The sequence below is a fragment of the Empedobacter sp. UBA5987 genome (genome assembly GCF_002429865.1).
GTDB classification, from domain to species: Bacteria; Bacteroidota; Bacteroidia; order Flavobacteriales; family Weeksellaceae; genus Empedobacter; species Empedobacter falsenii_B.
The window spans coordinates 1-52,412 of the sequence record NZ_DJBB01000018.1 but is presented as its reverse complement, the minus strand read 5'-3'; the positions used below and the strand labels follow the sequence as shown (position 1 = coordinate 52,412).

At 31.7% G+C, this 52,412-nt stretch carries 44 protein-coding genes and 1 tRNA gene; 13 read left to right on the top strand and 32 right to left on the bottom strand.

What is annotated here, in order from left to right; translation table 11 throughout:
• The first annotated feature begins 396 nt into the window (after positions 1–396).
• The gene (locus tag B3J26_RS03490) at positions 397–1,653 is read left to right on the top strand and encodes a DUF3748 domain-containing protein (RefSeq protein WP_291073282.1); all 1,257 of its coding nucleotides are present in this window, start codon (positions 397–399) and stop codon (positions 1,651–1,653) included.
• Positions 1,654–1,825: 172 nt separating this feature from the next.
• Here B3J26_RS03490 and B3J26_RS03485 read toward each other — a convergent pair whose 3' ends face one another.
• Entirely contained in the window at positions 1,826–3,337 is a 1,512-nt protein-coding gene (locus tag B3J26_RS03485; protein WP_180904916.1) for a carbon-nitrogen hydrolase family protein, read from the bottom strand.
• A gap of 104 nt (positions 3,338–3,441) precedes the next feature.
• On the opposite strand from B3J26_RS03485, the gene B3J26_RS03480 reads away from it, so the two are divergent.
• Entirely contained in the window at positions 3,442–4,470 is a 1,029-nt protein-coding gene (locus tag B3J26_RS03480; RefSeq protein WP_291073280.1) for a hypothetical protein, read from the top strand.
• 57 nt (positions 4,471–4,527) lie between these two features.
• Here B3J26_RS03480 and B3J26_RS03475 read toward each other — a convergent pair whose 3' ends face one another.
• The 3 genes from B3J26_RS03475 to B3J26_RS03465 all read right to left on the bottom strand — a co-directional run bounded on the left by B3J26_RS03475 (position 4,528) and on the right by B3J26_RS03465 (position 9,373).
• Positions 4,528–4,776, bottom strand: a complete 249-nt coding sequence (locus tag B3J26_RS03475) for a hypothetical protein (RefSeq protein ID WP_291073278.1) — start codon at positions 4,774–4,776, stop codon at positions 4,528–4,530.
• Positions 4,777–4,783: 7 nt separating this feature from the next.
• On the bottom strand, positions 4,784–7,750 hold the full coding sequence (locus tag B3J26_RS03470; protein WP_291073276.1) for a hypothetical protein: 2,967 nt from the start codon (positions 7,748–7,750) through the stop codon (positions 4,784–4,786).
• 183 nt (positions 7,751–7,933) lie between these two features.
• Entirely contained in the window at positions 7,934–9,373 is a 1,440-nt protein-coding gene (locus tag B3J26_RS03465) for a glyceraldehyde-3-phosphate dehydrogenase (protein WP_286502266.1), read from the bottom strand.
• 340 nt (positions 9,374–9,713) lie between these two features.
• Between B3J26_RS03465 and B3J26_RS03460 the strand changes: the two genes are divergently transcribed.
• Positions 9,714–9,798 (top strand) — tRNA-Ser (locus B3J26_RS03460).
• A 577-nt stretch (positions 9,799–10,375) separates the two neighbouring features.
• Positions 10,376–10,684 (top strand): hypothetical protein, encoded by a 309-nt coding sequence (locus tag B3J26_RS03455; RefSeq protein ID WP_291073273.1) that lies wholly within the window; start codon positions 10,376–10,378, stop codon positions 10,682–10,684.
• Between the two features lie 157 nt (positions 10,685–10,841).
• Here B3J26_RS03455 and B3J26_RS03450 read toward each other — a convergent pair whose 3' ends face one another.
• The 12 genes from B3J26_RS03450 to B3J26_RS03400 all read right to left on the bottom strand — a co-directional run bounded on the left by B3J26_RS03450 (position 10,842) and on the right by B3J26_RS03400 (position 25,148).
• Positions 10,842–12,566: a HAMP domain-containing sensor histidine kinase gene (locus tag B3J26_RS03450; RefSeq protein ID WP_291073271.1), complete on the bottom strand. Its 1,725-nt coding sequence runs from the start codon at positions 12,564–12,566 to the stop codon at positions 10,842–10,844.
• Positions 12,563–13,693 carry a sensor protein KdpD gene (locus B3J26_RS03445; RefSeq protein ID WP_114999285.1) on the bottom strand — a complete coding sequence of 377 codons (1,131 nt, stop codon included), beginning with the start codon at positions 13,691–13,693 and terminating at the stop codon, positions 12,563–12,565. Before B3J26_RS03445 ends, B3J26_RS03450 begins: the two co-directional genes overlap by 4 nt.
• Entirely contained in the window at positions 13,694–14,767 is a 1,074-nt protein-coding gene (locus tag B3J26_RS03440) for a porin (protein ID WP_291073266.1), read from the bottom strand. It lies immediately after the preceding gene.
• The gene (locus B3J26_RS03435; RefSeq protein ID WP_280035958.1) at positions 14,767–15,333 is read right to left on the bottom strand and encodes a potassium-transporting ATPase subunit C; all 567 of its coding nucleotides are present in this window, start codon (positions 15,331–15,333) and stop codon (positions 14,767–14,769) included. The genes B3J26_RS03440 and B3J26_RS03435 overlap by 1 nt, the downstream gene beginning before the upstream one ends.
• Before the next feature lie 79 nt (positions 15,334–15,412).
• Positions 15,413–17,428 carry a potassium-transporting ATPase subunit KdpB gene (kdpB, locus tag B3J26_RS03430; protein WP_114999279.1) on the bottom strand — a complete coding sequence of 672 codons (2,016 nt, stop codon included), beginning with the start codon at positions 17,426–17,428 and terminating at the stop codon, positions 15,413–15,415.
• A gap of 3 nt (positions 17,429–17,431) precedes the next feature.
• A complete protein-coding gene (kdpA, locus tag B3J26_RS03425) occupies positions 17,432–19,126 on the bottom strand; it encodes a potassium-transporting ATPase subunit KdpA (RefSeq protein WP_291073263.1) in 1,695 nt (564 codons plus the stop codon).
• A gap of 18 nt (positions 19,127–19,144) precedes the next feature.
• Positions 19,145–19,222 carry a K(+)-transporting ATPase subunit F gene (gene kdpF, locus B3J26_RS14875; protein WP_369012327.1) on the bottom strand — a complete coding sequence of 26 codons (78 nt, stop codon included), beginning with the start codon at positions 19,220–19,222 and terminating at the stop codon, positions 19,145–19,147.
• Positions 19,223–19,312: 90 nt separating this feature from the next.
• Positions 19,313–19,603 (bottom strand): DUF7674 family protein, encoded by a 291-nt coding sequence (locus B3J26_RS03420; RefSeq protein WP_114999274.1) that lies wholly within the window; start codon positions 19,601–19,603, stop codon positions 19,313–19,315.
• 167 nt (positions 19,604–19,770) lie between these two features.
• Positions 19,771–21,105 (bottom strand): sigma-54-dependent transcriptional regulator, encoded by a 1,335-nt coding sequence (locus B3J26_RS03415; RefSeq protein ID WP_114999272.1) that lies wholly within the window; start codon positions 21,103–21,105, stop codon positions 19,771–19,773.
• Between the two features lie 204 nt (positions 21,106–21,309).
• On the bottom strand, positions 21,310–22,719 hold the full coding sequence (locus B3J26_RS03410) for an amino acid permease (protein ID WP_038333935.1): 1,410 nt from the start codon (positions 22,717–22,719) through the stop codon (positions 21,310–21,312).
• A gap of 310 nt (positions 22,720–23,029) precedes the next feature.
• Complete coding sequence (fabV, locus tag B3J26_RS03405) at positions 23,030–24,232, bottom strand: enoyl-ACP reductase FabV (protein ID WP_291073259.1); 1,203 nt, start codon at positions 24,230–24,232, stop codon at positions 23,030–23,032.
• Positions 24,233–24,836: 604 nt separating this feature from the next.
• Complete coding sequence (locus tag B3J26_RS03400) at positions 24,837–25,148, bottom strand: DUF3817 domain-containing protein (RefSeq protein WP_038333915.1); 312 nt, start codon at positions 25,146–25,148, stop codon at positions 24,837–24,839.
• 196 nt (positions 25,149–25,344) lie between these two features.
• Here B3J26_RS03400 and B3J26_RS03395 point away from each other — a divergent pair, with 196 nt between their 5' ends.
• Entirely contained in the window at positions 25,345–26,463 is a 1,119-nt protein-coding gene (locus B3J26_RS03395; RefSeq protein WP_038333912.1) for a calcium:proton antiporter, read from the top strand.
• A 58-nt stretch (positions 26,464–26,521) separates the two neighbouring features.
• On the opposite strand, the gene B3J26_RS03390 is transcribed toward B3J26_RS03395, so the two are convergent.
• The 4 genes from B3J26_RS03390 to truA form a co-directional block, all read right to left on the bottom strand.
• Positions 26,522–27,472: a LysR substrate-binding domain-containing protein gene (locus tag B3J26_RS03390; RefSeq protein ID WP_038333906.1), complete on the bottom strand. Its 951-nt coding sequence runs from the start codon at positions 27,470–27,472 to the stop codon at positions 26,522–26,524.
• Positions 27,473–27,606: 134 nt separating this feature from the next.
• The gene (locus tag B3J26_RS03385) at positions 27,607–28,023 is read right to left on the bottom strand and encodes a hypothetical protein (protein WP_219034549.1); all 417 of its coding nucleotides are present in this window, start codon (positions 28,021–28,023) and stop codon (positions 27,607–27,609) included.
• Positions 28,024–28,099: 76 nt separating this feature from the next.
• Positions 28,100–29,860 (bottom strand): ABC transporter ATP-binding protein, encoded by a 1,761-nt coding sequence (locus B3J26_RS03380; protein WP_280037548.1) that lies wholly within the window; start codon positions 29,858–29,860, stop codon positions 28,100–28,102.
• Entirely contained in the window at positions 29,847–30,602 is a 756-nt protein-coding gene (truA, locus tag B3J26_RS03375; protein WP_125350165.1) for a tRNA pseudouridine(38-40) synthase TruA, read from the bottom strand. The genes B3J26_RS03380 and truA overlap by 14 nt, the downstream gene beginning before the upstream one ends.
• A 34-nt stretch (positions 30,603–30,636) precedes the next feature.
• On the opposite strand from truA, the gene B3J26_RS03370 reads away from it, so the two are divergent.
• Positions 30,637–31,128 carry a metallophosphoesterase family protein gene (locus B3J26_RS03370; protein ID WP_125350164.1) on the top strand — a complete coding sequence of 164 codons (492 nt, stop codon included), beginning with the start codon at positions 30,637–30,639 and terminating at the stop codon, positions 31,126–31,128.
• A gap of 43 nt (positions 31,129–31,171) precedes the next feature.
• Here B3J26_RS03370 and B3J26_RS03365 read toward each other — a convergent pair whose 3' ends face one another.
• A complete protein-coding gene (locus tag B3J26_RS03365) occupies positions 31,172–32,206 on the bottom strand; it encodes an alpha/beta hydrolase (RefSeq protein WP_291073256.1) in 1,035 nt (344 codons plus the stop codon).
• 90 nt (positions 32,207–32,296) lie between these two features.
• Between B3J26_RS03365 and B3J26_RS03360 the strand changes: the two genes are divergently transcribed.
• Entirely contained in the window at positions 32,297–33,019 is a 723-nt protein-coding gene (locus B3J26_RS03360) for a YqjF family protein (protein ID WP_291073254.1), read from the top strand.
• A gap of 3 nt (positions 33,020–33,022) precedes the next feature.
• Here the strand turns inward: B3J26_RS03360 and B3J26_RS03355 are convergent, their stop codons facing one another.
• Positions 33,023–33,502, bottom strand: coding sequence for a GNAT family N-acetyltransferase (locus B3J26_RS03355; RefSeq protein WP_114999261.1), 480 nt, complete (start codon positions 33,500–33,502; stop codon positions 33,023–33,025).
• A gap of 163 nt (positions 33,503–33,665) precedes the next feature.
• Between B3J26_RS03355 and B3J26_RS03350 the strand changes: the two genes are divergently transcribed.
• Positions 33,666–33,896 carry a CDGSH iron-sulfur domain-containing protein gene (locus B3J26_RS03350; protein WP_291073252.1) on the top strand — a complete coding sequence of 77 codons (231 nt, stop codon included), beginning with the start codon at positions 33,666–33,668 and terminating at the stop codon, positions 33,894–33,896.
• A gap of 152 nt (positions 33,897–34,048) precedes the next feature.
• Here the strand turns inward: B3J26_RS03350 and mnmA are convergent, their stop codons facing one another.
• The 3 genes from mnmA to B3J26_RS03335 all read right to left on the bottom strand — a co-directional run bounded on the left by mnmA (position 34,049) and on the right by B3J26_RS03335 (position 37,655).
• Complete coding sequence (gene mnmA, locus B3J26_RS03345) at positions 34,049–35,242, bottom strand: tRNA 2-thiouridine(34) synthase MnmA (protein ID WP_038333879.1); 1,194 nt, start codon at positions 35,240–35,242, stop codon at positions 34,049–34,051.
• A gap of 64 nt (positions 35,243–35,306) precedes the next feature.
• Entirely contained in the window at positions 35,307–36,623 is a 1,317-nt protein-coding gene (locus B3J26_RS03340; protein WP_125350159.1) for a Na+/H+ antiporter NhaC family protein, read from the bottom strand.
• A 165-nt stretch (positions 36,624–36,788) separates the two neighbouring features.
• On the bottom strand, positions 36,789–37,655 hold the full coding sequence (locus B3J26_RS03335; protein ID WP_291073249.1) for a cupin-like domain-containing protein: 867 nt from the start codon (positions 37,653–37,655) through the stop codon (positions 36,789–36,791).
• Positions 37,656–37,944: 289 nt separating this feature from the next.
• Between B3J26_RS03335 and B3J26_RS03330 the strand changes: the two genes are divergently transcribed.
• Positions 37,945–40,098 (top strand): OmpA family protein, encoded by a 2,154-nt coding sequence (locus B3J26_RS03330; RefSeq protein WP_291073247.1) that lies wholly within the window; start codon positions 37,945–37,947, stop codon positions 40,096–40,098.
• Positions 40,099–40,161: 63 nt separating this feature from the next.
• Here B3J26_RS03330 and B3J26_RS03325 read toward each other — a convergent pair whose 3' ends face one another.
• Both B3J26_RS03325 and B3J26_RS03320 read right to left on the bottom strand, forming a co-directional pair.
• Positions 40,162–41,367 carry an RsmB/NOP family class I SAM-dependent RNA methyltransferase gene (locus B3J26_RS03325; protein ID WP_038333863.1) on the bottom strand — a complete coding sequence of 402 codons (1,206 nt, stop codon included), beginning with the start codon at positions 41,365–41,367 and terminating at the stop codon, positions 40,162–40,164.
• A 54-nt stretch (positions 41,368–41,421) separates the two neighbouring features.
• Positions 41,422–41,844, bottom strand: a complete 423-nt coding sequence (locus B3J26_RS03320; RefSeq protein ID WP_291073245.1) for an acyl-CoA thioesterase — start codon at positions 41,842–41,844, stop codon at positions 41,422–41,424.
• Positions 41,845–42,206: 362 nt separating this feature from the next.
• Here B3J26_RS03320 and B3J26_RS03315 point away from each other — a divergent pair, with 362 nt between their 5' ends.
• Positions 42,207–44,339 carry a Tex family protein gene (locus B3J26_RS03315; protein ID WP_291073243.1) on the top strand — a complete coding sequence of 711 codons (2,133 nt, stop codon included), beginning with the start codon at positions 42,207–42,209 and terminating at the stop codon, positions 44,337–44,339.
• A gap of 75 nt (positions 44,340–44,414) precedes the next feature.
• Here the strand turns inward: B3J26_RS03315 and B3J26_RS03310 are convergent, their stop codons facing one another.
• Complete coding sequence (locus B3J26_RS03310; RefSeq protein WP_219034560.1) at positions 44,415–44,918, bottom strand: DUF2314 domain-containing protein; 504 nt, start codon at positions 44,916–44,918, stop codon at positions 44,415–44,417.
• Between the two features lie 42 nt (positions 44,919–44,960).
• Positions 44,961–46,349 (bottom strand): HTTM domain-containing protein, encoded by a 1,389-nt coding sequence (locus B3J26_RS03305; RefSeq protein ID WP_291073241.1) that lies wholly within the window; start codon positions 46,347–46,349, stop codon positions 44,961–44,963.
• A 72-nt stretch (positions 46,350–46,421) separates the two neighbouring features.
• On the opposite strand from B3J26_RS03305, the gene B3J26_RS03300 reads away from it, so the two are divergent.
• Positions 46,422–46,823 carry a thiol-disulfide oxidoreductase DCC family protein gene (locus B3J26_RS03300; RefSeq protein ID WP_291073239.1) on the top strand — a complete coding sequence of 134 codons (402 nt, stop codon included), beginning with the start codon at positions 46,422–46,424 and terminating at the stop codon, positions 46,821–46,823.
• A gap of 11 nt (positions 46,824–46,834) precedes the next feature.
• Here the strand turns inward: B3J26_RS03300 and B3J26_RS03295 are convergent, their stop codons facing one another.
• The 3 genes from B3J26_RS03295 to hisE all read right to left on the bottom strand — a co-directional run bounded on the left by B3J26_RS03295 (position 46,835) and on the right by hisE (position 48,471).
• Positions 46,835–47,050, bottom strand: coding sequence for a GNAT family N-acetyltransferase (locus B3J26_RS03295; RefSeq protein ID WP_260509645.1), 216 nt, complete (start codon positions 47,048–47,050; stop codon positions 46,835–46,837).
• 281 nt (positions 47,051–47,331) lie between these two features.
• On the bottom strand, positions 47,332–48,108 hold the full coding sequence (locus B3J26_RS03290) for a M48 family metalloprotease (RefSeq protein WP_286495379.1): 777 nt from the start codon (positions 48,106–48,108) through the stop codon (positions 47,332–47,334).
• Positions 48,109–48,126: 18 nt separating this feature from the next.
• Positions 48,127–48,471 carry a phosphoribosyl-ATP diphosphatase gene (gene hisE, locus B3J26_RS03285; protein WP_125350653.1) on the bottom strand — a complete coding sequence of 115 codons (345 nt, stop codon included), beginning with the start codon at positions 48,469–48,471 and terminating at the stop codon, positions 48,127–48,129.
• A 230-nt stretch (positions 48,472–48,701) separates the two neighbouring features.
• Here hisE and gcvP point away from each other — a divergent pair, with 230 nt between their 5' ends.
• Positions 48,702–51,557 (top strand): aminomethyl-transferring glycine dehydrogenase, encoded by a 2,856-nt coding sequence (gcvP, locus tag B3J26_RS03280; protein ID WP_286495377.1) that lies wholly within the window; start codon positions 48,702–48,704, stop codon positions 51,555–51,557.
• Positions 51,558–51,706: 149 nt separating this feature from the next.
• Entirely contained in the window at positions 51,707–52,411 is a 705-nt protein-coding gene (gene aqpZ, locus B3J26_RS03275) for an aquaporin Z (protein ID WP_291073237.1), read from the top strand.
• Position 52,412 lies beyond the last annotated feature (1 nt).

Below are 52,412 nucleotides of genomic sequence, written 5' to 3'. Positions count from 1 at the left end.
AGGATATGACGTACCCACAATAGTTAAAATATTGTTTTTGTGTTTTTTACGAGTTACCAACACATCTTAAACACTACCGGTAAAACTATTTAATTGTTGTTATCATTTCCAGATTGTGGAACATATTGCGAATCAATTCTGGTTGTAGATTTTCCAAAATCTTCATTAAATATTACCTTTGTTGTTTAAGGTTTAACAAAACTTATACTAAGGAAAATAAAAACATTGAAAAAATTATATTTTCAATTATAATTAATCTAGAAAAAAAAAAAAAAATACAGTTTTGTAAAAAATTTTATAAAGAATGATAAAATATTTCTAGTAATCAAATAATTACGTTTTTAGTTGATTGTTAAATGTTTATTAAGTAAATAAAATATTATTAAACAATACGATATGGTAAAGCAGTTAACTTATGATGATTTTGGACATACGCTTCATCATAATCAAATTCAATCAGTTGATGGCAATTATCTTGTTTTTGATACACGTAATGATGATACAAAAATAGGAGAGACTTCTTCTATCTGTTTACTTCACACGAGAACTTACGAATCCAAAATTATTTATACAACAAATAATCAAACAGAGTTTGGTCCTGGAGTAGGTGCAGCCTCTTTTTCACAAATTGAGAATAAAGTTATTTTTATTCATGGTATTCGAAATGCGAATCAAGCAAATCCGTATTCGGCAACAAGAAGGACAGGTGTCGCAATTGATTTAGAATTTCCAAATCAGCCTATTTTTATGGATGCTCGAAATATAAATTTTCCCTTTACAAATGGTGCTTTGCGTGGAGGAACACATTCGCATTCGTGGCAAAAAGAGAAGAATTGGATTAGTTTTACTTACAACGATTATGTCTTGGAACAAGAATCCAAACACAATTCTAGTATAAAAGATCAGCGAGTGGTTGGAATGATGTTTCCCAAAAAAGTTGAGGTTGATTTTGATGAAACATTAGAGAATAATTTTGGTGAAATGTTTTCGATTATCGTTTCTAGAGTAGTGATAAATCCTAAAAATGGAAGTGATGAAATCGAAAAAGCTTTTGATGAATGTTGGATTAACTCAACAAACAATATCGCATTTCAGGGACATGTGCGTGATGAAAAAGGGAATATGAAAACGGAAATTTTTATTGCTGAAATTCCAAATGAAATAAGGTTTGATGAAAACGATAATTTAAAAGGAACTTTAACTACTTTGCCAGATGTGCCAAGTTGTATTTCGCAGAAACGAATCACTTTTACTCAACATGGAATTAGTAATTTTAGACATTGGTTACGTTCTTCTCCTGATGGGAAAATCATCTATTTTTTGATGGAAGATGAATTTGATAAGACGCAATTATTTGGTGTAAATTTAGTTTCGAATGAAATTATTCAATATTCTTTTTTAGAAAATTCGATTACCTCTCCATTCAATCTTTCACCAAACGGAAAATATGCTATTTATTTTGTTAACGATAAAATATATCTAAATGATTTAACCGAAAAAAAATCTAAACAAATCTATCAAGTTCAAAAAATCAATAATGAATTAACGGGAATTCCGCATTTTTCTAACGATGGAAAAAAAATCTATTTTAATCAATTTGTTTCAAATAATTTCAATGAAAAGTTTATTCAAATCTTCGAATTAGAGTTATAAAACAAAATTGAAATATGTTAAAGTTCAAAGTTTTCTAAAAAATATTTGTCCCTTATAAAAAATATTTCTAATTTTAGTACAGATACTTAACCGAACCTAAGGTCTATGCTCTTATTCGAGTCTAACCAATGGGAATAAGAACTAAAAAAAACCTCCAATTTGGAGGTTTTTTTTATGTTTTTATTAGTCTTACTTCATACAAATCCTTGCGTCTGTCTTTCATCGTTTTTACAGTTCCATACTCATGCAACTCTTTTAGAAGATAAAGATCAACATCAGAAATCAGTACCATTTCTGTATTCGGAGTTGCTTCTGCTTTAACTCCATTGTTTGGAAAAGAGAAATCTGAAGGTGTGAAAACTGCCGATTGTGAATATTGAATATCCATATTATTCACACGCGGTAAATTTCCCACAGAGCCTGCAATAGCCACATAACACTCATTTTCTATTGCACGAGCTTGCGCACAACTACGTACTCGCGTATAACCATTTTGCGTATCAGTCATAAATGGAACAAATAAAATTTCCATTCCTTGATCGGCTAAAATACGGCTCAATTCAGGAAATTCGACATCATAACAAATTAGTAAACCTACTTTTCCGCAGTCGGTATCAAAAACTTTTATTTCATCGCCACCATTCAATGCGTAATATTTGAACTCATTTGGTGTAATGTGTATTTTACTATACGAATCTAATTTCCCCGAACGATGACATAAAAATGACGTATTATATAGTTTTCCTTCCTTTAGATGAGGCATAGATCCTGAAATAATATTGACATTATATGTAATTGCAAATTCTTGAATTTTCTTCACAATATCGTCCGTCATCGTTGCTAATTGATGCATCGCTTCAATCTCTTTCAAATGATTATATGGACTCATCAACGGCGAATTGAAAAATTCTGGAAACATAATAAAATCAGAGCCATAATCGCTTACCGCACTTACGAAAAACTCAATTTGATCATAAAAATCTTGTAAACCATTAAACAAACGCATCTGCCATTGTACCAAACCAAGACGAATAGTACGTTTTGTTGGTGAATTAGATTTCAATTCAGGTTCGTAATAGATATTATTCCATTCTAATAAAGTGGCATATTCTAAGGATTCTTTATCGTCTTTCAGATAATTTTTCAAGATTTTTTTGACATTAAAATCATTCGAAATCTGAAAAGCTAAAGTTGAATCAAAAATCTCTTTACTTTTTACTTTTTCTATATATTGTCTAGGAGATAATTCTTGCGAATATTTATGATAATTTGGAATACGTCCACCAGCTACAATTGATTTTAGATTCATTTCTTCACAAAGCGCTTTACGTTCGTCATATAAACGTCTTCCCAAGCGCAATTGACGATAATTTGGATGAACAAAAACTTCAATTCCATACATTACATCACCTTCTGGATCATGTTTTAAAAATTTACCATTAGATGTTATCGTATCATAATTCGATTCGATATTCGTTTTTTTCGAATTAACCACAATACTTAATGCCGAAGCAACAACTTTTCCATCCACTTCAACACAAAGTTGACCTTGCGGAAAAATAGCTAATAATTCTTTAATTTCGTCGACAGTCCAAGTTCCAAGCTGATTGTGATAGGCTTCTTTTGTAGATTCAGTCAAATCACTATAATCTTCAAGAGTCAAATTTCTGACCTGAATATTCATTTTATTTAGATTTAGATTATGTTTGAATTTAGCAAATATTAATCCAATAAACAATTTTAAAAAATAAATTTAGACCTATCTTCGTATAGACTAATAAGCATGAAATGAAAGATGTAAAAATAGAGTTTAGAAAGCCTATTTATCCTGTGAGTGACGAATTAAATCATTATTTAGAGAAATATCATCGCAAAACAAAAGCGAGTGTAGAATATGATGATTTGATGCGTTTTTCGGGTTGTGTAGCATTGGAAGATAAGGAAGGAAATGATACGCATTGGTTGGGTGTTTATTATACCGACTCGGAACATCAGGAAATTCAAGATAGTCTAAACAGAATTTATACTTACTTACATTCAGACGGAGATGAGGAGTCTTTGCCTTATCTTGTTGTTGATTCTATCGATTATTGTACGTTCGGAAATTCGAAACCTTTTCGTATTCGGGTTCGTAATATTTTGAATGATAATTACACCAATTTTTACATCAAAAAAGCAGATGCTTCGCGTATTTATGGTTTAGAATTAGAAGATATTTTATCTCCTCACCGAATCAATTTTTTGGTTTACAAAAATACATTGATTGAGGAGCATATTTTGGGAATTCCAGGAGATGTTTTTATCAAAAATTATTTGGATAAATGTAATGATTTAGAAAAAAATCAGATTGCAAAAGAGTTTGTAAAGTTCAATGAACGCTGTTTTATAGGTCTTTTGGGTGATATGCGTTCGTATAATTATGTGGTGATTCCAATTCACGATTTTGATCAAGTTATCTATAGAATTCGACCAATAGATTTCGATCAACAATGTTATGAAGGAAATTTAAAAATTTATCGACCACAATATTTTAAAGAGAATCGAGTAATGGTTGATTTGGTGAATAATCGTTTGAAATCAAATTCTATTGACCAATACCGAAAAGAAGTAAAGTCATTGATTTCAAAACGAATTTCGAATAGTTCGAAACGTTTTCGTGATTTAATGAAAATCATAAAAAAAGACACGATTTCTAAACCAGAAAATGTTGCACAATTACGAAAAGGTTTCGCAAAGTTTTACAAAGACCAATCCTATGAAGATTGTAAGACTATGGGCGAAATTTTGCATAAAGCTATCATTAACAGTTTGGAATAAAAACAATAAAAGCTTCTCAAAAATTGAGAAGCTTTCTTTTTTGATATAATTTAGAAATTAGTTTTTTAATAATTGCTTTCTGAAACGCAAAGCAACTATACCTGCACCAATAACCAACAATGGTAAATAATCGTCGATTGGAGCTGTTCCTGTTGGATCTTCACTTGGATCTGGATCACTTGGGGCTTCTGCCTTTTGAGAAGTGTTATTACTTTCAAAAAAACGAATTCCACCTTCTTCAGTATTTGCAAAAGTCACAGTAGACATCAAACAAAATAATAAAGTTATTTTTTTTATATTTTTCATACGTTAATTATTTTAAAATTACTTTTTTAGACTCTGTTTTACCATTATCTTTTTCTACAACAACGATTACAACTTGAGGATTTACATTTAGGTTAAGAACATAAGATTTTGCATTAACGTTCTGAACGTTTTGTAACTGTCTTCCTGAAATATCAACTAATTTTATTGATTTAATTGATTCTTTAGATGAAATTGTAATTTGTTTATTTTGAGCATAAACTACCAATCCTTTTTTAGACAAATCATTTGTTGATAATGTTTTATTTTGATAATTTATAGAGAAACGATCATTAATTTCACCTGCTTCTGTATCAAAAGAATAAGATTTTAATTCGTTTAAATTAAATACTTTATCTAATTTTTTGTCTACCAAATAGATATTTTGATTTTCGAAAACACCTTCAAATTGCTCTAAATTAATTTGATAAGTTCCTGCTTTTTTAACGTTGTAAGTTAAATCAAAAGAATCTTCGTTATTGAAATCTCCACGTCCTTGAATTACAAATAAATCATTGTTCAAAACAGAATATAATCCTTCATTATTGTTATCAAATGGTTTTGCATCAAAATTTTGATCAAATTTATTTGTCGATCCATTTACATACCCTATTAAAGAAGAATTTATTTTACCTTGATTATTTGATAAACTTAACCAATATCTATCTTTTTGTTCTTTGTAATAAACTGGACCATTAGCTGAGGTACGCATCGCATTATTAAGCACTAAATTACCAGCGTTTGCTACTTTTACTATAAATCCTTGTGCAATATCAATATTTTGAGAAGTTACACTATTATCATTCCATCCTGTTCCATTATAAATAGCCCAGTTAGAACCTTGATATGCTCCATTTACAATTGGTTTAGAATGCGTCCAAACATAAACAGAGTTTACTCCTACTGATGTATTAGCAGCAATTAAAGCATCTAAACTAAGTGGTGACGCGTAAGGGTTTCCTACTGCATTATTTCCTTTAGAAGCTTTAGTTACAGGAATCGTTACTTCTCCATTAAATAATTGACCTCTGAATGAACTATCAAATACCTGAGCTTCACCTTCTCCATAATTATTATAATTATTAGGAGCTCTAAAAGAAATTAATTCTCCTGCTTTAAAATTATCAGCAGCTGTTACATTCTCTGTCCAATCATTTGTTGATTCTAAAAATCTTGCAAAACGATTTGTTAAAGTATTTGGAGAAATTTCGAAAATATTTTGATTAATAACTGGTGAAGACCACATTAAATTTTCTAAACGGTAAATAGGTGTTGATGATCTATCAAACATTGCAGGACCAACATTTACTGCGCTATTATTATTTTGAATCAAATAAGCACCGTGTCTAAATCTAAATGTTACATCATTTTGATTAACAACTTCATTTTCTACAATAATTGTAATTCCTGCAGGAATAATCATATCTCTCTCAACTGTTAATTTCTTTGCAGAAAAACTTTCTGTTGGAGTTGCATGTAAAATAACTTCTTTTGTAAGATCCGGCGTTCCATTAGACCATGCAGTTCCGTCCCAAGTTGTAGAGTTAGATGATACAAGTTTGTATAATTGCAACTCCTCTTGATTTGCATTTCCATATGCAGCAAATCGAGGTGATCCTGAATTATAAGATAATTGTCTTGTAGGTGTAGCAACATTATTTACTGTGAATTTATTATCAGCGTAAGACAAATCCCATTTATAGCTATCTGTTACAGAAGATGATAAAGATACGGCATTTCCAGATGTCCATCCTACATATTTTTCCAGAACTTCATTATAAATTGTATAAGAAGTCATGTCAGATTCTAATTTCCATACGTTATCTACTGAAGGATTTACAATTTCTCCATTAGATACATTTGCATCACTTGAAGCTAAGAAAGTTGTAAATATATTCGTCATTAAATACTCATCTTTCTCATTCGTTACAACATAATACCCATCCGTTACATCAGATAAATTGGTTACTTTAACAAAAGTTCCTTCTCCATTATATGTAATTACATTAGGATCATTTGATTTTACATTAAAAGTCGTCGTATAATCATTAAAATTATTATCTCCTACTGCTGTAGCGGTAATTGTTGTAGAACCTATACCATCAAAAGATAATGTATTTCCATTTGCAGAAACAATAGAATTATCTGCAGATGTATATACTATATTTTGCCCTTGATCTGTTTGATTTGGTAATTCTGTAAAAGTAGTTCCTTGGTTTTGAGTTAAATCCTCAAATGTATAATTTACGGTTTGATTAGCTTTAGCTATTTCAAATGTTACATTTGCTGCATCAGAAGTTCCGTGCTCATTTGTTGCTGTAACTTCTGCTCTAAAAGTACCTGTTTGTGTTGGTGTACCTGAGAAAACGCCATTGTCAAAGGTAATTCCTAAAGGTAATGTCCCCGTTTGCGCCCAAGAGGTAGGGTTATTAGTCGCTGTCACAGCTCCATCAGACAACAATACACCATAAGTTCCTGTAATTGTCTTATTAGAAATAACAGGAGGCGTATTAATAGCTTCATATGTCAATGTCAAACCAGTTAATCTTATATGACCTGATGTACCTGAAATTGCATTTTGAAATTGTAATGATGAGATTGCATTTAAGTTTTGGATCGAATAATTGTTGTCTACCGCAGAAATGCTTGTAGGAGTATTTCCTCCATCTACAAAATATTTTGCGTTTCCTAAATTACCGCTAACACCTTTAAAAACAACATTTGTAATTTTGAAATTATTCGCAACATGTAAAGTTATAGAATTTCCATTGGTACTTCCTGTATATAACCTTAAAGTTCCACTAGTAAATGCTGGTGTTGCTGTAGCATTATTTTTCTCAGTTGTATAGTTAATATTCTCATCAATATTTCCACTTACACCGTTAAATGTATAATTTACAGTAGTCTGCCCTAAAGCATTATAAGATACTAATCCTATCAGGAGAAGTATCCAATTAAATAAGTAAAATTTCTTCATAAATAAAATGTTTTTTTTTTAGTTGTTCAAAAATAATGTTAATTTTCGTAACTAACATTAATATAATATTAACAAAAATAAAACAATTAATTTATTTAGCTGTTTTTAAACGAATAGGTTACAAAAAAAATCCACTAACTAAAAAGCTAGTGGATTAATTTTAAATAAAGGGAAAAAATACTATTAATAGTATGTATATCTTCTAACACCCGCAATGTGCTTCGCTAAACGCATTACTTGGTGGCTATATCCATATTCGTTATCGTACCAAACGTACATCACAACATTTTTACCATCTGCAGAAACAATTGTTGCATTACTATCAAAGATAGATGGAGCAGTAGTTCCAACGATATCCGAAGAGACCAATTCATTGTTCAATGAATATTTAATTTGCTCTACTAATTCTCCGTTCAATGCAGCATCTTTCATGATGTTGTTTACATTTTCAACAGATGTATCTTTACCAACTTCTAAATTCAAGACAACTAATGACCCATTTGGAACTGGAACACGAATTGCATTCGAAGTTAATTTACCTGCTAAACTTGGTAAAGCTTTTGCAACTGCGCTACCAGCACCAGTTTCAGTAATTACCATATTCAAAGCAGCAGCACGTCCACGACGGTATTTTTTGTGCATATTATCAACCAAATTTTGATCGTTTGTATACGCATGTATTGTTTCTAAATGTCCTTTTACAACACCTAAATTATCTTCAACAACTTTTAAAATTGGTGTAATTGCATTTGTTGTACAAGAAGCAGCTGAGAAAATATTTACATTTTCTGGGCTATATTCTTCATGATTAACACCGTAAACAATATTCGGAACACCTTTTCCTGGTGCTGTTAATAAAACTTTGTCTGCACCAACAGATTTCAAATGACGAGATAAAGCCTCTTCATCTTTAAAAACACCTGTGTTATCAATAATCAAAGCATTATTAATTCCGTAAGTAGTATAATCAATATCTTCTGGCTGCGCTGCAGAAATCATGTAAACAGAAACTCCGTTGATGATTAAAGCATTATTTTCGTGATCAGCTACAACGTTTCCGTCAAAATCACCATGTACAGAATCATGACGTAACAAAGAAGCTCTTTTTTCTAATAAAACAGGATCGTTTTTATCACGTGTTACAACAGCGCGTAATCTTAATTGTTGACCTTTTCCCATTTGAGAAGCCAACTCACGAGCTAATAAACGTCCGATACGACCAAAACCGTATAAAACAACATCTTTTGGTTCAACACTTTTTACATTTTTGCTTGCGCCTAATTTCTCTTCAACAAAAGCTTCTGCCGAAGCGTAATCTCCAGAAATATATTCTTTAGCTAATTTTCCAACATCAAGTCTAGAAGCTGGTAATTTAGCTTCAGAAATAGCTTTAGCAATTGCTAACGTATCGTCAATAGCAATCTTTTTTTCTACAAATTCCTCAGCATACTGATGTAGATTTACGATGTCACTAACGTTTTTATCAACTAATTGATTACGGAAAATTACCAATTCAACAGATTGATCATACCATAAATCTGAAACAATTTTAATGAATTCTACAACCTTTTTGCTCATTTCATTGAAAGATGCAAGTTGTTGATCATAAGAAGAGTGGTTCATTTAATAAATGTTTATTTGTGTTTATTTACTTAATTCTTGGCAAAAGTAATCAATTATAACGATTTCGTACATTTTTTTTACAAAAACTAATTATTGTCATAAAAAAGCAACTATTTCTTCGAAAAAAAGAAATAAAAGAAATAAAATGTTTTTTATTCAAAAAATAATGAATATTTCATTGATTTATAAATAACTGATTTTAATATATTTAAATATTTAAGGAGATGCGAAATAAGTCTACGAAAACGTTTTCGTTAAATTGAGGTTGAAAATTTTAATTTGGTAATTCGAAAAAGCGTTCTATATTTGCACTCGCAATACCGCAATAAACTGCGTTATTGGAGAGTTGGCAGAGTGGTCGAATGCGGCAGTCTTGAAAACTGTTGAGGGTCACACCTCCGGGGGTTCGAATCCCTCACTCTCCGCTAAGAAAACCCAATAGAGTAATCTGTTGGGTTTTTATTTTTCTGAGTTTATAAAGTCTTATAAACCTAAACTGAATTACCATATTTTCTAGAAAAATTAAAATCGATTCAAATTAATTTTAATTATAACTCTTTTAATAAAATTGTTAATCATAACGGAACTGATAAGATAACTGATATTAAAATCGAATCTTTAGACTTCCTAATTTCCTATGCAGATTTTATATTAGAAGATAATGTGATTTCAGATACTGAAATACAAGATTTTACTTTTCTAAAAAGAATTTTTAAGATTAAAGAAGGAGATTTTAGTAAATATAAAAACTTAGAAATGAATGAAATTCTGAAAAAAAGAATTTATTAGGATTTATTCAGACAATTTTGTCAATCAAAAAGAAGAGCTTCTAAACCTTAATCTTCAATCTCTTTTTGATTTAAGCTACGACAAATTTGAAGAAATAATAGAAGACGAAATCATAAAATCGTTAATCCAAGGAGCTAATCCTAAAGATCTAGATATTGCGAAATTACCAAAAGGATTTACGCTTATTTAGATACAATTCACAACACTTTTATAATGTTACTTATAAAAGAAATATATTTCACGCCAAAAAATTCTAAACTTCTTCAAAAATATTTTTTACAAGAAGTTAAATGTGCTAATAATTTCCCTAGTGATAGTAGAAATAATACAAATGATGCGGGGAGTGCACCTGCTGCATCTAATTGTACAGCGAGTTTTTATATGCTAACAGGACAAAAAATTAGACCTGAAGCTTGGATCGATTTAGATCCAGGTCAACAAAAGTTATTCAATTCTACAGCATCGGGAAGTGGAGCAACTTTAAATTCATATTATAATAACATGACTATTATAGAGAACTAAGTATTATAAAACTGAGCCATAAAAACTTTGAATAGAATAATATAAATTATTTAAAAATGTAAAAGAATATCAAGTCTCCTGTTGGAGTAATTCTTGGCTTGCAAAAAGTTTGAACACTGGTTCAAGCTTTTTTGTTTTCAAGCCAAACGAATAGATTTTATGAATATTCTTTTTGTGATAACTTCATCACGAATTCGCTTCCAACGCCATATTCGCTAAATACATCCAACGTTCCTTTTTGAGCTTCGATAAATTCTTTGCTAATAGCCAATCCTAAACCTGTACCTTCTTTGTGAGTGCCTGGTACACGAAAATAGCGGTCGAAAACTTTGGGTAAAAATTCAGTTGGAATCCCAATTCCTTCGTCTTTAACTTTGAAGGATGTTTCGGTTGTTGTTTGTTCAATAGTAATCCAAATTTGAGCATTTTCGTGAGAATAATGTATTGCATTTGAGATTAGATTTGATAAAACCCAAGCCGTTTTTTCAAGATCAACTTTTATAGATTCTAAATGATTTGGAATATTCGTTTCTATGATTAAATGCTTTTGTTCAGCTAAAGTTTGGTTGGCTTTAACTGCATTTTCTACAATTTCGATTGGGAAAACTTCTGTTTTATTCATTTGAATTGTACCACTTTCTATCTGTGTTAAGTTAAGAAGTTCTTTTGTTATTCGCAATAAACGATGTACATCATCGTCAATACTAGTCACCAAATCATTTTGTTCTTCGTTTAATGTTCCTATTTGCTTATTTCGAAGCAATTGCAAACTCATTTCCATAGATGAAATAGGCGTTTTAAATTCATGCGAAACTGTAGCAATAAATCGTGTTTTGGCTGCATCTAGTTCTTTAAATTCGGTAATGTTTCTAAGAATGATCACATGCCCAACAACTTGTTTTATCGTTTCTCCTGTTGGAATTATTTCGATATGAAAAATTTCTTTGGTAAAAAATTGTTCTTTTTCATCCACTACAATTTGCAAAGGTTTTTCGTCTTTTATAATTTCTGTTTCGATATTTTGCAATAACAATCGAATCAAATCATTGTGCAAAGCCAAATCTTTACCTGCCTTATTTACCATTTGTTTAGCAGATAATCCTGTTACTTTTACAGCTTCATTATTCGCGAAAATTACTTGCATTTGTTCATCCAAACCAATTACAACATCGTGCATATTATTAATCAGCGTTTCCATTCTTGTTTTTTGTTTAAGAATAGTTGCTAAATGACTTTCGTTGTATTCTTCTAATTTAGAAGCCATGGTGTTAAAAGATTGCGCTAAATCGCCAAACTCATCTTTTTTGTCTAAATAGACACGCTCTTTGTAATTATTTGAAGCAATTTCCTTGATACTATTCGTTAATTTCTGAATAGGATTTGCAATATTAGACGGAATTTTAATCAAAGAATTAAAGGCTATAAAAATACATGCGATACCTGTGAAAATGATTAATAAAATGGCTTGATTAGCGGTCTTTTCAGCAAATTCACTTTTAATTTCTATGGCTTGCATATTCATTTCCATCATTTCTAAAAGCGAAATTCTAACATCTTTTAATAGTTCTGGAGAATGATTTCCTTCTTTATAAGCATCAAATTTATCTCGAATCTGTTGATTCAATTCTTTTTCACCTTGTTCTGTTGCGTTTAATTCTTGATTTGCTAATTGCTTTTCAAACGATTTGGAATTAAAGTTTTCCGCATCATTTAAATTTCGCATCATACTTTTTGCATAAATCAACGAGTTGTAATTATCATGCAAAATATTTTGTGTATCATTTTTCAATGAATAAATAGACGTAGTTGCTACAGCTGCCAATAATACAATCAATAAAAACAGCAAGCCTAATCCTAAGCGAAGTTTAGTTTTAATTCTCATTTTGATAAAATAATCACATCAACATGTAACGAAGATAGTTTTTTTAGTAATTGATTAAATACATTCGTAGCCAAAATAATCTGGATTAAATTTAACTTTGGTTTTCCCAAACAAACAGTGGTAATATTTCGCAATTCAATTTGTTGAATGATAGCTGTAGAAACCCGTTGATTCTTTACCTTAACAATTTCAGCACCTAATTCTGTAGCTAATTTTAAATTATTGATGAGATGTCGTTGTTTGTCCAAGGCAATTTTATTAGGATGTTCTTTTGGCGTTTCTACGTACAATACAAACCAACGTGAATTATAATATCCAGCCAAACGAGCGGTTTTTCGAATAACAGTTTTGGCATTTTTATCATTGCTACTAATGCATGCCAAAAAACGCGACGGTTTTGCATAAACAGATGATACATATTCGGTTTCAACCTTTTTTTCTACATGAGAAGCAACTTCTTTTAAAGCCAATTCACGTAATTGTAAAATATTTGAAGGAATAAAAAAGTTGTTTAAAGCCGTTTGAATTTTATCTTTCGGATAAATTTTTCCTGTTTTTAATCGTTCAATTAAATCATCAGCTGTTAAATCTATATTTACAATCTCATCTGCTTGTTCCAAAATTATATCAGGAATTCTTTCCGAAACGTCAATTGTTGTAATTTCGGAAATACTGTTATTCAAACTTTCTAAATGTTGAATATTTACAGCAGAAATAACATTGATACCAGCATCTAAAATTTCCATCACATCTTGCCAACGTTTCGCATGTTTGCTTCCAAAAACATTAGAATGTGCTAATTCGTCCACAATAACAATTTCGGGTCTTTGTTTTAGGATTTCTTCCAAATCCATTTCTTCGACAGATTTACCTTTGTAGTAAATTATTTTTCGTGGAATTATGGTTAATCCTACAACAAGATTTTCTGTTTCGACACGTTTATGGGTTTCGATATATCCAATTTTTACATCGATTTTATTTTTTTGCAATTCGTGTGCTTCTTGCAACATACGATACGATTTTCCAACGCCAGCGCACATTCCAATATATACCTTAAACTTGCCTCGTTTCGATTTCCGAATCAAGGCAAGAAAGTCTTCTGCTGTATGTTGTGTTTCTTTTTCCATTTATAGTTTTAATGCTAAAGAAGTTGTGAAAAATGTTTCATTTGATACATTTTTATCATTTCGAAAATAGATATCATCTTTACTCGAAAAACTTCTAATTTCTGTTCTCCACATCAAATTATTTGTAAAATAATGATCTAAATTCAAAGAAAAACCAACTGTTTTGAAACCATTTTGTGTATTCGTTGAGATTATTACACCTTTTTCGTCAGCATAATATTCGGCACGTGCAGTTGCAGACCATTTTTCATTGAATGTATATTGCCCAACTAAAATAGGACTGTACCAAATATTATAACTGTCTGATCCTTTCGATTTTTGTTGTGCACCAATATCAAAACCTGCGGTTATTGAAAGCTTTTTAATAGGTTTAAAAACAGCATAAAGATGATGAAAATAACGCATTTGACGCAAAGAATCAGGAGTATCGCTACCAATAAACGAACTGCTGTTGATCGAAAATTTTTCATTTGGTGTGTAAGTAATTTGATGTCCAAAAGCTGGTGTAGAATTACCATCAAGACGCTTGATACGTTGCCAACCATTTAAATAATGCAAACTCATTGCCCATTTGTTATTTGGCGAAATATAACTCAGCTTAACACCAGTTGAAAAATACGGTGAATTCTCTGCCTGAATACTTCGTGTAAGTGTTGCAACATTAGCACCAATCGCACTTTCAAATCCAATGTGAGAAGGCATAATACCTGCATCTATCCACAAGTTTTTATTCTTTGAAAGTTTGACACCGATATTTGCTTCGTAAATATTTCTTAAACCATCAGGTTCTGCAGCAAGATTTGATTGCGTATAAGTTCCTGCCATTAAAGCAAGATTTCCTCGAACTCGTTCATCAGTGTATTGCAATTGAATTGTTCCGAAGTTTAAATTCGCCTCATTGTGTCGATTAAACGAATACAAATAATTAGGAAGCTGATTGTTTTTTGGTTGATTAAAATCGTAGGTATAATAAACTTCTGCATAACCAGAAAGTTTTAATTTCTGAATAGAATCGTTTTGAGCTTGAATATTTAAACCCAAAATAAAAGAACCAAAAGCAAGTATTTTTTTCATTATTTCGATAATTTATCCAATTCGATATTCAGTTTTAAGACATTGATTTTATCAGGACCTAAACTTCCTAATAAAGGTTTTTCAATTTGGTTATCAATCAATTCTTTTACTTTTTCGGGATCTAAACCTCGTGCTTTTGTAATTCGATCAACTTGCACAATTGCTCCTTGAACTGAAATATTAGGATCTAAACCACTTCCACTAGCCGTAATTAAATCTACAGGAACGTCTTCTTTTTTTGCCGTTGGATTTTTTTGAAGAAAATCATTTAAGCGTTTTTCAACTTCTTGCAAATATTCTTCATTATTTGATCCTTTGTTACTTGCGCCAGAACCTGCTGCATTGTAATCTACAGCAGATGGTCGCCCCCAGAAATAATGATCTTTTGAAAACGATTGTCCAATATTTTCGTAATAGTGCTGATTGTTTTTATCGGCAACTAAAAAACTTTTTCCTTGATTTGGAGAAAGTTGGGCAATTCCCCACATAGCTAACGGATATAATACCATTAAAAGGAGCATTAAGCTAAATGTTAGTAAAATTGCTTTTATACTATTTTGTTTCATTTTGTATTAGTTTTAAAAATTGCTGTTTTGAATTTATTAATAGAATATTGAACTCCTTCAAAACAGCTCATTACATTAATTAAAAAAATATGGAAATAAAGATGTCGATTAGTTTTATCCCGATAAATGGAACGATGATTCCTCCAATTCCATAAATCAGTAAATTTCTTCTCAAAAGTGCACTTGCTCCAATTGGTTTGTATGGAACACCTTTTAAAGCTAAAGGAATCAAGAAAGGAATAATAATGGCATTGAAAATAACAGCTGATAAAATAGCGGTTTCGGGACTATGTAAATTCATGATATTCAATCCTTGTAAGGCTGGAATTGCTGTAATAAATAAAGCGGGTATGATGGCAAAATATTTTGCGACATCGTTGGCAATACTAAAGGTTGTTAAGGTTCCACGCGTCATTAATAATTGTTTTCCAATTTCAACAACTTCAATTAATTTGGTTGGATCATTATCTAAATCCACCATATTTCCGGCTTCTTTTGCTGCTTGCGTACCACTGTTCATGGCTACACCAACATTAGCTTGCGCTAGAGCAGGAGCGTCATTTGTACCATCGCCCATCATCGCAACCAAACGACCTTCGGTTTGTTCTTTTTTGATGTAATTCATTTTATCCTCCGGTTTTGCTTCCGCAATAAAATCATCTACACCTGCTTTTTCTGCGATAAATTTTGCAGTCATAGGATTATCACCTGTTACCATAACCGTTTTGATTCCCATTTTACGTAAACGAGTAAAGCGTTCTTGAATTCCAGTTTTGATAATATCTTGTAATTCGATCACTCCTAAAACTTGTTCATTTTGAGAAACAACTAAAGGTGTTCCTCCATTTTGAGCAATCTCATTGGCTTTCATTTGAATTTCGTTTGGAAAAGTATTTCCAGCATTTTCAACCAAATTTTTGATAGCATCTAGAGCTCCTTTTCGAATACGGATTTGATCAAAATCAATTCCTGAACAACGTGTTTCTGCGCTAAAATTGATGAAAATAGGATGTTGAATTGCGTATTTTAATGGATCTATCTGAACTAATTCTACAATTGATTTTCCTTCAGGAGTTTCATCACTCATCGAACTAAGCACTGCTGCTTTTTCTAAAGCTTCCATTTCTATTCCAATTGCAGGATATAAAGCTGTTGCTTTACGATTTCCGATTGTAATGGTTCCTGTTTTATCCAATAATAAAACATCTATATCGCCTGCTGTTTCTACTGCTTTTCCACTTTTTGTAATGACATTTGCGCGCAAAGCTCTGTCCATTCCAGCAATTCCGATTGCGGATAATAAACCTCCAATAGTGGTTGGAATTAAACATACAAATAATGAGATTAAAGCGCCAATGGTAATGGGAACATTTGCATAATCAGCGAAAGGTTTTAGGGTAACCATAACAATGACAAATACTAATGTAAAAGCAGCTAATAAAATGGTTAAAGCAATTTCATTTGGAGATTTCTGACGATTTGCACCTTCAACTAATGCAATCATTTTATCTAAAAAACTTTCTCCTGGTTGTGTCGTAACTTTGACTTTAATTCGATCCGAAAGAACTTTTGTTCCTCCAGTAACCGAACTTTTATCGCCTCCAGCTTCACGAATTACAGGTGCACTTTCTCCTGTAATAGCACTTTCGTCGATCGTTGCTAAACCTTCTATAATTTCACCATCGGTTGGAATTATATCTCCAGCTTCACAGATAAAAATCATATCTTTGATTAGAGCAGAAGACGAAATGATTTCACCATTTTCTAATTTAGCAGGCGTTTCTTCTCGCGTTTTACGTAAACTATCAGCTTGAGCTTTTCCTCTTGCTTCAGCAATTGCTTCAGCAAAATTGGCAAATAATAATGTAAAAAGAAGTAAGATGAAAATTGAAAAATTATACCCAAAACTACCTTGAGATGTTTCACCTAAAAGAATCCAAAAGCAAACTCCTAACATAATTGCAGTACCAATTTCTACAGCAAACATGACAGGGTTTTTATATAAAGTTGCTGGATTTAGTTTGATGAAAGCTTCTTTGAAGGCTGTTTGTACCAATGTTTTTTCAAATAAATTGGTTTTATTTTCTCGTGTCATTTTCTAAAATTTTGGAGTTGAAAAATAATCAGCAATGGGACCTAAGGTTAAAGCTGGAAAAAATGCTAAGGCTGCAACAATTAAGATGATGGCAAAAACAATACTTCCAAAAGTTGCTGTATCGGTTGCTAAAGTTCCTGAACCTTCTGGAACAAAATGTTTTTTTGCTAATAATCCAGCAATTGCAACAGGACCAATTATAGGTAAGAATCGTCCTAAAATTAATACAAAACCAGTTGCAATATTCCAAAATGGAGTGTTGTCTCCTAATCCTTCAAAACCAGAACCGTTGTTTGCAGCAGATGAAGTAAATTCATATAACATTTCACTAAATCCATGATACGAGGAGTTGTTTAAGGTTGATAGTGTTTCACTTGGTATTCCAGCAGCCAAAGCTGTTCCTACTAAAATCAAGAATGGATGTAAAAGGGTAATCATCATGGCGATTTTCATTTCTTTGGCTTCTATTTTTTTTCCAAAAATTTCAGGTGTTCTACCAACCATCAATCCACTAATAAATACCGCTAAAATTACAAATACAAAGAAGTTTAAAATACCAACTCCTACACCTCCATAAACACTGTTGATCATCATAGCTAACAGTTCATTCATCCCAGATAATGGCATTGTACTATCGTGCATAGAATTGACTGAACCTGTAGAAATAACGGTTGTTGCGATGCTCCAAAATCCTGAAGCGGCAGAACCAATTCGAACTTCTTTACCTTCCATTGCACCTAATGAATCATCAATACCGAGTCTTTCAATCATTGGATTTCCTTGCGATTCCATGTAAACATTCGGAATCGTTAAACATAGAAAGCCAACAGTCATGACACCAAACATCATCCAAGCAAATTTTCTGCGATTAGTATAAACGCCAAATGCAAATAACATCGCCAACGGAATCAGCATTTGTGCAATCATTTCCGTCATATTACTTATATATGTTGGATTTTCGAATGGGTGTGCAGAGTTGGTACCAAAGAATCCTCCGCCATTTGTTCCTAAATGTTTTATGGCTATAAAAGCTGCTGCAGGTCCTCGAGAAACTTCCACTTTATTTCCTTCTAAAGTCATCATTTCATCTTTTCCTTCAAATGTCATTGGAGTTCCTTGAAAAATTAAGATTGATGATACAATTACACATAATGGCAATAAAATACGCGTAATCGATTTGATGAAATAAGTATAAAAATTACCTAAAGTTGTCGTTGTTTTTTGTCGAAAGGCTTCAAATAATGTAACTGCTGCTGCCATACCGGTTGCTGCACTCACAAATTGTAAAAACATCAGCCATAATTGCGCTAAATAACTTACGCCTGTTTCTCCTGAATAGTGTTGTAAATTACAATTCACTACAAACGAAATAATCGTATTGAAAGCCAAATCAGGACTCATACTTGGATTTTTATCTGGATTAAAAGGCAACAGACCTTGTGTCATTAATAGGATAAATCCAATGATAAACCAAATCAAGTTAATCGTTAATAATGCACTTAAATGTTGTTTCCAATTCATCTGTTCCTCCGAATTGATACCTGATATTTTGAATAACAACTTTTCTATTGGGGAAATTAATCGGTCTAAAAAAGTTGGTTTATTGAGATAAACACGTGCAATATAATTTCCTAACGGAATGGAAAGAGCGATCGCAACTAAAAATTGTACGATAACGCCAAATATTTCTGAATTCATTTTTACGAATAATTAAGTTTAAAATTTTTCGGGTTTTAATAGCACATATACCAAGTATACAAACAAGGCAATGGCGATGATTAATAAGAAAATCATAATGAATGGATTAGATATTATCAAAAAAGTCAATGGATTTGAAGAATACTCCAAAACATAAAATCCCAGCTAATAGTAATACAATTGTTATCATATTCCTGAATGATAAATTTGTTTAACATATTCTGATTTCAAATTCATTGGAAACAAATTCAAAAATTGTTTTCGGTTTTTGAAATCCGCTTCAATCATCAAAGTAACGGGTAGTATAAACAGATTATTGATGTATGTTTTACCCAAATCATTTGTTTTTGAAAACAATTTTCCTACACTATAACATAGCTGTTTTACACGTGCTGGATTATTATCTAAAATGTTTTGCAGTACTTTACTTTTAAGTTCTTTGACTTCATCTAATGAAATCGTTTGTTTCATTTTCATTTTGTAGATTTTTAAATTTCTCTACATAAGCCAATCAAAATGCCAAAGCAATTAGAATTAATTAGACAAAACAAAATCAATACGTTATGTTTTTATAGATTTTTACTCAAATAAAAAACCCTTCCAAAATGGAAGGGTTTATTTTCATTATGATAAAGTATTTTATTTTAATTCAGTTCATATTCGGCTATTTTTCGATAAAGCGTTGTTAGGCCAATACCTAATAATTCTGCCGTTTTTGTTTTGTTACCTTTTGTAAATTTTAAAACTTTCTGAATATGTTTTTTTTCCATTAAAGCTAATTCTAATGAATTTTCGTTCTGATCAATTTCGCTTGTTTGAATAAATGAAGGAAAATCATTTGTAGAAAGTTCTTCATTTTCCGACAAAATAATAGCACGTTCGATCGTATTTTTTAATTCACGAATATTTCCCGGCCACGAATATTTTTTAAGAAAAAGTAAAGCTTCTTGATTAATAGATTTTATATTTTTTTGATAATATTGATTGAAGTGTTTTATAAACTGATTCACGATTAGTTCGATATCCGAAACGCGTTCACGTAAAGAAGGTAACTCGATATGAAACACAGAAATTCGATAAAATAAATCTTCTCGAAATGTTCCGTTTGCAATTTCCTTTTCCAAATTTCGGTTAGTGGCTGCAATAATTCGTACATCAACTTTTGTAGGTTTTGTTTCGCCGATTTTAATAAACTCACCTGATTCTAAAACTCGCAACAATTTTGCTTGTAAATCCAAGGCCATTTCGCCAATTTCATCTAAAAAAATAGTTCCTAAATGTGCTTCTTCAAACAAACCTTTCTGATCTTTCATTGCGCCTGTAAATGCACCTGCTTTATGACCAAATAATTCACTTTCTAATAAGTCTTTACTAAAAGCCGAACAATTAATTGCAACAAAATTTTGGTTTTTTCTCAAACTTGATTGATGTATAGCTGTTGCAAAAACTTCTTTTCCAGTTCCTGTTTCTCCAGTTAAAAGAACGGTAGCATTCGTTGGTGCAACTTTTTGAGCTAATTGTAAAGCTTGTTCAAAAATTGGAGATTTACCCAATAATAAATTACTGTCTAATTTTGTTGATGTTGTTTCTTGAGAAATTTCATTCTCTTTATTATATTTCACACGATCCAAAGCTCTATACAACAAAGGTAAAATACGATTGTTATCATCCCCTTTTGTAATATAATCAAATGCTCCGTTTTTAATGGCTTGAACGCCGTCAGGAATATTTCCGTAAGCTGTAAGCAGAATAATTTCTATCAAAGGAAATTTTTCTTTGACTTCTTTTGCAAACTCAACACCATTACCATCAGGTAATTTTACATCACATAAAACAACCTCAGGAGAAAGTGTTTTAATTTTCTTAAGGCCTGATTTTAAATCTTCAGCTTGATGTATTTCAAAACCTTCTAATTCGAGAATTCGAGCTAGGAGAGTTCTGATTTTTGTTTCATCGTCTATGATTAAAATTGAATGCATTCTTATTACTTGTGAACAACGAAGGTATTGTTTTTATGCATATAGATTTGAAATAATTATTTAGTTAATTTTAATAATAAGCATGTTTTTCTAGTATGTAATAAAATTTCAAACCATCTCTAGAGTTTTTATATTTATCAATTGTAAAAAAATCCTTCGTCTAAAAAGACAAAGGATTTCTAAAAAACTCAAAATGATGATTTTCTAACCATCAACCTTACTATGTTGTTTTCCGTAGAAAAAGTAAATACAAATTCCGATTACTAACCAAATCAAAAGTCGCCACCAACTTTCCATTGTTAATGAAGTCATTAAATAAACACAAACAATAATTCCCAAAATTGGAACAAATGGAACAAATGGAACTTTAAATTTACGTTCGGCATTTGGCATTTTTTTACGCATCACAATAATTCCAATACAAACTAAAGTAAAGGCAAATAAAGTTCCGATACTTACCATATGACCTAAATCTTTGATTGGTACAAAACCAGCAAAAATGCTCACAAAGACTAAAAAGAATACATTGGTTTTCCAAGGTGTACGAAACTTTTTGTGTACATCTGAAAAGAAAGAAGGTAACAATCCGTCATTACTCATGCTATAAAATACGCGACTTTGTCCTAATAACATCACTAATATAACCGATGTATAGCCTGCGATAATTGCTAAAATCAATACACTTTGTAAAAATGTATAACCTGTTACTGCAAATGCTGTCGCTGCTGGTGACGCATCCCCCTTAAAGGTTTCGTATGGTACCAAACCTGTCATTACCCACGAAAATAATACGTACAAAATGGTACAAATAACCAACGATCCCAAAATACCAATCGGCATTCCTTTCTGTGGATTTTTAGCTTCTTGTGCCGCAGTAGAAACCGCATCAAATCCAACAAAAGCAAAGAAAACAACTGCTGCTCCTGCTGCAATTCCTGGCATTCCTCCGAATTGAGTTCCTGGAATATTTTTAGGAATAAATGGAATATGATTTTCTGGATTGATATGACTCCAACCCAAAATGATAAAAACAATTACGACACTTACTTTTAAAATTACAAGAATATTGTTGATAATTGCAGATTCTTTTGTACCTCTCATTAACACTAAAGAAAGTAGACATACAATAAAGATTGCAGGTAAATTAACCATTCCGCCATCGGCTGGAGCGTGCAACAATTCTTGAGGTAAATGAATATTAATTCCTTGCAAAAATTTATCGACGTAAGCCGACCAACTCACACTTACAGTTGCCGCTGCCAAAGCATATTCTAACACCAAATCCCAACCGATAATCCAAGCAATAAACTCTCCCATTGTTGCGTAAGAATACGTATAAGCACTTCCAGCAACTGGAATCATTGAAGCAAATTCGGCATAGCAAAGTCCTGCAAAAGCACAACCAACTGCGGCTAAAACAAACGATAAAGTGACTGCGGGACCTGCATGATCTGCCGCTGCAATACCTGTTAAACTAAATAATCCAGCACCGATGATAGCGCCAATACCCAAAGCAACTAAGGCTCCCGAAGAGAGAGATCTTTTTAAACCACCTTCCGTTTCTTGCGAATCTTCTATTAACTTCGCTAATGGTTTAATTTTCCAAATTGACATAAAAATACATGTATTAAAACTTGACGAAATGTAAAGTGTTTCAGATATATTTTTAAAATTCGAAAAATAAATTTTATTTTTTTTGGATATATTTCTATAGAAAAACTTAATATTTACGAATAATATAATTAGAAATTAATATTAAAACGCAACTTTAAATTATTCATAAAAATTAAATCATATTTTAATAAAACTAAATCCAATAAATTAAATAAATACGAATAAAATTATTTTTTACTTATTTTATTGAGACAAAAAAACCTCGAAAATAATTTTCGAGGTTTTGTATTATTTTATTGAAATGATCTTCTTATTCTGCAATACTTGGAACTGAAACCAATTCGTTTGTATCAGCATCATAATCTATTTCATCAAAACTAAATCCAAACAATTGTAAGAATTCATCATGATAACCTTTGATATCAGAAATTTCTTTTATGTTCTCAGAAGTTACAATTTTCCATAAATCATCTACTTCTTTTTGTACATCTTCGCGCATTTCTAAATCATCGATACGAATACGTCCATTTTCGTCCAAAGGAACTTCTCCGTTTGCAGTATACAAGCGCTCTGCAAACAAACGTTGCATTTGCTCGATTGTACCTTCATGAATTCCTTTTGCTTTCATTACTTTGTACAATAACGAAATATATAATGGCACAACTGGAATAGCAGAACTAGACTGTGTTACCAAAGCTTTGTTTACAGAAACGTAAGAAACACCATTCAAATCTGACAATAATTCGTTGATAACTGGAACCGTTTTTTCTAAATCGTTTTTAGCCATACCAATCGATCCATCTTTGTAGATTCTATGCGTCAATTCTGGCCCGATGTAAGAATAAGCAACAGTTTTTACACCTTCAGCTAAAACACCAGCAGCTTTCAAATCTTCCATCCAAAATTTCCAATCTTCACCTCCCATTACAGCAATTGTATTATCAATTTCTTCTTGAGATTCAATCGGATCAATTGTAATATCTGTTACTTCTGCTGTATGAAAATCTACTGTTTTATTTGTAAATGGTTCTCCAATTGGTTTAAGAACTGATGAATACGCAACACCTGTTTTTGGATGTGTACGACGTGGCGAAGCTAAACTGTAAACTACTAAATCTACTTGACCTAAATCTTGTTTGATTAAATCAATCGTTTGTTGTTTAATCTCATCAGAAAAAGCATCTCCATTAATACTTTTTGCATACAAACCAGCTTCGTGTGCTTCTTTTTCAAAAGCAGCTGTGTTGTACCACCCCGCAGTCCCCGGTTTTCTTGGTGCAGCAGGTTTTTCGAAGAAAACACCTATTGTTGCAGCATTATATCCAAAAGCAGCTGTAATACGAGATGACAGACCAAAACCTGTCGAAGCTCCAATTACCAATACTTTTTTTGGTCCTTCGGCTGAAATATTTTTTGATTTTACGTACTCAATTTGATTGTGAACATTTTTTGCAGTTCCCTCAGGGTGAGTCGTAATGCAAATAAAACCTCTTGTTCTTGGTTGAATAATCATTATACTTAATTTAGTCGCATAAATTTATAAAATAAATTCTATATAACGAAACGATCTTTTTGTACATAAAATCATTCTATTTTTGAGAAAATTAATAGAAATACAGATTTCGATTTACTACATTTACAATTACTCAAAACCTACTTACCTATGAAAGATATTCACATGGGTTATTTAATCAAAAAAAGTCGACGAACTTGGAATTGATATATCCCGTATCAAAGGTTTCTTCAAAACTTATTCTGAAAAAGAAATTAATACTCAATAGTTAAGTAAAGACATACAAATAGACGATTTATTAAATGGTCGAAGTTGTTGAAATATGATTTTTTTTTAGAATTTATACACTGAAGAAAAAAAGAAATTTCTAATGAATACAATATCCCTAAAAACACTATTCATAATTGGATAAAAAACTCCTACCAAAAAATTAAATCTTATGATTTGAATTCTGTTTTAGAGATTTTAAAAATTCAGCAAAAAAATAATTACACCAATACTTTTACTGCTGATAAGTTTAAAATCAGTCGAAATACTGTAGCTAAATGGCGTAAAATATATGGGTATTAAAAAACGGTTTCAAAAAGAAACCGTTTTTTTTTATTTATCTATTATTTTTATCCTCTTTTATTACTTTATGTACCGCTAAAGTTGCAAACGGAATAAATGCGTACATCACATAAATGATAAAGTCTTCGTCATCCCATTTATATATTCTTCTGACTCTAAAAAGTAAAATCAAGTAAGCTGTAAACCAAAAACCGTGAAAACAACCGGCAAATGGCATTGGCAACACATAATCGAATTGATATTTAATTGGCATTGCGACCAAAAATAAGAGCGTACAACTTATCGTTTCCCACACACATGATGTGCTAAACCATTTTTTTAACTTTTCGTCAGATACGTTTAACATTTTGCAAATTTAATCGTTTATTGATAGTAGAGGTATGATAATCATTAGTTAAAAAGGTTATTTTTACTCAATTATTGAAATAACTATTAATATTTATGATAATTAAATGTTATAATTATTATTATTTATGATAATTATGCATAATAATTATCAATATTATTTATTAAATTTGTAAAAATCCAAAACCTCATAATTAATGCACGTAGATAATTTTCTTTCAAAAAAATTCAATTTAGCTTTACCCTACTGGACAATTATCTGTCCCATTCTTGCCATATTTTCACTAACTATAGCCGAAGGATTTAAAGATCAGATGTGGTTTTCTGGAGTCTTAGGAATCATTTTAATTTCAGCCGTTTTATCAGCTGTACATCACGCAGAAGTTGTAGCGCATAAAGTTGGAGAACCTTTCGGAACCATTATTTTGGCCTTAGCCATTACAGTTATCGAAGTTTCGTTAATTGTTTCATTAATGATGTCCGAACCTACCGGCTTTCCTTCAGTTTTGGCTAGAGATACCGTTTTTGCTGCTGTAATGATCATTCTTACCGGAATTATCGGAATCTGTTTATTGGCTGGAGGAGTTCGCTATAGAGAACAAAATTTTATCAAACAAGGTGTTTCAACTGCTTTAATTACTTTAGTTGCAATATCTATATTAACCTTAGTTTTACCTAATTTTTTAACTTCAGAAAAAGGAGGAGAATTTTCGACAAGTCAATTAATTTTTGTAGCAATTATTTCGTTGATTTTATATGGCGGATTTATTTCCGTCCAAACCATTCGTCACCGTGATTATTTCTTACCACAAAGTAGCAAAGATAATGTAACATCAGAATTGCATGTCGAAAAACCAAATTTATTGACTACAATCTCGAGTTTGGTTTTATTATTAGTTGCTTTGTGTGCAGTTGTTTTGTTATCAAAAAAATTATCGCCAACCATCGAAACAATTGTGATGGATTTAGGCGCTCCAAAATCATTGGTGGGAATTATAATTGCCGGAGTTATCTTATTACCAGAAGGTTTAGCTGCATATAAAGCAGCAAAACAAGACCGTTTACAAACAAGCCTTAACTTGGCTTTAGGCTCTGCTTTAGCATCAATTGGATTAACAATTCCTGCTGTAGCAATCGTATGTTATTTTACAGGACTAGAAGTAACATTAGGAATAGATGCAAAATCATCTATCTTATTAGTATTATCCTTATTCACTGTTTATTTATCATTAAATTCTGGTCGAACAAATATTCAGCAAGGAATTGTTTTATTAACACTTTTTGCTACGTATTTATTTACAACAATAGTTCCTTAAAGGAAATTTAAAGACATAAAAAACGACTCAAAATTAAATTTTGAGTCGTTTTTTTTTATTATTTTTTTGGTAAAGAAACCATATTCGAATCTAACTTTTGATCTTTTTCTAAGAATATTTTTCCTCTCAAAATACTTTGAATTGTATTGATTAATTCTTTCTCGAAAGAATCTCTTAATTGAGATTGATGAAAAATCAACGAAACTTCACGTGTTGGAACTGGCGACTCAAAGTTTTTAACAAATTTCTTATACTCTTGTGGCAAATCATCTGCAACCAAAGCAGGCAACAAGGTCATTCCATATCCATCATTTGCTAATTTAACTAAGGCTTCAAAACTTCCTGAATCTAACTTAATCGGACGATTTTTCAGATTAGAAGTATCACATAAAGCCAACACATTATTTCTGAAACAATGTCCTTCTTGCAAGATTAATAAATCAGAAGTGTTTAGATCATCTTCATTGATTTTATCTTTGTCAGATAAGCGATGCCCGTTTGGTACATAAGCCACCAATGGTTCATAATAAAGAGGTTTTTCGATAATTTGATCTTCGAAAAGTGGTGAAACCACAATACCAAAATCCAACGAACCATCTTTTATTCCTTTTATAATTTTATCCGTTTGCAATTCTTTGATAATAAGATTCGATTTCGGATTATTTTTCTGAAATGTTTTATAAAATAATGGTACCAAAGAAGGTAAAACAGTAGGAATAACACCAATAATGAAATCACCTTCTAACAAACCTTTTTCTTCGTTTACCAAGTGTTTCATTCGGTTAGCTTCCATTAAAATTGTTTTTGCTTGCGCAACAATTTTCTCTCCAATTTGAGTGATTTTGATTGGATGCGATGTTCTATCGAAAATATCAATATTCAATTCTTTTTCCAATTTCTGAATCTGCATACTCAATGTTGGTTGAGTTACAAAGGATTTATCAGCAGCAATTGTAAAGTTCTTATGCTCAGCCACTGCCAGCACATATTGTAATTGTACTAATGTCATATATAAAAATTGATATCTATAAATTTTTGTGATAAAGATATACATTATTATATTATCAATCTATATCTTAAATCATAATTTAATCCATAAAAAAAGCTCGAATAAATTCGAGCTCATATTAAATATAAATTTAATTATTTGTTTAATTGTTTCTGAATTTCAGCTGTCCAATCTTGTAATTTTTTAGCATCTTCTGGTTTCAATGTTTGAGTAAAACCTTGTAATTCTTTTTGAAAATCTACTGATTGTTTTGTCAATTCAGCTAATTTATTTGCATCACCAGCAGTTGCAGCTAATTTCATGTCAGCAGCCCATTTGTTGTATTTTCCAACAAATTCAGTAATTTTTGGATCAGAGAAAGTTGGTAAATCTTTTGCTACATCAGCAATTTTATCCATTGTCTCTTTACCAGCTTCTACTTGGTCTTCTACTGTATTTGCTACATTTTCTTGTGTGTTTTCTACTTTTGCATCTACTTTTTCTTTTTCAGATTTACAAGAAGATAAAGAAACCACACCTAATACTGCAGCGGCTAAAAATAATTTTTTCATTTTAATTAGAGTTTTAAAGTTAATATTATTGATTGTTGAATATAAACAAATCTAACGATTTATTTTTGTTAATTTTTCAATTTTCTTTCGAAAATTGAACTTCATACAAATTGGCGTAATAACCTTTCTGAGCCAACAATTCACTATGTGTACCTTGCTCAACAATCATTCCACTATCCATCACAATAATTTTATCTGCATTTTGAATCGTCGCCAAACGATGTGCAATAATGATAGAAGTTCTACCTTGTGTTAGTTTATCCGTTGCTTTTTGTATCAATTCTTCCGACTCTGTATCAATAGAAGAAGTTGCCTCATCCAACACCAAAATCTCTGGATTATAAATATATGCTCTCAAAAACGAAATCAATTGACGTTGACCTACAGAAAGTGTCGAACCACGCTCGCTTACCTCACTGTAATAGCCTTTTGGTAGTGACATGATAAAATTATCAATTCCAATAATTTTCGCAGCATTTTGTACTTCTTCCAACGAAATATCTTTATTTCCTAAAACAATATTGTCGTAAATCGTTGTATTAAACAAGAAAACATCCTGCAAAACAACCGCAACGTGTTGACGTAAATTCTTCAATTCCATATCATGAATATTCACATCATCTATTTTAATTGTTCCAGAATCGATGTCATAAAAACGACTCAATAAATTAATAATTGTGGATTTTCCTGCTCCTGTCGCACCTACAATTGCAATTTTTTCTCCTGGTTTTGTCGAAAAAGAAATTCCTTTCAATACTAAATTATTCGGAACATAAGAAAACTTCACATTTTCAAAATCGATTTTACCTTTTACATGATCCAATTTTATTGTTCCATTATCTGGCAACGTTTGATCATCATCAATAATTTTGAACACACGATCTGCTCCTACCAAACCACGCTGAATGGTATTGAAACGTTCTGCAATTGCACGCATTGGCGCAGTTAACAACGTAACATATTGTGTAAAAGCAATCAAATCTCCGACAGAAACATCTCCATAAACAGCAGTTCTAAGACCTCCAAACCAAATCAAACTTCCTGTTGCTAAAGCCGAAATAATATCGACAACAGGAAACATTAATGAAAAATAGAAAACTGTTTTTAGATAATTTTTCTTTAGATCATTATTAATCGAAACGAATTTATTGTATTCTGCTTGCTGACGATTAAAAACCTGAATAATATTCATTCCTGTTAATCGTTCTTGCACAAACGTATTCAGCTTCGCTACAATTGTACGTTCTTCTTGGTAAACATTTTTCAATGCTTTTTGAAATAATCGTGTAATAATCATCATCAACGGAAGAATCACAATCACAACCGTTGCCAAAACCCAGTTCATCCAATACATCACAACAACGATGAAAATGATTTTTAGTACATCGCCTAACATCACTAAAATTCCGTCGTTGAAAACCTCAGCAATCGTTTCAATATCAGAAACTGAACGTGTTACCAAAACTCCATTTGGCGTTTTATCGAAGTAACCAAGCTTGAATTTGATCAAATGATTATACAAACGAACGCGTAATAAACGGATAACTCGTTGTGCAACAACATTCGCTAAATAAACCATAAAAAAAGACAAAATTCCTTCGAAAACTAACACCAAAGATAGTTTCACGATTTGCATTTGAAGCCCTGGTAAATCTTTTGTCTGAATATAATCGTCGATGATATTTCCCGTTAAATACGGACGATAAACAGAAAAACACGCACTAAAAACCGCTACAAAAACCACCGACCAAAACATAACTTTGCTTTGTGCTCCGATTTGCAAAACACGTTTTAATCCATTAAAATCAAACGATGTATTCTCGTTATTTGAACTCATTTTTAAATAATTCTTTTGGATATTGAACATCTACCAAATACAAACCCTGCGCTGGCGCCGAAGCTCCTGCCGAAGAACGTTGTTTTTGTTCAATAATTTCTTCAAAATCTTGGATAGAAATTTTTCCTAATCCAACCTCAACCAATGTTCCAACAATTGCGCGCACCATATTTCGCAAAAAACGATCAGCAGTGATTTGAAAAACCAATTGTCCGTTTTCATTTTTGCGCCAAAATGCCTCCCTTACATCGCAAATATTTGTTTTCACATCGGTATGTAATTTAGCAAAACTTCCGAAATCTCCTTGCTTAATTAACAATTTTGCTGCTTCATTCATTTTTTCAATATCCAATTCTCGGTTAAAAATCCAAGCACTATCAAACGCGAAAGGATCTTTGAAAGGTGAAATAAAATAATTGTAAGAACGCGAAGTTGCATCAAAACGAGCATGCGCTTCATCATCCATCAAAAATAAACGATAAGCAGCTATATCCTTTGGTAAAAAAGAATTTAACTTTTTGATTATATCAACCGATAATTCTTCTTCATAATCAAAATGAATAAACATCTTTTTCGCATGAACACCAGAATCTGTACGCCCTGCTCCGACAATCGAAATTTCTTTTCTTAAGATTTTAGACAATCTATCTTCAATAACTTCTTGAACCGAAATTTGATTGGGTTGAATTTGATAACCAAAATAATTTTTTCCGTTGTATGCTAATTCTAAAAAATATCGCAATTGTTGTAAATTTGAGCAACAAAAATACAACCTTTTGAAGAAAATTCTTTTACTTTCGGACACGCATTCTTATATCGACGATAGAATTTTGGAATATGCGCAACAAGCAGACGAAATTTGGCATGCTGGCGATATTGGCGATATTTCTGTAACCGATAAATTGGCTGAAATAAAACCTTTGCGTGCTGTTTATGGAAATATTGATGATAATAAAGCTCGCGCAGAATTTCCGCTCAACAACAGATTTACGTTAGAAGGTGTTGATGTTTGGATTACACATATTGGCGGTTATCCAGGAAAATATAATCCTACAATACGAAAAGAAATCACAGAAAATCCTCCAAAATTATTTATTTGTGGACATTCACACATTCTAAAAGTAATGCCTGATAAACAATTAGGGTTAATTCACATGAACCCTGGCGCAGTTGGTAAACACGGTTTTCAGAAAGTTCGTACAATGTTACGGTTTGAGTTGAATAAAGGAAAAATTGAAAATTTGGAAGTGATTGAATTTAAGAAATGATTTTCGAATCTCGCATTTCGAGATTCGAAGTTCGCATTTCGCTTTATTTCGCCAACTTGAATTCTTTCAGAATAGTAACAAACTTCGAATTAGTGATATATTCTCTAAATTCGTGCGAATCTTGTCCAGAAAAATCCGTTTCTTCTAAGAATGTATAATTTTTAGAAAGTTCATCAAACAAATCTTTTTTGTAACCAAAATCTGTCGCAATCAAACTTCGAGATAAAAACCCAATCTTTCCTTTCCCTAATACATAATCCGTATCATTTATCGTGATATGCATGCGTTTTAACTGAGGTGTAAACGTTTTTAATTGATTATTATCCAACGTAAAATCAACTTTTCCAATTGCAGGCGCCAACATAATACTGTAAATTTTATTATTATTTTCTAACAACGTTTCTGCATTCGTAAAATCGACATGATGCGCATTTTCAGCACGTTTTATCTCACTTTCGCGCAACGAAGGATTCACCAACGAACTCAAAACAACCGATGCGCCACGACTATGCGAAATCAAATAAACATCTTTGTTATGAATGACATTCAAAATTCTACGAAGTCCAAAAACGCCCGCCATTTGGCTATTTGTCGTTGCACTTACCCAAACTTTTGCTGCTCCAAAAAGACTTTCGTTCACCAATCCATCCCAATAAAAATTAATTACCTCATCATTCGAAGAATTAATATTCATATAAGTTTTGGCTTTGTTGTAATTTTTTAGGCTAAACAAATAATCATTGTCAATTCCATGCACAAAAATGATGACACGGTTCTTATTTTTAACTCTTTTTTCAATATTTTTCAAACGCAAACTTTCATAAGAAGTTAATTGATTTTGAAAGTTACTTTCAGTCGCAATTTTCATCAACGAATAATCTCTACGACTTGCATTTTTAGGAGGTTTACCATACGATTTCAACCAATTATCTGGGTAAAAATTTCCGTTTTGATCCACAAAAGAACTTGTTGTATTCGGTTGAATAAAATTATTTGGATTCTGAGAAGTTGGCACATTATGTATTGCTGCACATGACGTTAAAAAACTAATCACGAAGATATAAAACAAGTTTTTCATATGATAAAAATTGGTATGCGAAGTAACTACAATTTTCTTTATTTCACAATAGATTTTGCACCTTCAACCATAAGTTTAACAAGGTTTTAAGTGAAATATACGATCAAACAAATTTTAGCCGAAACAAATCATCGTGGTTGGAATGATCCAACAAAACGATGGAAATATTATCAAGAATGGAACAGAGTATTATTTTTTCATTACAAAATTGACAAAGAAATTTTGAGAGAATTAGTTCCAAAAGATTTAGAAATTGATGAAATAAATGATTCTGCTTGGGTCTCGCTTGTCGCATTTACAATGGAAAAAATTCGACCTCGCTTTTTGCCTGCATTCTCTCCTATTTCTGATTTTGATGAAATTAATTTAAGAACTTATGTAACGAAAAATGGAAAACCTGGTGTTTATTTTTTATCTATTGAAGCTGAAAAATTATTTTCTGCAATTTTAGCAAAATCATTGTCAGGTTTGCCTTACGAAAAATCGAACATCAATAGAACCGAAAATTCTTATCAAGCCAATCATCCCAAACGAAATTTCTCTTTATTAGCGGATTTCCATGTTGGAATGCAAGTAAAACACAAAAGTGAATTGGATTTATTTTTGACTGAACGATATTGTTTGTATTTAGAAGATAACGATCAATTGTTTCGTTATGAAATCCAGCATTTACCATGGAAAATCAATCAACTTGAATTAGAATTTTTAACGATTGATTATCAGCTTCAAAACTTAAATATCGATTCGAGACCAGATTTAGTGCATTATTCAGAAGGTGTGCAAGTTGTCGCTTGGGAGAAGGAAAAAGTTTAACAATTAAATTTTCTTTCTCAACAAATGTTGCATTTCATTAAACCATTCTCGTTGAGAACCATCATCTATATAACCAACTTTTAGATACAAATCATATGCTGATTTATTTTTGAAATTAACCGCTAAAACCAATTCATCAATTGTAGGAAAATTATCTTTTACAAAATCATCCATCAAACTCATAGAAATTTTTCCGTAACCTTTTCCTTGAAATTCAGGATTTATCGATAGAGAGCGCAACAACAACGAATTCGTATTATTCGTCATCTCCAATTTATCGTCACCATAATCTAACACAAAAAAACCAATTGGTTCTTCATCTAACAAAATTGTAATTGGTTTTGCATGTCCATCTGTGCGTAATTTCAAACGCTCAAAAGTCTCGCTAGGCAAGGCTGTAAAAGGAATTTGGTCTTCTGGCAAATTATATAACAAAGCATCGTAATGTTTGGTTTCTGTATGTTTGAGTTGAATTATTGACATGGATGATTATTTTCAAATAAAAGTAATTAAAACATTCTAAATCCTATATAAAAACAACAAGGTTTATCTATTAAATTTTAATGAATTATCAATAAAAATTTAAAATCATTCTAACCAAAATAGTTTTTAAATTGTAGATAATTTCAATCTAAAATCTACAATTATGGATAATCAAAACAAGTTAAATATTCAAATAGGAACAAGTCAAAATACAGATGGTATCTATATAGAAATCACAGAAAATGGACCTTATATCTTGCACGGAAAGCCTAAAATTGTTCAGCAGTTTATCATTCCAAATCAGCAAGGAATTTCTGTCAATTACCAAGAAGGAGAAAAATTTGAAGCAAAAGATACAACTTATCTTTGCCGTTGTGGACAATCTTTTAATTAGTCTTTTTGTGATGGAACACATGCTTAGATGAGATTTCAAGATGGTTTACCAAAGCAACAAAAAGTAAAAGGATTTTTTTTTAATAAATGATATTAACATAAAACGCTCAAGAAAATCTTGAGCGTTCAATATAATAATGATGTTTATATTTTTTAATTATTAATTACACCAGAGCCTAAAAGTTCGTCTTCAACATACCAAGCACAGAATTGACCTTCTGTAATTGCAGATTGAGGGTTTTCAAATTCAACATACATTCCGTTTTCAGCTTTGTGTAAAATTGCTCTTTGCAAAGGTTGGCGGTAACGAATACGCGCCATCACTTCCATTGTTTCGTCGGTTTTCAAAGTTAAATCTTCGCGAACCCAATGTACTTCCTCTTCTTTTATAAACAATGCTTTCTTCAATAAACCTGAATGATCAGCGCCTTGACCTGTGTAAATAACATTAGTCTCTACATCTGTATCAATAATAAACAAAGGTTCTACTTTTCCTCCAACTCCCAATCCTTTTCGTTGACCGCGAGTGAAATAATGTGCGCCTTGATGTTTACCTACAATATCTCCGTCTTCTTGTTTGTATGAGAAACCTTTTGCTTCGAAATCTAATGCTTCATATTTATTTTCAAAAGTTGGAATTTCTCTTTTATATCCGTTCCAATATTTGGCTATTTCTACAATTACACCTTCTTTTGGTTTTAATTGTTGTTGCAAAAATTCAGGTAAACTAACTTTTCCAATAAAACATAAACCTTGCGAATCTTTCTTATTCGCTGTAACCAAGCCTTGCTCTTGCGCAATTCTTCTTACTTCTGGTTTTTCTATATCTCCAATTGGGAATAATGCTTTGCTTAATTGATCTTGCGACAATTGACACAAGAAATACGATTGATCTTTATTGTTATCGTTACCTTTTAACAATTGAAAAATCTCTTTTCCATTTTCATCAATTGTAGAAGTTTTTCGTGCATAATGCCCTGTTGCTACATAATCTGCACCAAGTTCTAAAGCTGTTTTCAAAAACAAATCGAACTTAATTTCTCGGTTACATAACACATCAGGATTTGGTGTTCTTCCTTGCTCGTATTCATTGAACATATAATCTACAATACGTTCTTTGTACGAATCAGACATATCAATGACCTGAAAAGGAATATCTAATTTTTTAGCTACCAACAAAGCGTCTGCACTATCTTCTATCCATGGGCATTCATCTTCCAACGTTACCGATGCATCGTTCCAATTACGCATAAATAATCCGATCACATCATAGCCTTGCTCTTTTAGCAAATAGGCTGTAACACTTGAATCTACTCCTCCAGAAAGTCCTACGACAACTCTTTTCATCTTAAAAAATTTCAGTCTACAAAGTTATAAAATAATATTCGACGAATGAATATCATACATCAATCTATTTTTTGAATGATTTTGGCTGAAAAAATAAGATAAAAATAAGCGTACAAATTCCAGTTAAAAATGGATAATATAAGTTAGATAACACATCAACCGAAGAAACCTTTGTTGCACTTGAAATTGTATTTGCAGCTGCAACCGCTGCCAAAACTTGCGCACCATAAGGTAAGATTCCTTGTACAAAACACGAAACCGTATCCAAAATACTTGCCACACGTTTTCCCTCTAAATCATGATGATCAGAAATATCTTTTGCAATTTTACCACAAATCAAAATTGTAATCGTGTTATTTGCCAAACAAGCATTCGCCAAAGCTGTAAGCGACGCAATACTCATCTCAGCCTGACGTTTTGTTTTAATATTTTTGGTTAGATGATAAATGATAAAATCTAATCCACCATTCAAACGAATAATTCCAACAATTCCACCAATAATTAAACAAATAATACTCAACTCAAACATTCCTTTAAAACCTTCATTAATAGAAGAAACTAAGTCTAGTAAAGGAACACCAGAATAGAACAAACCAATTCCAAGAAACGAAAGAATTCCTACAATTAAAGCCCAAATCACATTAATTCCAGAGATTGCTAGTCCAAAAACTAATAGATAAGGTAAGATTAAAATCAAGTCAAAATCTAACTGTTTTCCTTGGAAATTGGTTGTGTCAAAATGTTGAGAAAGTGAAAAATATATAATCGTCGAAACAATAGCTGCTGGAACTACTATTCGAAAATTAGTTTTAAATTTAGATTTCATGCTCACTTCTTGCGTACGTGTTGCAGCAATCGTTGTATCAGAAATAAATGATAAATTATCGCCAAACATCGCTCCACCAACTACTGCTCCTAACAAAATTGGCATAGAACCTGGGATCATTTTATCCATTTGCACTGCAATCGGAGCAACAGTTACAATTGTTCCAACCGATGTTCCCAAAGCCGTCGCAATAAAACAAGACAACAAAAAGAAACCTGCTACAATAAAGGAAGAAGGAAGATAATTCAAGAATAAATTTACTGTTGATTCTACCGCTCCAATTGTAGACCCTAAACTTCCAAAAGCTCCAGCGAGAAGAAAAATTAAAATCATTAACATTATCGTTTCCTCTCCTGCATTCTTACAAAAAGCTTCTGCTTTTGTATGAAATGAAACCTTAGGGAACTGAACAAATGCAATTACGAGTGCCAACATGAAAACAACCAATGCTGGAACAGAGTAAAAATCGTTCAGATAAATAGATGCCGAAAAATAGACAAGTATGAAAATGATTAAAGGCAATAAAGCCCAAAAATTTCCTTTTTTTATGATCATATTACTAAAAATTCAGAAAAATATTCTGCAAATATCTATCGAAATTTTAAAATATGAAAATCAAATATTTATTGATTTATAAGTTTTTAGGACAGTAGAATAAAAAAAGGAACATCTTTCGATAGACATTCCTTCATTTAGAAAAATTTTCTAAAAATTGTATTTTTATTTCGCAATTAATTTATTTGTTTGCGTAATTGCACGTTCATTTTTTTCAAGAATCCAAGCCTGACCTTTTATTTTTCGCATAATATTATCATACGTACGCATCAAAAAAACATTATAAATAGCTTCTGATAAATGCTTTGGTTTATGTGCCAACGAACGCAAACTCATCGAAAAACCTGGCGTCAAATATTTCATGTAATGCCACCAACCTTCTGGCATATATAGCATTTCTCCGTGTTTTAGGTCTGCAACCATCGGATTAATATGTTTCAACGCTGGCCATTTATCAAAATCAGGATTATCAAAATCAATATCTTCTCGACAAATTACCGAATGTGGAATTTTGTACATATACTTCGAATCCTCCGGCGGAACAATAATACAACGTTTTTTTCCTGCAAAATGAAAATGCAAAATATTCGCTAAATCGATATCATAATGCATAAAAACATTCGATCCTTCACCTCCAAAAAATAACATTGGCATCGATTTGAAAAGATTCAAACCCAAATCTGGCATTTTATAATCTTGTTGCAATTGCGGAACTTGACTCATCAAATTGTACAAAAATATACGCAAATCTGTCGGCTCACTTTGCAACAAATCTACATATTCAGACATTTTCATCTTTGCTACTGGTTCATTTACTTTCTTCGTATAATCAACCGGATCATTATTGTATAAAGGGACAACCTTGTTGCCTGCAACTTGTTTTATATACTCAAAATTCCACTTTTCGTACGCAGGCCAATCCTCTGTAATTCGCTCTACTACAACTGGTTTTTGAGGTTTAACGTAATATTTCTGAAAATCTTTTGCAGAAATACTTTCTACTCTTTCAACTTCTGTGAAATTAAAATTCATCTTTTATGTAAAATAAAGTGCAAATTTACTTAACTTTTTTGTTAAATCTGAAAGAAGCAATTATTAAACCAATCTTTTTTAAATATGATTTAATAATTATTTCTGATTTGATGATTTATTTAATATACATTGAACTTTACTATAACTGATGATAGAAAACACATCAATTCTTTCATTATCTTTACATTGAATTTTTAAAATCGATTCGTTGAACACAAAAAATCTATTTTTTTCCATTTTTTTTATTCTACTGAATACATTTTGTTGTGCACAGCAAATTTTTCCGTATTTGGAACTTCAAAATGAAGAAGATTTTGAAAAAATAGAAGCAATTTCTCTCGAAAATGACTATAATTTTCATCATTTATTGGGTAATTTGAGTCATAATTTTACTTTTCAGAACAATTCTTCGGAAGATATTTCGGCTAAATTTATTTATCCTTATCAAGCTTCTCAAAATGTGTACGAATTAAAAGCTTTTGTAAATGATAAAGTTTTCGAAATTCAATCCAAATCGATTGTAGATATTCGAAAAGAGTTAAAAAATATTGATGCTTCAACTATTTTTAAAAATCAACAAAACAATCAAGTTTTACAATTAGATTTAGGAAAAATTCCTGCACATGCTACACTAAAAATTAAGCTAAAAGTTTCGAAAATTGTTGAAGAAAATAATTTGAATTATCAAGTTTCGTTTTTAGAATTTATCGTGAAACGAACAGAATCTTTTACCCAAATTCATCGTTGGAACAATCAATTGAATGGTTTTCCGAAAAACATAAATTCAGATATTCATCTTTCGGGAAATTTTCCGATTTCAAAAATTGTTTCTGATTTAAAATTTTCAAAGGAAGATGATCGAAATTATGTTTCAAAAAATTCCGATAAAAAGATTCCAACTCTTCAATATGCTTATACAAAAAATGAACTACAAACCGGAATTGAAACGTTTACTGAAAATGGTTGCGATTATTTTTTAGGAACAATTGAACCTGCAAATAATCCTTCTAAATATAATGCTCCACGAGAATTTTTGTTCGTTTTGGATGCTTCTGGTTCTATGATGAATCAACCAATTGAAACTTCCAAAAAATTGATGAATCAACTTCTTCCAAATCTAAACGAAACAGATAAATTTAATGTGTTGGTTTATTCTACGAAAAATGAATTAATTTTTAATTCTTCTCAATTTCCAACGAAAGAAAACATCAATTTAGCTTTAGAAAAAATTAATTCTTTGAGTGGAACTGGCGAAAAATTATTGGATGAAGCAATAGAGCAAATTCAGAAAAATCCTTTTGATAAAAATTATAAACGAATCATTGCAATTATTTCTGATGGAGCGATAAATTTGAATGAAACGGTTTACAATTCACTCCGAAATTATGCAAAAGACACACAATTTATAACATTAGGAATTGGAAAAGAATTGGATTATCATGCGATGAATTTTATTAGTTTGGCAACAGGAACGCTTCCGATTACGGTCAATGAACCAAGAGAATTGAATCAGAAAATAACACAATTTCAGCAAGCTGTTTTGAATTCTTCTATTTATCATCTTAAAGTTCAATCATCCCAAATCAACCTCAACGAAACGTTTCCGAAGAATTTCAATACGTATTTAGCTCAAAATTCTGTCAATTTTGTTTCACGCGATTGTAATCGTCGTTATCCAAAAAAAATAGAAATTATTGGTAATCAATCGAACCAAAATTTCACTCAAAATTTTGAAATCAAACAACCAAATCCAAGTGAATTTACCGAAGCAATTAAGTTTTATTGGGCAAAACAAAAAATTGATTATCTCTTAAAAGATGAGGAACGTTGCGGTGAAATGTGCAAAAAAGATGGACGATATCGAAAAGAAATTGAGAAAATTGGAACTGAATTCAATATTTCAACACCTTATAATTTATTGATCCAGAAAGGAAATATAGAAAATTACAACAATGATTATGATACAGATGGCGATGGCGTGATGGATATCGAAGATGAATGTCCGTATATAAAAGGAAATCGTTTTGGAAATGGCTGTCCTGAAAATAATTTGAGTGATAAAAAGATTGGAAATTATGTTCAAGATTATTCAAATTATTTAATGGAAACCGTCGAATTTGATTTTGATAAAGCTGAAATCAGAGCTATTGATTATCCAAAATTGGATGAAGTTGTTGCAATTATGAAACGAAATCCATCACATCATTTTGTTATCGAAGGTCATACAGATGCGGTTGGAACAGAATCTTACAATATAGATTTATCACAACGAAGAGCAAACGCTGTGTTGAATTATTTGGTAGAAAAAGGTCTAAATAAAAATCGATTTTCAATTTCCGCTAAAGGCTTTTCAGACTTGAAAAACAAAGAATGTAATCCTGCTGCAAATTGTATTGATTGGAAAAATTTTGAGAATAGACGAGTTAGATTTAAGATAAAATAATTATTGTAACAAAAAAAGACCAAGCTTTCACTTAGTCTTTTGTATCTTATAATAATTAACAGCTTAAGAAATTCTTTCAATCAAAGCCATGTAGAATCCATCATAATTAGTTTGAGATGGATAATGCATTTTATCTGAAACCATTTTATAATTTGGATTATTCTTCAAGAATTTTTCTACTTGCTGCTCATTTTCTTGTGGTAAAATAGAACAAGTTGCATAAACCATCATTCCTCCAACTTTAATGATTTTAGAATAATCAGCTAATATTTTTTCTTGTGTTGCTAATATTTCGTCAATAAATTCTGGTCTTAATTTCCATTTTGCATCAGGATTACGTTTCAAAACTCCCATTCCAGAACAAGGTGCATCAATCAATAAGCGATCAGCAGAATTCTCCATACGCTTGATTGTTTTTGCTTCAATCACCTTTGTTTGTACATTTTGCACATTGTTACGTTTTGCACGACGTTTCAATTCTTTCAATTTCCAATCGTACAAATCCATTGCAATAATTTGCCCTTTGTTTTCCATCAAAGCAGCTAAATGCAATGTTTTTCCTCCTGCACCAGCACAAGCATCTACCACACGCATTCCTGGTTGAACACGTAAATATGGCGCAATCAATTGTGATCCTGCATCTTGAACTTCGAACCAACCATTCTGAAATTCATCTGTACGAAAAATATTTGTTTTCTCTTCTAGCTCTAAAGCATCTTGATATTTCGATAAAACTTTCGTTTTTATTCTACGCTCCTTCAACGCTTTTTGTAATGTTTTACGGTCTGTTTTCAAGGAATTCACACGTAAAACTGTTGGTGCTTGCGAGTTCATTGCATGCACTTCATCTAACCAACGATTTCCCAACGACTTCTCTCCTAACTCGAACATCCAATCTGGATACGATTCAGCAACCGCAATATTTTTAGACGAATTGTGATGTCTTTTCAAGACTTCTTTTGGATAGATTTTTTGAAATTCTTCCCATTTTGGTAACGTTTGCTCTGGATCTAAAGCAAACCAAGTTCCAACAAACTCCCAAATTGTATCAGGAGAAAGCGGACGGCTCATTGCCCCTTCAACCAAACGTTTCCAACGAACTAAATCGTAAACCGTTTCGGCAATAAAAGCACGATCGCGCGCTCCCCATTGCTTATTCGATTTCAATGTTCGCTCAACTTCTTTATCTGCATATTTTCCTTCGAAGAAAATTTGTTGCAATGTGTCGGTAATTCCGACAAATAAATTTTTATATGGTAAAATCTTCATAACTCGGTGCAAATTTACAAAGACTTAAATGATTAGCGTAATTAATTTATAAGATTATACAACTTCAAAAAGATCTTTTATCTTTTGAGGAACCTCAACCACTTTATTTTGCTGATAATCGAAGGTAACCATTCCTGTTTTCGCTTTTGCAATTAATTTATCTATTGTAGAAATTTTATAGATTACATCAAAACTAACACGCGAAAAATCTTGCACACCAATCTCAATCAACAATTCATCACCATAAAAAGCTTGATTTTTATACTCAATCGCAACATCACCCATAATCACACTTACACCTCCAAAATCTAATTCCGAATAGCCATAATGTTGAAAAAACTGAATTCGCGATTCATGTATAATGGACAATACTTTATCGTTTGCCAAATGATTTCCATAATTGAGATCAGTTATGCGTACTGGTATTATTGTTGAAAATAAAAATTTGTCTGAAAAATCTAATTTTATACGAGCCATTTTGTAGATATATTTGCTCAAAGATAAGAAAGTTGTATAAAAAAAAACGGGTTTAAGCTCCTCAGCTTAAACCCAATTGATTTTTAAAAAAACTTACACTAGTAAGTATAAATTTAACATTAAAAAAAATCAATCTTACTCTCTACTACCTAAGGTCAAATTTAGAAATAATTTAATAAACACCAAAACTTTTTAGAAAATTTTTATTATTCTTTTTTATTTAAAATAAGACTGATATTAAAAACTCTAAATATTAGATTATTATATAAAAAAAGCACTCTATTAAATACGACCTATATAAATAAAACATGCTATTTTTTATGTTTGTGAAAAATAGTAATTTGCAAGGCCAAACTTTTAACATGAATTTGATTCAATACATTCATCAACATCTTAATTCTATTTCAGAAAAATCAATCAACAATACAGTAAATTGTTTGAATGAAGATAATACCATACCCTTTATTGCGAGATATAGAAAAGAGGTCACAGGAAATCTTGATGAAGTTCAAATTTCTGCTATAAAAAAACTGCAAAATCAATACAATGAAATTGTTTCTCGAAAAGAATTTATTTTAAAAACATTAGAAGAACAAAATCAATTGAATAATGAATTACAACAACGTATTCAGAAAAGTTTTGATTTGGTCCAATTAGAGGATTTATATCTTCCTTATAAAAAGAAGAAAAAAACACGTGCGACAATTGCGAAAGAAAAAGGTTTAGAGCCTTTGGCGAAAATCATCATGAAACAAAATAATATTCCTGATTTAGATGATTTAGCAAAAAAATATCTGAATGAAGATGTGACAAGTATCGAAGATGCTTTTGCAGGTGTACAAGATATTATTGCGGAATGGATCAATGAAAATGAGTATGTGCGTCATCGATTACGAGATATTTTCAGAAAATCTGCTTTGATTGAAAGTAAATTAGTCAAATCTAAAATAGATGATGAAGATTCGGCTAAATATTCGAATTATTTTGAATACGAAGAACCATTGAAAAAAATTGCTTCTCATCGATTATTGGCTATTTTACGTGGCGAAAATGAAAATTTCTTGAAAGTAAATGTATCAATTGATAAAAAAGAAGCTTTCAAATTTTTGGAGTATACGTTGATCAAATCTATTCAACCAGAAGTTTCGTGGGTTATTGAAGAAGCGATAAAAGATGCGTACAAACGACTTTTGGCTCCTTCAATCTCAAATGAAGTGTTGAAAGAGGCAAAACAAAAAGCAGATGAAACGTCAATCAATGTTTTTTCGAAAAACTTAAATCAATTGCTTTTAGCACCACCTTTGGGAGAAAAAAGAATTTTGGCAATAGATCCTGGTTACAAATCGGGATGCAAAGTTGTCGTGTTAGATGAGCAAGGCGATTTGTTGCACAACGAAAACATCTATCCTCATGCGCCACAAAATGAAAAAACACAAGCTATCAAAAAAATAAATTCGCTTGTCAATGCTTATAATATCGATGCAATTTCGATAGGAAATGGAACAGCTTCTCGCGAGACTGAAAATTTGGTTCAGAATATTGCATTTGATCGTCCACTAAAAGTTTTTGTTGTAAATGAAGCTGGTGCTTCGGTTTATTCGGCTTCTAAAATTGCGCGCGACGAATTTCCGGATAAAGATGTTACCGTTCGCGGTGCTGTTTCTATAGGCCGCCGTTTACAAGATCCTTTGGCAGAATTAGTAAAAATAGAGCCAAAATCGATTGGAGTTGGTCAGTATCAACATGATGTCGATCAAACTTTATTGAAAAATGAGTTGGATGATGTTGTTTCTTTCTGTGTAAACAAAGTTGGTGTAAATCTGAACACAGCAAGCAAACATTTACTAAATTATGTTGCAGGAATTGGTGAAAAAATGGCTGAAAATATTGTAGAATATCGAAGCGAAAATGGTGCATTTAATTCGAGAAAAGAGTTACTAAAAGTTCCTCGTTTGGGTGAAAAAGCATTCTTACAAGCTTCTGCTTTTTTACGAATTCCAAATGCAAAAAATCCGTTAGATAATTCTGCTGTTCACCCAGAATCGTATGCTCTTGTAGAGAAAATGGCGAAAGATTTGAAAGTTGATTTGAAAGATTTGATTCAAAATAAAGAATTGATTAATCAACTTGATTTAACCAAATATATTACCGAAAAAGTAGGTTTACCAACTTTAGAAGATATTAAAAAAGAACTTGAAAAACCTGGTTTAGATCCGCGTTCTACTGCAAAAGTTTTTAGTTTTGATCAACGATTAAAGAAATTCGAAGATTTGCAATTAGGCATGAAAGTTCCTGGAATTATTAATAATATTACCAATTTTGGCTGTTTTGTAGATATAGGAATCAAAGAAAATGGTTTGATTCATATTTCTAAAATTTCGAATGAATTTATTTCAGATGTAAATTCAAAAGTGCATTTGAGTCAACAAATTGAAGTAACCGTAATTGGAATTGATACAGAAAAACGTAAAATTCAATTGTCTTTGATTGATTAAGGAAAATAATTTCAAAATTAAAAGGCAATCTAACGAAAGATTGCCTTTTTGATTTTATTATTTTCTGAGCAGAAATTAATCCTCAAATTTTACTTTATATTGTTTATCAAACTCTTTTTTCTGCGCATCAGTCATTTTACTACGCATATATTTTATTGTAAATCCACCAATCATTTTATCACCTTTATAATACATCCAATCTGATAATTTAGTTGGATCTATCACAATTGTATCATTGTGTTTAACCAATTTTGTGTATTGAGGTACGTTGTCCACAATTCCTTTTAATTGGTCGTTGTCCGAATATACATCACGAATCCAAATATGCTCTTTTTGTGTCGCATTCGGAATATCATACATTTGTTTGACAATAAAATTAGTTGTCGTTGTATCTTTCATCGACAACGCCAATTTGAAATCATCAAACGTTTGTTGCGCTTCCTTCCCAATACTATCCAAATCTTTTTGTTCTTGCTTTTGCTTATCCAAACCTTTATAAGCTTCTACTCCAGCATTTTCTTTGTTACCACAAGAAAATAATAAAACCGAAAAAGCTATTGCGAATAATGTATATTTCATAATTGTATTTCTTTGATTGTTGTCCTATAAAGTTACATAAATTTATTCAAAATAAGATAAATTCAACTCTTTTGGTGTTGGCTGAATCCATTTTTGATGACCAAAATAACTCCAAGTTGTATAAGCTAAATTGTAATTTGGATTTGTAAATTGATAATAATCGCTACCATTGACAGAAACTTTTGCATCCACAAAAACTTTGACATCTTTCACACCATTTTTCGCATAATCATATTTTACATAACGTGCAAATTGCCACATCATATCTGGGCTAACCGCCATTTTTGACATTTGTTTGAAGGTTAGATATTTTGTCAAATCTACTTTCTCGCGTTTCAAGAATTTACCTTTTTTCTGCGGATCTGGTTTCGAAACATATACCACAACTTCACCCGCTTTGTTACGCAACATCATTCGCCAAGCCATGCGATGACCTTCCTCTGTCCAAAAAACATTTCCTGGAATAAAATAATGACGAACAGGTAAATATATTTGCCAAATCACATAGAAAAACATCAAATAAGAGAACATGACACGACGTGTTGTCAATAAATTATCATCATCCGAACGATCCATCATAAATGATTTTTTAGGAAAAACAACTTCCTGAATCTTAACGGGATCATAAAAGAAAATTAACATTGCCAAAGCAAAGAAAGGAAATATTCCAATCCCGAAAACTGCAGAATTGAAAATATGAAAGGCTACAGCACATTTGAAAGCGATTCCACGCGTTCTATTCATCAACATTGCAGGAATAATCAATAAATCGAAAAAGAATCCGCCCCAAGCAAAAACTTGTGCAAACTCTAAACTACTTACAACTTTTCCTAATCCAATCAAATTATATTTTGTTGTTAATAAATCGCCATATTCGTGAAATTTCATTTGTAAAAAAACACCGTTAAACCAATCTGGATAAATCTTTGCAAAAGCCGCAAAAACATACACAATCAATAACTGAATAATGAATAAAGTTGGCACCCAATTGCGCATAGTTAGACGTTTTATTTTCGGGAAAATCAAACTATCAATCGAAAAGAAATGATGCGCAGGAATTATTGTCATCATCCACGAAACTAGCATAAACAGATAATAATGGTTGTTGTAGCTTGTTTTTTGCATGAAATACGTCAACGACCATAAAATAGAAAATACTATAATCGAAAATCGGTAAGCAAATCCAAACACGATAAACCAGCCTAAAATTCCCATGAGCACGTACAAATAAATCATATTTTGTCCCAAGAAGACATTTGTCCACTCGAATCCGATGAACGAAAATGTAATGTGCGGTTCAACAAAATTTGTTTGTACCCAACCTGTAAAAATGGCTCCCCAACATTCTGCAACAATTAATAAACCAAAGATTATTCGGAAAATTACAAGTGGAGAATTATCAACTTTTCGGAATAAATATTCGCTAAACATGATTGATTGTTAATTTTGGCTAATTTAAAAATAACCTTTAGAGTTTAGCTACTTTTAGCGTATATTTATTGTATGAAAACGAGGAAAATTATTTTGTTTGATGGAATTTGCAATTTATGCAATCAATCTGTTCAGTTTGTGATTGAACATGACAAAAAAAATCAATTTCAGTTTGCTTCATTACAATCTGATTTTGGACAAAATTTCTTGAAAGAAAATAATCTGGATGCGACAAAATTTGATTCTATCGTTTTTATTGAAGATGATAAATTTTATACCAAATCATCTGCCGCACTTAAAATTTCGAAATATTTGGACGGAATAACTTCGTTGTTGACTATTTTTATGATTGTTCCAAAGCCTTTGCGCGATGTGGTTTATAGTTTTATTGCGAAAAATCGTTATCGTTGGTTTGGAAAACAAGAAAGTTGCTGGCTTCCTAGTCTAGAATTGAAGGCGAAGTTTTTAGATTAAATTTTAAAGCTTTAACAAATAAAGCCAGTATTTTTTATCAAAAATTGGTTTTGTTCTTTGTTCATTACAAACCCTAAATCTTCATAAAGATGTCGAGCTGAATTCATAAATTCTGATGTATGAAGTGCGATAATTTTTTCATCTGATTCTTTTGCAAATAAAATACAAATTTTTATTAATTCTCTACCTATTCCTTTTCCTAAAAAATTAGGATGGACTCCAACCATTCTCAATTAAGTCCAATCTTTTTCGAATATTTCGGTAGGATTTCCTTTCGAAACTAAAAAAGCCATACCAATAATCTGATTATCGAATTCGCAAACAAAACAAGTAGATTTGGAAAGTAAATCTCTATACGATTGTTATGCACTTAAAAAAGAGTACATCTTATTCCAATTCAAAGGGTTTAAAACATGTTCGAATTGTTGATAAGAATCTATCCCAAGAGTACGAAGATTTTCAACATCAGATAATGATGCTTCTCTATAAGTTAAAACCATATATATTTCTACTGACTTCTGTATTTCTCAATTGCAGCTTTTATTTTTTCGCGACGATTAGATGGTGATGGATGCGTACTCTGAAACTCTGGAACTTGGCTTCCTCCCGAAGCTTCTTCCAAAATATCCATTACACCAATCAATGCTTCTGGATTATATCCTGCTTGAATCATAAATCGAACGCCCAAATCATCAGACTCCAATTCATCATCACGACCATATTTCATGTTCACCATATTTGCCACAACTTGCGCATAATAAGCCGAATTTGCGTCTCCAGCTGCAACACCTGCCGCTCCTGCAATTCCTTGCGAAAGTTCTTGTTTCGACATTTGTTCTGCACTATGACGCGCAATAACGTGACCAACTTCGTGTCCCAAAACTCCAGCCAATTGATCTTCGTTTTGCAAACGCGTCAACAAAGCTTCGGTAATAAAAATTGGGCCACCAGGCAATGCAAAAGCATTTACAGTTCGATTATCTGCTAACACATAAAACTGAAATGGATAATTCGTTTTATGCGCATCACTAGTATTGACCACTTTCGCGCCTACTCGTTTTACAAGTTCTTGGTATTGGGCATTGCGAGATAGTCCACCAAACTCTTGAGCCATTTGCGGAGCCGAATTAATTCCCATCGCAATTTCGTCATCTTTGGTTAATGAAATATATTGCTTTTCGCCTGTAATTTCATTGACTTCCGAAGAAGAAAAATATTTTATAACAGAAAAAATAACAATTGCTGCGGCAATTATTAATTTCATCGACGTTCCGCCCTTTTGCATATCAATATAAGGTGTTAATTATTTTTTGTGCCTTTTCTTTAAAATCTCCAAAACATCTTTTAATTCAAAGCCACGCGCATGTAAAGCCATAAGGTAATAAAAGAAAACATCTGCCGATTCTTCCAAAAAGTTTTCGTCGTTATCTTGTTCCGAAGCAATCACCATTTCTACGGCTTCTTCCCCCATTTTTTTAGCGATTTGCGAATTACCTTTTTTATGAACACGTTTCATTTTAGATTTTTTCGCATCCTCTAATTTCGCCTCTTCCATCATTATTTCCAATTTCTTTAAGAATGGAAATTTTTTCTCTTTTTTGACTTCAGAAGTATTTTCATTAAGTTCCATAAAATCGTTTGTTTTCATAGATTTTTTTAAACGTAGAATAAATTTAAGAAATTCTACCGAATTATTTATCTCAATTCTATTGCCAATATTACTATTTTTTGAAAAAAAAGAAAGTTTTTATTCACATTTATTTCTAAAAAAATAAAATTCTAATCAATTCATTCAATTAATTTTTAAGATTGTTGTTCACTTTTATTTTAAGATAAAAAAACGTATTTTTACGCGAAAATAAACATAGCGCAAACACAATGAACACAAACGATTTTTCCATTAGACATATTGGAAACAATGCGCAGCAAGCAGCTGAAATGCTTTCTGTTATTGGGAAAGATTCTATTGATTCTTTAATTGAGGCAACAGTTCCTCAGAACATTCGATTGAAAAATGCTTTGGATCTACCAGAAGCTTTATCAGAATTTGAAGCTATTAATCATTTAGCTGAAATCGCTTCAAAAAATAAAAAAGTAAAAAATTATCTTGGATATGGATATTATGGTACAATTTTACCAGCACCAATTCAACGTAATATATTAGAAAATGCTGGTTGGTACACAGCTTATACACCATACCAAGCGGAAATTGCGCAAGGACGTTTAGAAGCTTTATTAAATTTCCAAACTGTTATTTCTGATTTAACAGGTTTACCTATCGCAAATGCCTCTTTATTAGACGAAGGTACTGCATGTGGTGAAGCAATGCACATGTTATTTGAATCTCGTTCTCGTGATCAAAAGAAAAACAATGTCAACAAATTTTTTGTAGCAGACAACTTATTCCCTCAATCTGTAGCAGTTTTAGAAACGAAAGCACACGGTTTAGGAATTGAATTAGTTGTTGGAAACTTTGAAACAACTGAATTAACAGAAGAATTCTTCGGAGCGATTGTACAATACATCGGAAAAGGAGGACAAATCAATAATTATAAATCATTTGTAGAAAAAGCAAATGCGGTTAACGTAAAAGTTGCTGTTGCAACAGATTTATTAGCTTTAACATTATTAACACCTCCAGGTGAATGGGGAGCTGATATCGCAATTGGTACTTCTCAACGTTTTGGTGTTCCAATGGGATACGGTGGACCACACGCAGCTTTCTTATCTTGTACAGAAGAATATAAGCGTGTAATTCCAGGACGTATTATTGGAGTTTCTCAAGATCGTTTAGGAAATTATGCATTGCGTATGGCTTTACAAACGCGTGAACAACATATCAAACGTGAAAAAGCAACTTCTAACATTTGTACTGCACAAGTATTGTTAGCAGTTATGGCTTCTTTCTACGCGGTTTATCACGGTAAAGATGGTTTACAATATATCGCTGATCAAATCCATACTAAAGCAGCTGTTTTACACGGAGGTTTAGAGCATTTAGGATTTAAATTAGTGAATACAAATTTCTTCGATACAATTCAAATTGAGGTTGAAAACTCTGACGAAATTGTGAAGATTTTTGCAGAAGAAGAAATTAATGTAAATGGATTCGAAAACGGAAAAATTTCAATCACAATTGATGAAATGACTTCTGAAGAAGATATTTTTGAAATTTTAAGTGTTTTTGCAACAATTAAAAACACAGAAGACGGTTTCGAATTTGAAGTAGATGATTCTTATTTACCTCAAGATTTAATCAGAACTTCTGATTTCTTAACACACGAAAACTTCAATTTATATCATACAGAAACAGAATTAATGCGTTACATCAAACGTTTAGAACGTAAAGATTTAGCGCTTAACCAATCGATGATTGCATTAGGTTCTTGTACAATGAAATTGAATGCTGCAACAGAATTATTGCATATGTCTTGGGAAAGAATGGGGAATGTACACCCTTTCACTCCAAAAGATCAAGTAGAAGGTTACCAAACATTAATCAAAAACTTAGAAGATTATTTAGCTGTAATTACAGGTTTTGATGCAACTTCTTTACAACCAAATTCTGGTGCACAAGGAGAATATGCAGGTTTAATGGTTATTCGTTCTTACTTTGAGGCAAAAGGAGAAGGACACAGAAATGTAGTGTTGATTCCACAATCTGCTCACGGAACTAACCCTGCTTCTGCTGCAATGGCTGGAATGCAAGTTGTTGTTGTGAAAAACTTAGAATCTGGTGAAACAGATTTAGTTGACTTGAAAGAAAAATGTGAAAAACATAAAGATAACTTAGCTGCATTGATGATTACTTATCCATCAACTTATGGCGCTTTTGATAGCAATATCGAAGAAGTTACTGAAATGATTCACGCATACGGAGGTCAAGTTTATATGGACGGTGCAAATATGAATGCACAAGTTGGATTAACTTCTCCAGGAAATATTGGTGCAGACGTTTGTCACTTAAACTTACACAAAACATTCGCTATTCCTCACGGAGGTGGAGGACCTGGTGTAGGACCAATTTGTGTTAAAGCACACTTAGCTCCTTTCTTAGGATCTTCTCCATTAATCGAAACTGGAGGAAAAGAAGCGACAAATACATTTGCTGCAGCTCCTTATGGTTCTGCGTTCATTTTACCAATTTCTTACTCTTACATTTTAATGTTAGGAGCAGAAGGTTTATTGAAAGCGACACAAGGTGCAATTTTAAATGCTAATTACATGAAAACTCGTTTAGAGAAACATTTTGACATTTTATATACAAATGGAAACAATGTAGTGGCACACGAATTTATCTTAGATTGTCGTCCATTCAAAAAAGCAGGTATCGAAGTTACTGATATTGCAAAACGTTTGATTGATTACGGATTCCACGCACCAACAGTATCTTTCCCAGTTGCTGGAACGTTGATGGTAGAGCCTACAGAATCAGAAAACAAAGCAGAATTAGATCGTTTTTGTGATGCATTAATTTCTATTCGTCAAGAAATCGACGAAGTTGCAAACGGAGATTATCCAGTTGACAACAATGTATTACACAACGCGCCTCACCCAATTCACTTGATTACAGCAGACGAGTGGGAATATCCTTACTCTCGTTCTAAAGCTGCATATCCAGCAGAATGGGTTCGCGAGCGTAAATTCTTTGCATCTGTTTCTCGTATTGATGATGCTTACGGAGATCGTAACTTAATCTGTACATGTGCTCCTATCGAAGCCTATATGGATTAATTATTCTAGAAAGAATATATTATAAATACAAATCGCTCTGAGAAATCGGAGCGATTTTTTTATTGAAATAATTTAAATGTTTAAAATGTTTGTATTTCTTAATTTTTTTTAAAATTCATTCTAACTAAACTTTTAATATTAAAACATTTATGAAAAATTATGCTGCCGAGTTTTTCGGTACTTTTTGGTTAGTTTTCGGAGGTTGTGGTAGTGCAATCTTTGCAGCTGGTATTCCCGAATTAGGAATTGGTTACGCTGGTGTTGCATTAGCATTTGGTCTTACTGTATTAACAATGGCTTATGCAGTTGGTCATATTTCTGGAGGACATTTCAACCCTGCTGTCTCTTTCGGTTTATTTGCTAGAGGACGATTTGATGGAAAACAACTTATTCCTTATATTATTTCACAAGTACTCGGAGCAATTGCTGCAGCTGTTGTATTATACTTAATCGCATCTGGAAACTCAGATTTTGCAATTGAAAATACAAAAGCTGGTGCATTCGTTTCCAATGGATATGGATCCTTTTCTCCACATGGTTATAGCATGTTATCTGCTTTTCTAATTGAATATGTCTTAACAGCCTTCTTCTTAATTGTTATTTTAGGTGCTACAGATAAATTTGCAAACGGAAAATTTGCTGGAATTGCAATTGGATTAGCCTTAACATTAATTCACTTAATTTCTATTCCAATCACTAACACATCTGTAAATCCTGCTCGCTCTACATCTCAAGCTATTTTTATAGGCGGCGAACCTTTAACACAATTATGGTTATTTTGGGTTACACCAATCGCTGGCGCAATTGTAGGTGGATTAATTTATAAATTATTAACCCGTAGTGCATTTAGTTAAT

What these genes read in the sequence shown, in the direction of transcription:
- B3J26_RS03490 (WP_291073282.1), top strand. Translation starts at nt 397, where the DNA reads ATGGTAAAGCAGTTAACTTATGATGATTTTGGACATACGCTTCATCAT.
- B3J26_RS03485 (WP_180904916.1), bottom strand. Translation starts at nt 3,337, where the DNA reads ATGAATATTCAGGTCAGAAATTTGACTCTTGAAGATTATAGTGATTTG.
- B3J26_RS03480 (WP_291073280.1), top strand. Translation starts at nt 3,442, where the DNA reads ATGAAAGATGTAAAAATAGAGTTTAGAAAGCCTATTTATCCTGTGAGT.
- B3J26_RS03475 (WP_291073278.1), bottom strand. Translation starts at nt 4,776, where the DNA reads ATGAAAAATATAAAAAAAATAACTTTATTATTTTGTTTGATGTCTACT.
- B3J26_RS03470 (WP_291073276.1), bottom strand. Translation starts at nt 7,750, where the DNA reads ATGAAGAAATTTTACTTATTTAATTGGATACTTCTCCTGATAGGATTA.
- B3J26_RS03465 (WP_286502266.1), bottom strand. Translation starts at nt 9,373, where the DNA reads ATGAACCACTCTTCTTATGATCAACAACTTGCATCTTTCAATGAAATG.
- B3J26_RS03455 (WP_291073273.1), top strand. Translation starts at nt 10,376, where the DNA reads ATGTTACTTATAAAAGAAATATATTTCACGCCAAAAAATTCTAAACTT.
- B3J26_RS03450 (WP_291073271.1), bottom strand. Translation starts at nt 12,566, where the DNA reads ATGAGAATTAAAACTAAACTTCGCTTAGGATTAGGCTTGCTGTTTTTA.
- B3J26_RS03445 (WP_114999285.1), bottom strand. Translation starts at nt 13,693, where the DNA reads ATGGAAAAAGAAACACAACATACAGCAGAAGACTTTCTTGCCTTGATT.
- B3J26_RS03440 (WP_291073266.1), bottom strand. Translation starts at nt 14,767, where the DNA reads ATGAAAAAAATACTTGCTTTTGGTTCTTTTATTTTGGGTTTAAATATT.
- B3J26_RS03435 (WP_280035958.1), bottom strand. Translation starts at nt 15,333, where the DNA reads ATGAAACAAAATAGTATAAAAGCAATTTTACTAACATTTAGCTTAATG.
- kdpB (WP_114999279.1), bottom strand. Translation starts at nt 17,428, where the DNA reads ATGACACGAGAAAATAAAACCAATTTATTTGAAAAAACATTGGTACAA.
- kdpA (WP_291073263.1), bottom strand. Translation starts at nt 19,126, where the DNA reads ATGAATTCAGAAATATTTGGCGTTATCGTACAATTTTTAGTTGCGATC.
- kdpF (WP_369012327.1), bottom strand. Translation starts at nt 19,222, where the DNA reads ATGATTTTCTTATTAATCATCGCCATTGCCTTGTTTGTATACTTGGTA.
- B3J26_RS03420 (WP_114999274.1), bottom strand. Translation starts at nt 19,603, where the DNA reads ATGAAAATGAAACAAACGATTTCATTAGATGAAGTCAAAGAACTTAAA.
- B3J26_RS03415 (WP_114999272.1), bottom strand. Translation starts at nt 21,105, where the DNA reads ATGCATTCAATTTTAATCATAGACGATGAAACAAAAATCAGAACTCTC.
- B3J26_RS03410 (WP_038333935.1), bottom strand. Translation starts at nt 22,719, where the DNA reads ATGTCAATTTGGAAAATTAAACCATTAGCGAAGTTAATAGAAGATTCG.
- fabV (WP_291073259.1), bottom strand. Translation starts at nt 24,232, where the DNA reads ATGATTATTCAACCAAGAACAAGAGGTTTTATTTGCATTACGACTCAC.
- B3J26_RS03400 (WP_038333915.1), bottom strand. Translation starts at nt 25,148, where the DNA reads ATGTTAAACGTATCTGACGAAAAGTTAAAAAAATGGTTTAGCACATCA.
- B3J26_RS03395 (WP_038333912.1), top strand. Translation starts at nt 25,345, where the DNA reads ATGCACGTAGATAATTTTCTTTCAAAAAAATTCAATTTAGCTTTACCC.
- B3J26_RS03390 (WP_038333906.1), bottom strand. Translation starts at nt 27,472, where the DNA reads ATGACATTAGTACAATTACAATATGTGCTGGCAGTGGCTGAGCATAAG.
- B3J26_RS03385 (WP_219034549.1), bottom strand. Translation starts at nt 28,023, where the DNA reads ATGAAAAAATTATTTTTAGCCGCTGCAGTATTAGGTGTGGTTTCTTTA.
- B3J26_RS03380 (WP_280037548.1), bottom strand. Translation starts at nt 29,860, where the DNA reads ATGAGTTCAAATAACGAGAATACATCGTTTGATTTTAATGGATTAAAA.
- B3J26_RS03365 (WP_291073256.1), bottom strand. Translation starts at nt 32,206, where the DNA reads ATGAAAAACTTGTTTTATATCTTCGTGATTAGTTTTTTAACGTCATGT.
- B3J26_RS03355 (WP_114999261.1), bottom strand. Translation starts at nt 33,502, where the DNA reads ATGTCAATAATTCAACTCAAACATACAGAAACCAAACATTACGATGCT.
- B3J26_RS03350 (WP_291073252.1), top strand. Translation starts at nt 33,666, where the DNA reads ATGGATAATCAAAACAAGTTAAATATTCAAATAGGAACAAGTCAAAAT.
- mnmA (WP_038333879.1), bottom strand. Translation starts at nt 35,242, where the DNA reads ATGAAAAGAGTTGTCGTAGGACTTTCTGGAGGAGTAGATTCAAGTGTT.
- B3J26_RS03340 (WP_125350159.1), bottom strand. Translation starts at nt 36,623, where the DNA reads ATGATCATAAAAAAAGGAAATTTTTGGGCTTTATTGCCTTTAATCATT.
- B3J26_RS03335 (WP_291073249.1), bottom strand. Translation starts at nt 37,655, where the DNA reads ATGAATTTTAATTTCACAGAAGTTGAAAGAGTAGAAAGTATTTCTGCA.
- B3J26_RS03325 (WP_038333863.1), bottom strand. Translation starts at nt 41,367, where the DNA reads ATGAAGATTTTACCATATAAAAATTTATTTGTCGGAATTACCGACACA.
- B3J26_RS03320 (WP_291073245.1), bottom strand. Translation starts at nt 41,844, where the DNA reads ATGGCTCGTATAAAATTAGATTTTTCAGACAAATTTTTATTTTCAACA.
- B3J26_RS03315 (WP_291073243.1), top strand. Translation starts at nt 42,207, where the DNA reads ATGAATTTGATTCAATACATTCATCAACATCTTAATTCTATTTCAGAA.
- B3J26_RS03310 (WP_219034560.1), bottom strand. Translation starts at nt 44,918, where the DNA reads ATGAAATATACATTATTCGCAATAGCTTTTTCGGTTTTATTATTTTCT.
- B3J26_RS03305 (WP_291073241.1), bottom strand. Translation starts at nt 46,349, where the DNA reads ATGTTTAGCGAATATTTATTCCGAAAAGTTGATAATTCTCCACTTGTA.
- B3J26_RS03300 (WP_291073239.1), top strand. Translation starts at nt 46,422, where the DNA reads ATGAAAACGAGGAAAATTATTTTGTTTGATGGAATTTGCAATTTATGC.
- B3J26_RS03295 (WP_260509645.1), bottom strand. Translation starts at nt 47,050, where the DNA reads ATGGTTGGAGTCCATCCTAATTTTTTAGGAAAAGGAATAGGTAGAGAA.
- B3J26_RS03290 (WP_286495379.1), bottom strand. Translation starts at nt 48,108, where the DNA reads ATGCAAAAGGGCGGAACGTCGATGAAATTAATAATTGCCGCAGCAATT.
- hisE (WP_125350653.1), bottom strand. Translation starts at nt 48,471, where the DNA reads ATGAAAACAAACGATTTTATGGAACTTAATGAAAATACTTCTGAAGTC.
- gcvP (WP_286495377.1), top strand. Translation starts at nt 48,702, where the DNA reads ATGAACACAAACGATTTTTCCATTAGACATATTGGAAACAATGCGCAG.
- aqpZ (WP_291073237.1), top strand. Translation starts at nt 51,707, where the DNA reads ATGAAAAATTATGCTGCCGAGTTTTTCGGTACTTTTTGGTTAGTTTTC.